The organism is Erwinia papayae (assembly GCF_058241465.1).
This window is the reverse complement of record NZ_JBZCHT010000009.1, coordinates 112211-166787: the sequence shown is the minus strand read 5'-3', so window position 1 is coordinate 166787 and position 54577 is coordinate 112211. Positions and strand designations below refer to the sequence as shown.

67 protein-coding genes (2 of these 67 cut by a window edge) are annotated in these 54577 nt (G+C 52.2%); 9 read left to right on the top strand and 58 right to left on the bottom strand.

What is annotated here, in order from left to right:
• On the top strand, positions 1-1577 hold the 3' portion of the coding sequence (gene mnmC / locus AC3RPL_RS05635; protein ID WP_490739253.1) for a bifunctional tRNA (5-methylaminomethyl-2-thiouridine)(34)-methyltransferase MnmC2/FAD-dependent 5-carboxymethylaminomethyl-2-thiouridine(34) oxidoreductase MnmC1. It extends 451 nt beyond the left edge of the window; only the last 1577 of its 2028 coding nucleotides appear in the window; its start codon lies off the left edge, out of view; it ends in the stop codon at positions 1575-1577.
• Here mnmC and AC3RPL_RS05630 read toward each other — a convergent pair.
• From AC3RPL_RS05630 to prmB, 6 genes are all read right to left on the bottom strand, one after another.
• A complete protein-coding gene (locus AC3RPL_RS05630) occupies positions 1565-1846 on the bottom strand; it encodes a YfcL family protein (RefSeq protein ID WP_034938189.1) in 282 nt (93 codons plus the stop codon). The two genes, mnmC and AC3RPL_RS05630, sit on opposite strands and share 13 nt — an antisense overlap.
• 29 nt (positions 1847-1875) lie before the next feature.
• Positions 1876-2421 carry an elongation factor P hydroxylase gene (locus AC3RPL_RS05625; RefSeq protein WP_490740636.1) on the bottom strand — a complete coding sequence of 182 codons (546 nt, stop codon included), beginning with the start codon at positions 2419-2421 and terminating at the stop codon, positions 1876-1878.
• A 52-nt stretch (positions 2422-2473) separates the two neighbouring features.
• On the bottom strand, positions 2474-3277 hold the full coding sequence (locus tag AC3RPL_RS05620) for a sulfite exporter TauE/SafE family protein (RefSeq protein ID WP_261640067.1): 804 nt from the start codon (positions 3275-3277) through the stop codon (positions 2474-2476).
• A gap of 10 nt (positions 3278-3287) precedes the next feature.
• On the bottom strand, positions 3288-4112 hold the full coding sequence (mepA, locus tag AC3RPL_RS05615) for a penicillin-insensitive murein endopeptidase (protein ID WP_490739251.1): 825 nt from the start codon (positions 4110-4112) through the stop codon (positions 3288-3290).
• 6 nt (positions 4113-4118) lie between these two features.
• On the bottom strand, positions 4119-5204 hold the full coding sequence (aroC, locus tag AC3RPL_RS05610) for a chorismate synthase (protein WP_490739250.1): 1086 nt from the start codon (positions 5202-5204) through the stop codon (positions 4119-4121).
• Between the two features lie 174 nt (positions 5205-5378).
• Positions 5379-6311, bottom strand: a complete 933-nt coding sequence (gene prmB / locus AC3RPL_RS05605) for a 50S ribosomal protein L3 N(5)-glutamine methyltransferase (RefSeq protein ID WP_490739249.1) — start codon at positions 6309-6311, stop codon at positions 5379-5381.
• 172 nt (positions 6312-6483) lie between these two features.
• Between prmB and smrB the strand changes: the two genes are divergently transcribed.
• Positions 6484-7035 (top strand): endonuclease SmrB, encoded by a 552-nt coding sequence (smrB, locus tag AC3RPL_RS05600; protein WP_490739248.1) that lies wholly within the window; start codon positions 6484-6486, stop codon positions 7033-7035.
• 34 nt (positions 7036-7069) lie between these two features.
• Here smrB and sixA read toward each other — a convergent pair whose 3' ends face one another.
• The 4 genes from sixA to AC3RPL_RS05580 all read right to left on the bottom strand — a co-directional run bounded on the left by sixA (position 7070) and on the right by AC3RPL_RS05580 (position 11660).
• On the bottom strand, positions 7070-7552 hold the full coding sequence (gene sixA, locus AC3RPL_RS05595; protein WP_490739247.1) for a phosphohistidine phosphatase SixA: 483 nt from the start codon (positions 7550-7552) through the stop codon (positions 7070-7072).
• 169 nt (positions 7553-7721) lie between these two features.
• Positions 7722-9881, bottom strand: a complete 2160-nt coding sequence (gene fadJ, locus AC3RPL_RS05590) for a fatty acid oxidation complex subunit alpha FadJ (RefSeq protein WP_490739246.1) — start codon at positions 9879-9881, stop codon at positions 7722-7724.
• Complete coding sequence (gene fadI / locus AC3RPL_RS05585; protein WP_490739245.1) at positions 9881-11191, bottom strand: acetyl-CoA C-acyltransferase FadI; 1311 nt, start codon at positions 11189-11191, stop codon at positions 9881-9883. Before fadI ends, fadJ begins: the two co-directional genes overlap by 1 nt.
• Before the next feature lie 172 nt (positions 11192-11363).
• On the bottom strand, positions 11364-11660 hold the full coding sequence (locus AC3RPL_RS05580; RefSeq protein ID WP_034938199.1) for a YfcZ/YiiS family protein: 297 nt from the start codon (positions 11658-11660) through the stop codon (positions 11364-11366).
• Between the two features lie 375 nt (positions 11661-12035).
• On the opposite strand from AC3RPL_RS05580, the gene fadL reads away from it, so the two are divergent.
• Entirely contained in the window at positions 12036-13319 is a 1284-nt protein-coding gene (fadL, locus tag AC3RPL_RS05575) for a long-chain fatty acid transporter FadL (protein ID WP_490739244.1), read from the top strand.
• Between the two features lie 50 nt (positions 13320-13369).
• On the opposite strand, the gene mlaA is transcribed toward fadL, so the two are convergent.
• Positions 13370-14131 carry a phospholipid-binding lipoprotein MlaA gene (gene mlaA / locus AC3RPL_RS05570; protein WP_490739243.1) on the bottom strand — a complete coding sequence of 254 codons (762 nt, stop codon included), beginning with the start codon at positions 14129-14131 and terminating at the stop codon, positions 13370-13372.
• A 495-nt stretch (positions 14132-14626) separates the two neighbouring features.
• A complete protein-coding gene (locus AC3RPL_RS05565) occupies positions 14627-15085 on the bottom strand; it encodes a cytochrome c-type biogenesis protein CcmH (RefSeq protein ID WP_490739242.1) in 459 nt (152 codons plus the stop codon).
• A 433-nt stretch (positions 15086-15518) separates the two neighbouring features.
• On the opposite strand from AC3RPL_RS05565, the gene AC3RPL_RS05560 reads away from it, so the two are divergent.
• The 4 genes from AC3RPL_RS05560 (at position 15519) to AC3RPL_RS05545 (ending at position 18246) form a co-directional block, all read left to right on the top strand.
• Entirely contained in the window at positions 15519-16415 is an 897-nt protein-coding gene (locus AC3RPL_RS05560) for a formate/nitrite transporter family protein (RefSeq protein WP_490739241.1), read from the top strand.
• Positions 16416-17123: 708 nt separating this feature from the next.
• On the top strand, positions 17124-17369 hold the full coding sequence (locus AC3RPL_RS05555) for a DinI-like family protein (protein ID WP_490739240.1): 246 nt from the start codon (positions 17124-17126) through the stop codon (positions 17367-17369).
• Between the two features lie 376 nt (positions 17370-17745).
• A complete protein-coding gene (locus tag AC3RPL_RS05550; RefSeq protein ID WP_490739239.1) occupies positions 17746-18093 on the top strand; it encodes a hypothetical protein in 348 nt (115 codons plus the stop codon).
• Positions 18094-18120: 27 nt separating this feature from the next.
• A complete protein-coding gene (locus tag AC3RPL_RS05545; protein WP_490739238.1) occupies positions 18121-18246 on the top strand; it encodes a hypothetical protein in 126 nt (41 codons plus the stop codon).
• An 84-nt stretch (positions 18247-18330) separates the two neighbouring features.
• Here AC3RPL_RS05545 and AC3RPL_RS05540 read toward each other — a convergent pair whose 3' ends face one another.
• The 40 genes from AC3RPL_RS05540 to AC3RPL_RS05345 all read right to left on the bottom strand — a co-directional run bounded on the left by AC3RPL_RS05540 (position 18331) and on the right by AC3RPL_RS05345 (position 48383).
• Complete coding sequence (locus tag AC3RPL_RS05540; protein WP_490739237.1) at positions 18331-18774, bottom strand: tail fiber assembly protein; 444 nt, start codon at positions 18772-18774, stop codon at positions 18331-18333.
• A gap of 1 nt (position 18775) precedes the next feature.
• Positions 18776-19618: a hypothetical protein gene (locus AC3RPL_RS05535; RefSeq protein ID WP_490739236.1), complete on the bottom strand. Its 843-nt coding sequence runs from the start codon at positions 19616-19618 to the stop codon at positions 18776-18778.
• Between the two features lie 62 nt (positions 19619-19680).
• Positions 19681-19962, bottom strand: a complete 282-nt coding sequence (locus AC3RPL_RS05530) for a TonB family protein (RefSeq protein WP_490739235.1) — start codon at positions 19960-19962, stop codon at positions 19681-19683.
• Positions 19963-20051: 89 nt separating this feature from the next.
• Complete coding sequence (locus AC3RPL_RS05525; protein ID WP_490739234.1) at positions 20052-20729, bottom strand: hypothetical protein; 678 nt, start codon at positions 20727-20729, stop codon at positions 20052-20054.
• A complete protein-coding gene (locus AC3RPL_RS05520) occupies positions 20726-21037 on the bottom strand; it encodes a hypothetical protein (RefSeq protein WP_490739233.1) in 312 nt (103 codons plus the stop codon). Before AC3RPL_RS05520 ends, AC3RPL_RS05525 begins: the two co-directional genes overlap by 4 nt.
• Positions 21037-24261, bottom strand: coding sequence for a TipJ family phage tail tip protein (locus AC3RPL_RS05515; RefSeq protein ID WP_490739232.1), 3225 nt, complete (start codon positions 24259-24261; stop codon positions 21037-21039). The genes AC3RPL_RS05520 and AC3RPL_RS05515 overlap by 1 nt, the downstream gene beginning before the upstream one ends.
• A gap of 538 nt (positions 24262-24799) precedes the next feature.
• The gene (locus AC3RPL_RS05510) at positions 24800-25156 is read right to left on the bottom strand and encodes a hypothetical protein (protein ID WP_490738928.1); all 357 of its coding nucleotides are present in this window, start codon (positions 25154-25156) and stop codon (positions 24800-24802) included.
• Positions 25157-25174: 18 nt separating this feature from the next.
• Entirely contained in the window at positions 25175-25792 is a 618-nt protein-coding gene (locus tag AC3RPL_RS05505) for a tail assembly protein (RefSeq protein ID WP_490738927.1), read from the bottom strand.
• Positions 25785-26504, bottom strand: a complete 720-nt coding sequence (locus AC3RPL_RS05500; RefSeq protein ID WP_490738926.1) for a C40 family peptidase — start codon at positions 26502-26504, stop codon at positions 25785-25787. Before AC3RPL_RS05500 ends, AC3RPL_RS05505 begins: the two co-directional genes overlap by 8 nt.
• A gap of 1 nt (position 26505) precedes the next feature.
• A complete protein-coding gene (locus AC3RPL_RS05495) occupies positions 26506-27243 on the bottom strand; it encodes a phage minor tail protein L (RefSeq protein WP_490738925.1) in 738 nt (245 codons plus the stop codon).
• 54 nt (positions 27244-27297) lie between these two features.
• On the bottom strand, positions 27298-27639 hold the full coding sequence (locus AC3RPL_RS05490; RefSeq protein WP_490738924.1) for a phage tail protein: 342 nt from the start codon (positions 27637-27639) through the stop codon (positions 27298-27300).
• A 2-nt stretch (positions 27640-27641) separates the two neighbouring features.
• Positions 27642-30929 carry a phage tail tape measure protein gene (locus AC3RPL_RS05485; protein ID WP_490738923.1) on the bottom strand — a complete coding sequence of 1096 codons (3288 nt, stop codon included), beginning with the start codon at positions 30927-30929 and terminating at the stop codon, positions 27642-27644.
• Between the two features lie 33 nt (positions 30930-30962).
• Entirely contained in the window at positions 30963-31226 is a 264-nt protein-coding gene (locus AC3RPL_RS05480; protein ID WP_490738922.1) for a phage tail assembly protein T, read from the bottom strand.
• 23 nt (positions 31227-31249) lie between these two features.
• Positions 31250-31648 carry a phage tail assembly chaperone gene (locus AC3RPL_RS05475; RefSeq protein WP_490738921.1) on the bottom strand — a complete coding sequence of 133 codons (399 nt, stop codon included), beginning with the start codon at positions 31646-31648 and terminating at the stop codon, positions 31250-31252.
• 51 nt (positions 31649-31699) lie between these two features.
• On the bottom strand, positions 31700-32155 hold the full coding sequence (locus tag AC3RPL_RS05470; RefSeq protein ID WP_490738920.1) for a phage tail tube protein: 456 nt from the start codon (positions 32153-32155) through the stop codon (positions 31700-31702).
• Between the two features lie 57 nt (positions 32156-32212).
• Positions 32213-32560: a tail completion protein gp17 gene (gene gp17 / locus AC3RPL_RS05465; protein ID WP_490738919.1), complete on the bottom strand. Its 348-nt coding sequence runs from the start codon at positions 32558-32560 to the stop codon at positions 32213-32215.
• The gene (locus AC3RPL_RS05460) at positions 32557-33003 is read right to left on the bottom strand and encodes an HK97-gp10 family putative phage morphogenesis protein (RefSeq protein WP_490738918.1); all 447 of its coding nucleotides are present in this window, start codon (positions 33001-33003) and stop codon (positions 32557-32559) included. Before AC3RPL_RS05460 ends, gp17 begins: the two co-directional genes overlap by 4 nt.
• On the bottom strand, positions 33000-33338 hold the full coding sequence (locus AC3RPL_RS05455; RefSeq protein WP_490738917.1) for a phage head closure protein: 339 nt from the start codon (positions 33336-33338) through the stop codon (positions 33000-33002). The genes AC3RPL_RS05460 and AC3RPL_RS05455 overlap by 4 nt, the downstream gene beginning before the upstream one ends.
• A 10-nt stretch (positions 33339-33348) precedes the next feature.
• Positions 33349-33678: a head-tail connector protein gene (locus AC3RPL_RS05450; protein WP_490738916.1), complete on the bottom strand. Its 330-nt coding sequence runs from the start codon at positions 33676-33678 to the stop codon at positions 33349-33351.
• Positions 33678-34709: a phage gp6-like head-tail connector protein gene (locus AC3RPL_RS05445; RefSeq protein ID WP_490738915.1), complete on the bottom strand. Its 1032-nt coding sequence runs from the start codon at positions 34707-34709 to the stop codon at positions 33678-33680. Before AC3RPL_RS05445 ends, AC3RPL_RS05450 begins: the two co-directional genes overlap by 1 nt.
• Positions 34702-36066 carry a phage portal protein gene (locus AC3RPL_RS05440; RefSeq protein ID WP_490738914.1) on the bottom strand — a complete coding sequence of 455 codons (1365 nt, stop codon included), beginning with the start codon at positions 36064-36066 and terminating at the stop codon, positions 34702-34704. The genes AC3RPL_RS05445 and AC3RPL_RS05440 overlap by 8 nt, the downstream gene beginning before the upstream one ends.
• Before the next feature lie 19 nt (positions 36067-36085).
• The gene (locus tag AC3RPL_RS05435) at positions 36086-36241 is read right to left on the bottom strand and encodes a hypothetical protein (protein WP_490738913.1); all 156 of its coding nucleotides are present in this window, start codon (positions 36239-36241) and stop codon (positions 36086-36088) included.
• Positions 36242-36273: 32 nt separating this feature from the next.
• Entirely contained in the window at positions 36274-38211 is a 1938-nt protein-coding gene (locus AC3RPL_RS05430; protein WP_490738912.1) for a phage major capsid protein, read from the bottom strand.
• A 58-nt stretch (positions 38212-38269) separates the two neighbouring features.
• Positions 38270-39931: a terminase large subunit gene (locus tag AC3RPL_RS05425; protein WP_490738911.1), complete on the bottom strand. Its 1662-nt coding sequence runs from the start codon at positions 39929-39931 to the stop codon at positions 38270-38272.
• A 2-nt stretch (positions 39932-39933) separates the two neighbouring features.
• The gene (locus AC3RPL_RS05420) at positions 39934-40389 is read right to left on the bottom strand and encodes a terminase small subunit (RefSeq protein WP_490738910.1); all 456 of its coding nucleotides are present in this window, start codon (positions 40387-40389) and stop codon (positions 39934-39936) included.
• Between the two features lie 273 nt (positions 40390-40662).
• Positions 40663-40968 carry an HNH endonuclease gene (locus AC3RPL_RS05415; protein WP_490738909.1) on the bottom strand — a complete coding sequence of 102 codons (306 nt, stop codon included), beginning with the start codon at positions 40966-40968 and terminating at the stop codon, positions 40663-40665.
• A complete protein-coding gene (locus tag AC3RPL_RS05410; RefSeq protein WP_490739231.1) occupies positions 40968-41213 on the bottom strand; it encodes a hypothetical protein in 246 nt (81 codons plus the stop codon). Before AC3RPL_RS05410 ends, AC3RPL_RS05415 begins: the two co-directional genes overlap by 1 nt.
• Positions 41203-41802 (bottom strand): hypothetical protein, encoded by a 600-nt coding sequence (locus tag AC3RPL_RS05405; RefSeq protein WP_490738908.1) that lies wholly within the window; start codon positions 41800-41802, stop codon positions 41203-41205. The genes AC3RPL_RS05410 and AC3RPL_RS05405 overlap by 11 nt, the downstream gene beginning before the upstream one ends.
• Positions 41784-43241, bottom strand: a complete 1458-nt coding sequence (locus AC3RPL_RS05400; protein WP_490738907.1) for a glycosyltransferase family 2 protein — start codon at positions 43239-43241, stop codon at positions 41784-41786. Before AC3RPL_RS05400 ends, AC3RPL_RS05405 begins: the two co-directional genes overlap by 19 nt.
• Positions 43242-43278: 37 nt before the next feature.
• Positions 43279-43527, bottom strand: a complete 249-nt coding sequence (locus AC3RPL_RS05395) for a hypothetical protein (protein ID WP_490738906.1) — start codon at positions 43525-43527, stop codon at positions 43279-43281.
• Positions 43528-43634: 107 nt separating this feature from the next.
• The gene (locus AC3RPL_RS05390; RefSeq protein ID WP_490738905.1) at positions 43635-44162 is read right to left on the bottom strand and encodes a KilA-N domain-containing protein; all 528 of its coding nucleotides are present in this window, start codon (positions 44160-44162) and stop codon (positions 43635-43637) included.
• Positions 44163-44350: 188 nt separating this feature from the next.
• Positions 44351-44620 (bottom strand): hypothetical protein, encoded by a 270-nt coding sequence (locus tag AC3RPL_RS05385; protein WP_490738904.1) that lies wholly within the window; start codon positions 44618-44620, stop codon positions 44351-44353.
• A 21-nt stretch (positions 44621-44641) separates the two neighbouring features.
• Entirely contained in the window at positions 44642-45094 is a 453-nt protein-coding gene (locus AC3RPL_RS05380; protein ID WP_490738903.1) for a hypothetical protein, read from the bottom strand.
• A gap of 8 nt (positions 45095-45102) precedes the next feature.
• Positions 45103-45333, bottom strand: a complete 231-nt coding sequence (gene lysC, locus AC3RPL_RS05375; RefSeq protein ID WP_490738902.1) for an Rz1-like lysis system protein LysC — start codon at positions 45331-45333, stop codon at positions 45103-45105.
• Positions 45230-45682, bottom strand: a complete 453-nt coding sequence (locus AC3RPL_RS05370) for an Rz lytic protein (protein ID WP_490738901.1) — start codon at positions 45680-45682, stop codon at positions 45230-45232. Before AC3RPL_RS05370 ends, lysC begins: the two co-directional genes overlap by 104 nt.
• A gap of 14 nt (positions 45683-45696) precedes the next feature.
• Complete coding sequence (locus AC3RPL_RS05365; RefSeq protein WP_490738900.1) at positions 45697-46119, bottom strand: structural protein; 423 nt, start codon at positions 46117-46119, stop codon at positions 45697-45699.
• Positions 46100-46450: a phage holin, lambda family gene (locus AC3RPL_RS05360; protein ID WP_490739230.1), complete on the bottom strand. Its 351-nt coding sequence runs from the start codon at positions 46448-46450 to the stop codon at positions 46100-46102. Before AC3RPL_RS05360 ends, AC3RPL_RS05365 begins: the two co-directional genes overlap by 20 nt.
• A gap of 119 nt (positions 46451-46569) precedes the next feature.
• Entirely contained in the window at positions 46570-46722 is a 153-nt protein-coding gene (locus AC3RPL_RS05355; protein WP_490739229.1) for a DUF3927 family protein, read from the bottom strand.
• A complete protein-coding gene (locus tag AC3RPL_RS05350) occupies positions 46722-47150 on the bottom strand; it encodes a tellurite resistance TerB family protein (protein WP_490739228.1) in 429 nt (142 codons plus the stop codon). Before AC3RPL_RS05350 ends, AC3RPL_RS05355 begins: the two co-directional genes overlap by 1 nt.
• A gap of 234 nt (positions 47151-47384) precedes the next feature.
• Entirely contained in the window at positions 47385-48383 is a 999-nt protein-coding gene (locus AC3RPL_RS05345) for a DNA-methyltransferase (RefSeq protein ID WP_490739227.1), read from the bottom strand.
• A 614-nt stretch (positions 48384-48997) separates the two neighbouring features.
• On the opposite strand from AC3RPL_RS05345, the gene AC3RPL_RS05340 reads away from it, so the two are divergent.
• Complete coding sequence (locus tag AC3RPL_RS05340; RefSeq protein ID WP_490739226.1) at positions 48998-49312, top strand: hypothetical protein; 315 nt, start codon at positions 48998-49000, stop codon at positions 49310-49312.
• Here the strand turns inward: AC3RPL_RS05340 and AC3RPL_RS05335 are convergent.
• On the bottom strand, positions 49309-50106 hold the full coding sequence (locus AC3RPL_RS05335; RefSeq protein WP_490739225.1) for a DUF4225 domain-containing protein: 798 nt from the start codon (positions 50104-50106) through the stop codon (positions 49309-49311). The two genes, AC3RPL_RS05340 and AC3RPL_RS05335, sit on opposite strands and share 4 nt — an antisense overlap.
• Before the next feature lie 81 nt (positions 50107-50187).
• Here AC3RPL_RS05335 and AC3RPL_RS05330 point away from each other — a divergent pair, with 81 nt between their 5' ends.
• Complete coding sequence (locus AC3RPL_RS05330) at positions 50188-50670, top strand: Hcp family type VI secretion system effector (RefSeq protein ID WP_490739224.1); 483 nt, start codon at positions 50188-50190, stop codon at positions 50668-50670.
• Positions 50671-50719: 49 nt separating this feature from the next.
• Here AC3RPL_RS05330 and AC3RPL_RS05325 read toward each other — a convergent pair whose 3' ends face one another.
• The 5 genes in view from AC3RPL_RS05325 to AC3RPL_RS05305 are tightly spaced (each overlapping or abutting the next) and all read right to left on the bottom strand, a layout consistent with a single transcriptional unit that may run on beyond the window.
• Complete coding sequence (locus tag AC3RPL_RS05325; protein ID WP_490739223.1) at positions 50720-51502, bottom strand: antitermination protein Q; 783 nt, start codon at positions 51500-51502, stop codon at positions 50720-50722.
• On the bottom strand, positions 51499-52359 hold the full coding sequence (locus tag AC3RPL_RS05320) for a helix-turn-helix domain-containing protein (protein ID WP_490739222.1): 861 nt from the start codon (positions 52357-52359) through the stop codon (positions 51499-51501). The genes AC3RPL_RS05325 and AC3RPL_RS05320 overlap by 4 nt, the downstream gene beginning before the upstream one ends.
• On the bottom strand, positions 52359-52541 hold the full coding sequence (locus AC3RPL_RS05315) for a hypothetical protein (RefSeq protein WP_490739221.1): 183 nt from the start codon (positions 52539-52541) through the stop codon (positions 52359-52361). The genes AC3RPL_RS05320 and AC3RPL_RS05315 overlap by 1 nt, the downstream gene beginning before the upstream one ends.
• Complete coding sequence (locus AC3RPL_RS05310; protein WP_490739220.1) at positions 52541-53911, bottom strand: replicative DNA helicase; 1371 nt, start codon at positions 53909-53911, stop codon at positions 52541-52543. The genes AC3RPL_RS05315 and AC3RPL_RS05310 overlap by 1 nt, the downstream gene beginning before the upstream one ends.
• Positions 53908-54577 carry the 3' portion of an ATP-binding protein gene (locus AC3RPL_RS05305; RefSeq protein WP_490739219.1) on the bottom strand. Its footprint extends 206 nt past the window's final position, so only the last 670 of its 876 coding nucleotides appear in the window; the start codon falls outside the window, past its right edge — the gene reads right to left on this strand; it ends in the stop codon at positions 53908-53910. The genes AC3RPL_RS05310 and AC3RPL_RS05305 overlap by 4 nt, the downstream gene beginning before the upstream one ends.

Genomic DNA, 54577 nt, shown 5'->3' with positions numbered 1-54577 from the left:
ACCTGTGGTTTGGCGATATTAATCAGTTGATTCACACTTTTGATGACAGCCTGCATCAGCAGGTGGATGCCTGGTTTCTTGACGGCTTTTCACCGGCGAACAACCCGGATATGTGGACAGCAGAATTATTCAACTGCATGGCAAAACTTTCCCGCGAAGGTGGGACGCTCGCGACCTTTACGTCGGCAGGCTTTGTGCGCCGCGGATTGCAGGAAGCGGGATTCACCCTGGCAAAACGCAAAGGTTTTGGCATCAAGCGTGAAATGCTGACCGGCGTACTGAGCAAAGCCATCAGGCACCCCGTTCTGGCCCCCTGGTATGCCAGAGCGGCAGCCTCAGAAGATAATATCGCCATTATCGGCGGCGGTATTTCCGGGATACTGCTGGCGCTGGCACTGCTACGGCGTGGTAAAAAAGTGACGCTTTATTGTGCCGATGGCGCGGCGGCTGAAGGGGCTTCAGGTAATCGTCAGGGGGCACTTTATCCCTTACTTAATCATCACGACCCGGCGCTGGCCCGTTTTTTCCCCGCTGCGTTTACCTTTGCCCGACGCATGTATGACCAGCTCAACGTCAGCTTCGATCACCAGTGGTGTGGCGTCACTCAGCTTGGCTGGGATGAAAAAAGCCGCAATAAAATCGCCGGAATGGCGGCGATGGCCCTGCCGGAGGACGTCGCCCGTCTGGTCAGCCAGCAGCAAGCCGAGGTGCTGTGTGGTGTGACAACCGGTTGCGGCGGCATCACCTACCCGACAGGCGGCTGGCTGTCTCCCGGTCAGCTCACACCGGCACTGCACAAGCGGGCAGAAGAGTTGGGGTTACGGCTGAACTGGCATCATCGGCTGAGCAGTCTCACCGCCACACCAGGCGGCTGGCAGCTGCATTTTGCCGCCAGCCCGACGCAAACACATCAGAATGTGGTGCTGGCAACCGGCCATGCGCTGACCTCATTTATCCAGAGTGAAAAACTGCCGACCTACGCGGTAAGTGGTCAGGTCAGCCACATCCCCACCACGGCGGAACTGGGTAAATTGCGGCAGGTGCTCTGTTATGACGGCTACCTGACACCGGTTAATCCGGCTAACCAGCATCACTGCATTGGCGCCAGCTATCATCGCGGCGACAGCTCGACCACTTATCGTGAAGACGATCAGCAGGCAAACCGGCAACGGCTGGCAGACTGCCTGCCAGAGGCGGACTGGCCGCGAGAAGTTGACGTCAGCGATGGCAGTGCGCGTTGCGGCGTACGCTGCGCCACGCGCGATCATCTGCCGATGGCTGGTCCCCTGCCCGACTACCAGCAAACGCTGGAACAGTATGCCACGCTGTCAGAAAACCGGGAGGATGCGGTGACGGCCCCCGTTTACCCGGGGCTGTTTGTGCTGGGGGCGCTGGGTTCAAGAGGATTATGCAGCGCGCCACTGGCGGCAGAAGTGCTGGCGGCGCAGCTTTGTGGCGAACCGATCCCGCTGGATCGCCACACGCTGGCTGCACTGCATCCCAACCGTTACTGGGTGAGAAAATTACTGAAAGGCAGAGCGGTTTTGTCCGCGCCCACGGCGACTCAGACTGGCTGACGCGCCTGAAGGAACAGGTTGTCCCACATCCCAATCACCAGCGCCTGATCGCGCGGTGACAGTTCGCCCGCCTGGATGGCATTTTGCAGACTGTTCTGCACCTGGATCTGTAGCGCTTCCGGCGTATGTTCGCCGGCCTGTTCGATCTCTGCCACCGCCAGCGTCAGGTGCCCACGTAGATAACCGCTGGCAAACAGCTCATCGTCACTGGCACTTTCCACCATATCGTCGATCAGAGCGAGGATGCGCGCTTCAAATTCGTCAATCATACCGTTCCTTATCGGATGCATCCCTGAGGTCACAAATCTTCCGGCCACGGAAACTGTGCCGCACTCAGTGGAGGAGTTGAATAATAGTTACCCAGTTCAGCGATAAAGCGGGCGGGCCTTTCTGGCACGCCGTTTTCCAGCTGTAACATAACCTGGGCGTGTACCTTGCGCTGAAATGCAATGCGATCCGGCTCACAATCACCGCTGAGATTGTCACAACTCACGTTGAAGGGAAACCCCGCAGCCACACAAAACATCCATTCCAGCGCCTGAGGCCTGATTTCCACCTTTTCAAACTCACTCTGCGTGAGGGCATCTCGCCCGTCCGGACAGTACCAGTAGCCAAAATCAATCTGCTTACGACGCTCGGCACCGGCGATACACCAGTGGGAGATCTCATGCAGCGCACTGGCATAGTAACCGTGCGCAAAAACCAAACGGTGGTAATCCACCGCATCATCGGCAGGAAGATAGATGGGTTCGTCATCGCCTTTTATCAGGCGCGTCTGAAAATCGTCAAAAAAACAGCGATCGAAAATCTCAATCAACTGTGGGTAGTGATGTGTGGAAGGCATGGTCATTCGCTCAGATTTAGCGCCAGTTCCGTGGCGCATCGGGGTTATCGCGTTAAGCAAACAGGTGATGCCAGAAGGCAACAATGGCTGGGCCATGACTGTCATACAGCAGCTTTGCACTCATTACCGCTGAGACGGTCACTACCATCGGGCGGATCAGCGTCTGACCGCGACTGAGCACCATACGAGCCCCAAGCCGCGCACCACAAATCGCGCCAATCAGCATGATCAGCCCGGTGCCCCATACCACTTTGCCACCGAACATAAAGAACAGCAGCCCGCCAAAGTTCGAGGTAAAGTTCAGCACCTTGGCATGTGCGGTAGATTTAGCGAGATTAAAACCACATAAGGTGACAAAGGCCAGGGCGTAAAACGATCCCGCACCGGGACCAAAGAAGCCGTCATAAAATCCGACGCATCCTCCGGCGACCAGCGCAAAAGGCAGCCCGTGCAGACGACGCTGTCGGTCCTCTTCGCTCACTTTCGGCATCAGGAGAAAATAGAGGCCAATGCCGATCAGCAACAGCGGCAGTACCTGGCGCAACAGTCCGGGTTGGATATGCTGGATCAGAACAGCCCCCGTCACCGCGCCCAAAAAGGTCATGGCGATGTTCAGCCGCTGCTCGCGCAGGTTAACGGCTTTACGGCGAACAAAATAGAGGCTGGCGGAGAACGATCCTCCCACCGACTGTAATTTATTCGTCGCCAGCGCCTGAGCGGGAGAGAGCCCGGCGGACAACAGCGCAGGGACGGTCAGTAAGCCCCCGCCCCCGGCTATCGAATCAATAAAGGCGGCCAGTACCGCCACCAGAAACAGCACACCAGCCACCAGCGGGCTGACTACAAACCAGTCCATTCGAACGTTCCTAAAGCAGATGCTTATCCAGTAGTGCCTGACAGGAGGGAGGCAACGGCGGCGGCTGACGCTTCACCGGCTCACCGCTACCCGGTTTCGCAGGTGCAAACCAGCTTTCTAACTCGGCACCGCAGCCATCACCCGGCGGTGGAAGCGGCTGGTCCTGACACTCCAGACTGTCTGGCGGGCAGCGCAGGCGCACATGCATATGTGCCCGGTGACCAAACCACGGCCGCACTTTGCGCAACCAGTCGCGGTCGACACCGGCATCGGCGCAAAGCTGCTTTTTAATCGCCGGATTAACGAAGATGCGTGTGACATCATCATCCTTCGCCGCCAGTTTTATCAGGCTGTCGATTTGCGGCTGCCAGTGCGCACTCACCACGTTTTTTCCGTCAGCGCTGACCAGATCCAGTGGCTGCGGTTGCAACAACATGGCCGGGGTCCAGCGGTTCTTCGGTAGTTGCAGCCAGATATCGACGTCCAGCCCCGACTGATGGCTGGCATGGCCGCTGCTGAAACGGCCGCCAGCCGCCATTCCCATATCGCCAATGAGGACTTCACCCAGTTGCAGTTGGTGTACCTGCGCACTGAGCCGCTGAATAAACATAATCAGATCGGGATGGCCGAAGAAACGCCGCTGATCCTGACGCATCAACTGATAATCGGGCGCATCGAGCGGTAATGGCTGCGCCCCAACAATGCAGCCGTTGGAAAACGCGCCAATCGCCTGCGGCTTACCCTCAATCGGCTGGCGAATCGACTGCCAGGGCGTTGCCGCCAGCGATACCGCACTTATCATCAGCGCACTCAGCGCCAGCAGAGTCTTTTTCATCAGCGCTTACCAGCGAGGAATATCCGTTTTTACGTCAGCGTTTTGCGCTCGCTGACGCAGTAAGTGATCCATCAGTACAATCGCCATCATCGCTTCTGCGATAGGCACCGCACGAATTCCCACGCAGGGATCGTGGCGACCTTTGGTTATCATCTCCACTTCATCACCGTGACGGTTAATGGTTTTACCCGGCACGGTAATACTGGAAGTGGGTTTCATCGCGATGGTCGCCAGAATGTTCTGGCCGGAGCTGATACCGCCAAGAATGCCACCTGCGTGGTTACTCAAAAAGCCATCTGCACGGATTTCATCCCGGTGTTCGCTGCCACGCTGGCTGACTACGGCAAAACCGTCGCCAATTTCCACCCCTTTTACCGCATTGATACTCATCAGCGCGTGGGCCAGATCGGCATCAAGGCGATCAAAGACCGGCTCGCCCAGGCCTGGCGGCACCTGTTCCGCCATCACCGACACTTTTGCGCCGATGGAGTCACCCTCTTTTTTTAGCGCACGCATCAGTTCGTCCAGCGCCGAAATTTTATCCGGGTCCGGGCAGAAGAAGGGATTTTGTTCAACCTGCTCCCAGTCCTTCAGCTCACAGGCCAAATCACCAATTTGCGCCAGCCAGCCACGCACCCGGATGCCGTATTTCATCGCCAGATATTTTTTGGCAATCGCCCCTGCCGCCACGCGCATTGCCGTTTCGCGAGCAGAAGAGCGCCCGCCGCCACGATAGTCACGCACGCCATATTTCTGTTCGTAGGTGTAATCCGCGTGGCCCGGACGAAACAGGTCCTTAATTTCTCCGTAGTCCTGCGAGCGCTGGTCGGTGTTTTCAATCAGCAGGCCAATACTGGTGCCGGTGGTTACGCCTTCAAACACGCCTGACAGAATTTTTACCCGATCCGGTTCGCGACGCTGAGTGGTATAGCGCGAGGTTCCCGGACGACGACGATCAAGATCGTGCTGTAAATCGGCTTCTGTCAGCGGGATGCCTGGCGGCACGCCATCAACAATGCATCCCAGCGCCAGTCCGTGAGACTCACCAAAGGTGGTCACGCGAAACACCTGACCAATTGTATTACCCGCCATCCTGACTCCTGTATCTTCTTCAATGGGCGTTTTAATTGCTATTCAAACTTACAAAGCGTCGCCCGTTACCCTGGCAGTCTGACTGTCCGCAGGACGGTGAGCACGCTTCGCCTCTCACCCTCGGGTATACGCCGACATTAACTGACGGCGCCCGCCTGGCGATCGCTATGGTTATTAATCTTTGTAAATGCTGAAGTGATGCTGCGCATCAACAATCTGCTGACGGGTGAGCATAAAGACCCCGTCACCGCCATTGCTGAACTCAAGCCAACGGAAAGGGACATCCGGATACTGCGCAATCATATGCACCATGTTGTTGCCCACCTCACAAATCAGCACCCCTTCTTCACTCAGATAATCCGGCGCGCAGGCCAGGATGCGTCGGGCCAGCTTCAGACCATCGCTACCCGCAGCCAGACCCAGCGCAGGTTCATGTCGATATTCGCCGGGAAGATCGCTCATATCATCTTCATCAACATACGGCGGATTGGTGACGATCAGATCGTAAGGCGTGGCAGGCAGTTCACGGAACAGATCCGAGCGGATTGGCGTCACATGGTGCTCCATTCCGTGCAGTTCAATATTGTGCTCAGTTACCGCCAGCGCATCGGTCGAAATATCCACCGCATCCACTTCCGCATCGGGAAAAGCATACGCGCAGGCGACAGCAATACAGCCGCTACCGGTGCACATATCCAGAATATGTCCGGGTTCTGTCGGCAGGATAGCGGCAAAACGTTCATTAATTAATTCGGCAATCGGCGAACGGGGAACCAACACCCGCTCATCGACATAAAATTCATGACCACAGAACCAGGCTTTGTTCGTCAGATAAGCGACCGGAATGCGCTCGTTGATACGGCGTATAACCCGCTCAGCAATGCGGTGCCGTTCACTGGATGTCAGCCGGGCAGTGCGCATATCTTCCGGAATATCCAACGGCAACCAGAGGGTGGGAAGGACCAGTTGGACAGCTTCGTCCCAGGGATTATCGGTGCCATGACCGTACCAGAGTTCAGCGGCAGCAAAACGGCTGACCGACCAGCGCAGCATATCCTGGATGGTGTGCAGTTCACTGACTGCCTCTTCGACGAAAATTTTGTCCAAAGTGCCCTCCACAGGCCAAACTTAATCCGGCAGCTAGTTTGCCATGAAGCTGGCGATAATTCAGCGCAGCAGGGTGAAAAAGCTGACATTTGTTTATCTGCCGGGAAAAGTCAGGGTAGACTGTCGATAAATGTTAAAAAATCCTGGCATTTTTCGCGCCACGGGAGAATCAATGAGTAAAAAACAGCCGCTCAGTGCTGATGACAAAGCCCTGTTTCGCGGATTGATGTCCGGCACCCGCAAGCTGTCACAGGACACCATTGTCCATAAGCCGCTGCACAGGAAACTGTCGGAAGTACCGCAAAAGCGTCTTCTTGCCGAGAAAATCGATGCCAGCCACTACTTTTCCGATGAGTTTCAGCCGCTGCTGGCAGAAGAAGGTCCGGTCCGCTACGTCCGTGCTGACGTCAGCCACTATGAACTGAAAAAACTGCGGCGCGGTGATTACACTCCGGAAATATTTCTTGATCTGCATGGTCTGACGCAGAAACAGGCCAAAGATGAACTGGGTGCGCTGATTGCCGCCTGTCGCCGCGAGCATATCTTTTGTGCCAGCGTGATGCACGGCCACGGCAAACATGTGCTGAAACAGCAGACTCCGCTGTGGCTGGCGCAACACCCACTGGTCATGGCTTTCCATCAGGCACCAAAACTGTTCGGCGGCGATGCCGCGCTGCTGGTATTGATTGAGGTGGAAGAGTGGCAACCGCCAGCGCTGCCCTGAGAGGTAAGGCCGGTATCGTCGGCCCGCTGAGGAACTACATGGCTTTCGCCAGTTTGGACGGGCTGACCTGCCACGCCAGACTACCGGTGGCGTTCCCGTCGTCATAATCAACGCAGGCAATCGCCGAGGTGGCAAACATTGGCGGCGCTTCCTGCGGACAAAGTTCAGACACCAAATAGCCCACCAGTGGCAGATGAGAAATCACCAACGCTGATTTCACCCCTTCCTTTGCCAGCGCTTGCAGATAACAGACCACCAGTGCGGGATCGCCGCCAGGCGTCAGCTCCGGCAGGATATCCTGCCCCTCCGGCAGCGGTAGTGCTTCGCGCACAGCAACCAGAGTTTGCTCCGCACGCAGGTATGGGCTTACCAGCACACGCTCAATATCCACTTTCTGACCATTCAGCCAGTTAGCCATCTGCCGTGATTCATCACTGCCGCAATGAGTCAGAGGTCTTACCGAGTCACTGGCAGCTTCTAAAGCCGCATCGCCGTGACGCATAATGAAAACTTGCATAATGCACCGCTTTTGTTAAACAAAAACGCCGGAAAAAACCACTTTCCGACTCTTCATTCCGGGAATGAACGCTGTGTTGTACCCTAATGCCGGAAGTTAAGTCAACCGATTGTTTACTAATTAACCGCATTCCGGAACACTCCTGCTCAGCATAATAACCGCAGCAAACCTAACCCGCTGAATCCTCTTGAGTCTCATCCTTAACTCGTGGTTTGTAAAAGGTTTCTTGTGTCTCCGCCATCTGGCGCAACCGCTCACAGGGGGCAAAGCGCTCGCCCCGCGCCTGCATCAGGCGTTCTAATGTATTTACCACCTTGCGGATGCCAAGCCGGTCCATATAACGGAAGGGTCCGCCAAGAAAAGGGGGAAATCCCATGCCGTATATCGCCGCAATATCACCATCACGTGCACAACGAATCACACCGTCATCCAGGGCCCGGGCTGCTTCGTTGAGCATCATCATTACGCAACGGCGGGCAATATTCTCGCTGCTCAGATGATGCTGCGGTTTGATGTTTAACAGGTGATAGACAGTGCCATCGACGGACTTTTTGCTGCCCCACTTTTTTTTGCCGTATAAGTAAAAACCACGCCCGTTTTTCCTGCCCTTACGGTTGTCATCCAGCAGGGCACTGAAGGCGTCCGGCGCGGTGAATCGTTCTCCCCAGGCGCTGGCCAGCACCGGCATAATATGCGTGCCCACATCGATGCCTACCTCATCCAGTAACTGAACAGGCCCTACCGGAAAACCAAAATCCACCAGCGCCTGGTCGATAGCATCAACCGGCTCACCTTCCAGCAGACAGCGCATGGCTTCATTTATATAGGGTGCCAGAATACGGTTAACGTAAAATCCCGCTTTATCCGCCACGACTATCGGCATTTTGCCCTGCTTTTTGGCCAGCGCGAGGGTGGTGGCGATGGTTTCTTCGCTGGTGAGTGAATGTGGAATCACCTCCACCAGTGGCATTTTGTCTGGCGGGCTGAAGAAGTGCAGACCAATAATATTTTCAGGACGCTGCGCGTTAGCGGCGATATCACTGATTGGCAACGATGAGGTATTAGAGGCAAATACAGTATCGGGCCGGGTGCAGGCTTCGACCTCCGCCACCATTTTCTGCTTGAGCGAGAGCTCTTCATACACCGCTTCGATCACCACATCTCGCTGTTGAAAGCCCTGAAAATCTACCCCACCAGTGAGCAACGCCATTTTTTGCTGGCGCTGCGCTGAGGTGATGCGACGACGCTGTACCTCTTTGCTTAACAGCTCCCAGCTGTATTTCAGCGCGTGATTTATCCCCTGCGCGCCAATATCCTTGATACGGACCGGCAATCCGCCGCGAACGGCGGTCACATAAGCGATCCCTCCCCCCATCAGTCCCCCGCCAAGCACCCCGACAGATTTAATCTCACGCGCCTGCGCCTGGCTTCCCGCCTGTTTCTTCATTTCCGTGGTGGCAAAAAAAATCGTGCGCAGTGCAGCAGATTCGGGAGTCATCGCCAGCTGGCCAAAGGCCCTCGCCTCAAGCACATACCCCTCTTCACTGCCCTTTTGCAGGCCAGTTTTCATCACCTGCAAAATCTGCTGTGTGGCAGGATAATTGCCACGGGTTTTCTCATGGGCTTTTCTCGCCGCCAGTCTGAACACCAGGGCACGGCCAGCCGCCGTGTTAAGCAGGCGTTCCCGCAGTGGTAAAGCACGCGCAGCTGTTGGTCCGTGCAATACCCTGCTTACTGCCGTTTCCAGCAGGATTGACGGCGGTACGGCATCATCGACCAGTCCCAGTTTCACCGCCTGGCTGGCCCGCAGCGTTTTACCGGTCAGGATCATATCCAGCGCCGCAGAAGCACCAATCAGTCGGGGAAGCCGCTGCGTTCCCCCGGAACCGGGCAGCAGTCCCAACTGCACTTCAGGCAATCCCAGCCGTGTTTTATCATCCAGCGTGCACACCCGTTGATGACATGCCAGTGCCAGTTCCAGACCGCCGCCCAGGCAGGCACCGTGAATAGCGGCCACCACCGGAAACGGCAGCGAGGCGATCTCCGCCATCACGTCCTGTCCCTGCCGGGCCAGCTCCTCCGCCTGTTGTGCCGAGGAACAGTCTGCAATCATGCTGATATCCGCCCCGGCAATAAATGAGTCCGGCTTGCCGGAGATGATCACCAGGCCGGCCAGTTGCGGGTTCTGTCGGGCTCTGGCAATCGCTTCCCGTATCTGTCCGGCAAATTCCGCCTTCAGGGTGTTTATTTTTTCACCGGCAACATCAAGCGTGATAACCCCAACGTTGTCCGGCCGCTGACTCAGGGTGAATGCAGATTTGGTCTCCATTATTCAGCCTCCACAACCATCGCCGCGCCGAGGCCACCAGCAGCGCAGGCAGTAACCAATCCGATGCCGCCGCCACGACGTCGCAGTTCGTTCAGCGTTTGGGTAATCATTCTGGCCCCGGTTGCCGCAAAAGGGTGACCATAGGCGATTGAACCGCCCAGCACGTTAAATTTATCCGGGTCGATCTCGCCCAGCGCATCGGGACGATTCAGCACGTCCCGTGCAAAACGCTTATCGGCGAACATCCTGATATTTGCCAGCGTCTGGGCAGCAAAGGCTTCATGCATATCAATCAGGGTTAAATCGTCGAGAGTGAGACCCGCCCGCTCCAGCGCCAGCGGAGAGGCACAGGCGGGTCCCAGCAGCATATCCTGCCAGACGTCAATGGCAGTGAAGGCATAACTTCTGAGATAGCCCAGGGGTATCATCCCCAGCTCTTTAGCCCTCGATTCGGTCATCAGGATCACAGCGGCAGCGCCGTCGGTGAGCGGCGTGCTGTTGGCGGCCGTCACCGTACCGTGCCGCCGGTCGAAGGCCGGACGCAGCCGCGCATAATCTTCCATTTTCGACTGCTCACGAATGTTGTTGTCCTTTTCCAGCGCATTTTTCCAGGGGGGAGCAAACGCGGTCATCACTTCATCGTTAAGCCAGCCCTGTTGCCATGCATGGGCTGCACGCTGATGCGAGCGATGCGCCAGCTCATCCTGCTGCTGACGTGATATGCCGTGTGTTTTCGCCATCTGCTCAGCGGTGTCACCCATCCGCAGCCCGGTGGAGTACTCCGCCACAGCGGGGGGAACAGGCAGTAAATCACCAGGACGTAATTGCGCGATCAGCAGGAGTTTTTGTCGCAGGGTCCGGGCTTTACTGAGATCGACCAGCACTCGCCCCAGCTTTTTGCTGACGCCAATCGGCAGAACCGAAGAAGAGTCTGCGCCGCCCGCCATACCGGCCTGAATGGTGCCGGCCAGCAGGCTCTCCGCCACATTCGCTACCGCCTGAAAGCTGGTAGCGCAGGCACGGGAAACAGTGTAAGCATCGGTATTGACGCTCAGACCACTGCTCAGCACAATTTCACGCGCAATATTAGGGGCTTCCGGCATCTGCACCACCTGACCAAACACCAGTTGTTCTATCACCCCGGGGGATATGTCCCAGCGGGCCATCAGCTCGGTGACCACCATGCGGCCAAGTTCCAGCGCCGCAATGCCGTGAAACGCCGTGGCCTGGCGTGCAAAAGGGGTGCGTAAACCGTGGGTGATGGCGATACGATCGCCCTGTCTGGTCAGCAAAGGTAACGCTTTACGCATGCTTATCACCTGTAAAATCGCAATGGAGTGTGCCTGTTAAAACAGGTCTGACCTCTCTAATGTTAACCAGATTTTTACATTTTGCATCACAGGGAAAAGAAAATTGCGAGGAACAACACGCTATCCCGGACAGCGAGCAGGCGTTGAGCCCGCCCGACCATTGGAGGAGGAATTAACGCAGGCCAAGTTGGAAAATCATGGTTTCCGCCTGGCAACAAAAGGTGAAATCTGCATCCAGTTGGATACCCTGCGGCACGTCAGTCAGCCGTGCATCAATCTGGCAAGGCTCGGATTCAACCTGACGCGCTTTTTCAGTCAGGCGGCTCAGTACGGCCTGCGCCTGTTGACGGTCAGTGCACAGCTGGCTCCAGCTGGCGGTACAGTCGGTATTGTCCATCACAGTTCCGACATCAACACAGCAGCAGGCGGCGGTTTCGTTTGCGTTGCAGGGTTTAGTGACATCACTCATTAGCATTCTCCGGTTGGCCTGTGTATATCCAGGCAGAAAATTGACAGATTGCTCACAGTTTACGCCGTAGCAATTTCCCTGTCCGGTCATTGTCCCGGTCAGCGATTTTAAGTGACGAATATCACAGTAAAAATTGATCAGGGACATAAGAAGCAAAAGTCACTAGCGGATAGTGTTATTTTTTTGTTAAGCAGATCGCTTTTCTTAGATCATTACTGAAATATTTATAAATCAATATTGCAACATCATAACAGGTCAGACCTATACTGGGGCCACTGGTCTGATTTGTTCGCTGTCATTCAGTCCCTACACTCCCCCGGCGTTTGTTACTTGATGTAACAGAGTTAATAAAAACCAGAAAATGAGGTTGTGGTCATGAACCATAAAAACCTGTTTGCAAAGTCGGCTTTGACAGTTGCAGTGGCGCTTATCTCTTCAAATGTTTCCGCGGCAGGCTTCCAGCTTAATGAATTCTCCGCGATTGGTCTGGGCCGGGCATACTCCGGTGAGGGTGCGATGGGCGATACCGCTGCGTCGGCCAGTCGTAACCCGGCCACCATGGCGTTGATGGATCGTCCGATGTTCTCCATTGGCGCGGTATATATCGACCCTGATGTCAGCATTGACGGCACCAGCCCGACGGGAAGGAGCCTCAGTGCCAGCAATATAGCCCCCTCTCAATGGGTGCCAAATCTGCATTACGTTCAGCCATTAAACGATCGGTGGTGGCTGGGGGCCTCAGCCACCTCCAATTACGGGCTGGCGACCGAATACAATAATGGCTACACCGCAGGCCCCTATGCCGGTAAAACCGACCTGCAAACCATGAATCTGAATGTAAGTACGGCGTACCGGCTTAATGAGCATTTCAGTTTTGGTGTCGGGTTTGATGCGGTGTATGCCAGGGCAAAGATCGAGCGTTATGCGGGCGAATCCGGCCAGGCTCTGGGGCTCCCTGCCGATACACAAATTGCCCACCTGAAAGGCGACGAATGGGGTTATGGCTGGAACGCCGGGATTTTGTATGAGGTCGATAAGGATAATCGCTTCGGCTTTACCTACCGCTCAGAAGTTAAAGTCGATTTTGACGGCGACTACAAGAGCAATCTCCCCAGCTCCATTAACCCACTAAATCAGGCACTGAATCTTGGCCTGCCTTATGGCACCAGCGGCACAACTATTCCGGGTTCGTTAACCCTGAACCTGCCGGAAATGTGGGAAGTCTCTGGCTGGCATAAAGTCGCGCCGCAGTGGGCGGTTCACTACAGCATGACCTACACCAGCTGGAGCCAGTTTCAGGAGTTGAAAGCAACCGGCAACAATGGCCAGACCCTGTTTCTGAAGGATGAAAGTTATAAAGATGCTTACCGTATCGCGCTCGGAACATCCTATTTTTATGATGACAACTGGACCTTCCGCGCCGGCATTGCCTTTGATGACAGCCCGGTTCCGGCAGATAACCGCACCATTTCTATTCCCGATCAGGACCGTCTGTGGCTGAGTACCGGGGCATCTTATGCCTTTAATCAGGATGCGTCGGTTGATCTCGGTATCTCTTACATGCACGGACAGGATGTGACGGTAAAAGAAGGACCTTACACCTTCCATTCCACCGGCAAAGCCTGGTTGTATGGCGCAAACTTCAACTATAAATTCTGACAGCAATGCTTAAACAACGAAGGCCTGTCATTTGACAGGCCTTTTTATCTTTAATTGGCATCAATATCGTTGATATCGCCCTGAATAGCCGCCGCATTAGGGTTCTCCTGCGGAACCAGTCTGCCTCCGCTGGCGAGGAAATCGTGACGCTGGAAGTAGGCTGCACGCATAAAGGCATAAGGGTCGCCGGTATTACGCAGCATTGCATCGCTGTCCAGCAGCTGCGCCCGCGTTTCCACGCCTTCCAGGGTCCATTTCCCCAGTGACATCCACCATGTCAGCCAGCCAAGCGGCGCATACAGGTCATCCACCATGCCGCCGATATCTTCACGTGGCGTGAAATTGCCGTAGCCCGGCAGCACCACATAAGGTCCGTAGCCGACACCGTAGTTGCCCAGCGTACTGCCGAAGCGTCGCGGCTCTTCCTTTGCCAGTTTCGGGTTGGCCATGCCTGCCACATCAATAAAACCGCCAAGCCCCAGAATGGTATTAAGAAAGAAGCGATTGAAATGGATCATCGCCTTGTAGGGCTTTCCTTCGACAAAATAGTTCACCATCGTTGACGGTTCACTGAGGTTGCCGAGGAAATTACTCAAGCCGGTGCGCGCCGGGACTGGAACATAGTCACGCCAGGCTACCGCCACAGGGCGAACGACATACGGGTCCAGCACGTTGTAATTGAAGTTGAACATGGAACGGTTGAAGCCTTCCAGCGGATCGGATCTGCTCTGCGGTTGATCCTTTGTTTGCGAACTGGCACAGCCGATCAGCAATACGCTGGCCAGCGCAACGCCCATCACGCGGTAGCTCATATCATTCTCCCTGTAGTGAAATAGTAATCGCTCACGCCTGCCGTTGATTAATCTTTACGCTCCACGGCTGATGACCAGCAAACGCATCACAGTCTGGATGCCCTGCCGGGTGTCCGGCAAGGTATGGGCGCTAACCTCAGGCACCTCTCAGCCCACATCGGAACTGCTCATAGCGCAACCAGCAACCGGTGCGACATCATGCCCCTGCTGTTAACAGGCGTCAGCAATAAATGGCTTCACGGCTGTTTTTTTAACCGTGCCTGCATTGGTGAGCTGCCATCTGTGACGGAAATATACATTACTCCGTCAGCTGGTAACATTTTTTCTACCTGCGTTGCCAGGGTTAACATCATGCCAGGATGGCTGACTGACCTGAGAAAGGCGCTCTTCAGCGGCGCAACAGCAGAATACAACCCGGCGTCAGCGAGTAATAACTGTCAGATTCTCTGCCGGGAAGTTCTTATCAGGTCAGATCCGTCAGCCTGAATTCGCCTGTTAATGCTTGCGGCGTGAGCCTGGCTGGCGGTCTGGCTGCATCTGTTGAGCGACGCCCGGCCCTGAACAGGTGTACCGCCGGGCTCTGCTACGCAGAATAATAATCAACATCCCGATAAACACAAATAACGTCGGCGCAGCCCAAAGAAGGACAACAGAAGATGTCGTCATCGGCTGAGAGGTCAGAAAATGGCCCTGAGTTGCTGTCATCAGCCCTTTTGTCTGTTCCGTTATCCTGGCATTTTGTCGCAGTTGATAATCTGTCAGTCGTGGATCCGCCGCGTCGGTTGCCCGGTAATCGGCAACGCTGTCTTTCTGACATTCAGCGCAACGCAGAATGTGAGTCAGTAAATGATTCTGCTGCCGCTCGACGACAAAAAATGATCGGGTATTGATATTATCAGCCAGCGCACTGAATGCCAGCAGCACCGCCACCAGCATGGTCATGCCATATTTCATATTCCTGCCTCCTTGCTGTCATTAATTCACCATCGCCTGTTTTCGCTGTTAACCTGGCCATTCAGGTCCGCAGGCTGGCGATAGCAAACATTCCCTTTGCCATCAACACCGTGCTATGAGCAAGTGTCTCAGCATACCGTTGTCGCCCTGGAGACTCAACGCCTGCGAGTTGGCTGAATAAATCAGCCTGCTCATGGCCTTATGAGAATTCGCATTATCATTCAATACTTCCATGCCCGAAATCAGCAAACCCCGGCAAAAGACACTGAGTATCCCCCCTGCCAGAGCAGCGTACCCCCTTCAGCACCGTAAAAGTTCAGCAAAACCAGCCCTGAATGCAGATAAAACCTGAAAGCACACTTCAGTCAGATAGCTGAGCAGACGAAACCCGCTACGCTTAAGATAAAAAATAAACGCTTTAAGGGAGTTACAGATGAACAGCAGTAAAGAAGAAGTGGAAATTGATAGCGAAGAAAGTGAACAGGGCAAAGAAATTGATGTAAATGAGGAGTCCCTGCCCTCACGCGCGGCAGCGGTGCATGAGTTGATTCGTCAGGAAGGAGAGAAAGAGCTGGAAAGGGACGGTCTGGCGCTGCTGTTTTCTGCCGTTGCCGCAGGCCTGTCGATGGGTGCTTCACTGATGGCAAAAGGCATCTTTCAGGTGAATCTTGATGGCGTTCCCGGCGCATTTCTGCTGGAGAATCTGGGTTATACCTTCGGCTTCATCATTGTCATTATGGCCCGCCAGCAACTGTTTACTGAAAATACCGTCACCGCAGTATTACCAATCATGCACAAGCCTACCGGCAGCAACATATTGTTATTGCTTCGCCTGTGGGGAATTGTGCTGGGTGGAAATCTGGTTGGTACTGCGCTGGCCTCTCTGGCCTTTAGTCATATGCCCATTTTTGATGACACCACACGTCAGGCTTTCATCCATATCAGCGAGAAGGTGATGGCCCATACGCCGGGAGAGATGTTTGCTAATGCAGTGGTGTCAGGCTGGATTATTGCCACAATGGTCTGGATGTTCCCATCTGCTGGTGCGGCAAAAATCTGGATTATCATTTTGATGACCTGGCTGGTTGCGCTGGGAGACCTGGCACATATTGTGGTGGGATCGGTTGAAATCCTCTATCTGGTTTTCAACGGCGTGATTAGCTGGCATCAGTTCATCTGGCCTTTTGCCCTGCCCACTCTCGCGGGCAACATCATCGGTGGCACCTTTATTTTTGCCCTGATAAGCCATGCACTAATACGTAATGATATGAGTAATAAAGCAAAAACAGAAGGGAAAAAGAAAAAGCAGAAGACCGGCTCAAAAGGATAAATCATCGCTACCGCAGTCTGGATCCAGCCGGATGGGCAATAACAGAGTCTGGTGGTAAGACGGGTATTTTGCTCTCCGGCAATGCTATGACGGAACGATTGCCGGAGAGGAATGAATTATCCGTTAAACAGGGCAAAAGTATTGGCGTAATATCCGGCTGCAAAGACGACGTAACTCAGCCAAATCGCAGTAATGACAACCAGTGACAGTTTACCAGGCATAGTGTATTCCTTCAGAAATGATCCAGAACGGATAGTTCGAATTACACTATTCCTGCGCCAGGACACCGATATTGATCTACCTCAATTTTGATCAAAATTGCCCCGCACCGGCTTCGAATTGTTCGCAGCCATATTGCCCGTCTGATGGAAGAGAATCGGAATCTGACAGAGGATTGATGACAAAACCAGCAGTCAGAAAGGTAAGTGCTTAATCTGGTGCCATAAACGCGCTATACTGCCGCCGCTGTCTCCTTAGTTAAATGGATATAGGATAAAAATAAAATAAACTATTTAAAATCAATACAGTGAAACAGGTTGATCAATTTTTATGTACCAAATCATGTACACACCCTAATTCGGTCAAACTCATCTCTTAGTCTTTTCCCGTAACGTTGAACAACTCCCAAATTTTTCATTACTGATTTACTCATGGCCAATCCACTGCTAATGTACTGTATATCCAACCAGTATAAATCAGAGGTGTAAAATGTACGTCGAACTCATCTATGACAAACGCAATGTTGAAGAACTGCCGAACGCTAAAGCGCTGATCCTGGCTGAACTGGAGAAGCGTGTTCACCGCATATTCCCCAGCGCTGAGGTGCGTGTGAAGCCGATGATGGGTAACAGCAGCATCAACACCGACGCGAGCAAAAGCGAAAAAGAGAAGCTGAACAGGCTGCTGGAAGAAATGTTCGATGAAGCCGATATGTGGCTGGTGAATGAAGTTTGAAAAAATAGCTACAAATTTTTGTTTTGCTACACTAATGTCTTATGTAATCCATTATCACCGTACATCCATTCAGGCAGTATTTTGCAAAGTTGATGACTAGATGAGGCGGATAGATGTAAGATCAGGACAATTTCTGAAATTGGGGAACTTAACTTCCCTTACAACCACAAATGACTACACTTGTAGAAAAGAAGAAGATCACTATAAAGTTTCTTTAACGTTTACCGATTTTATGAATATATAATGGACTCATGAATCGGTACTCTGTGCATGGATGGTCAGCCACCATTTTTAGCAATCAGTGCCTATCTGTTTAATAAAGATACAGCACAGATTGTAAATCGTGTTGATCAAACCCATGTAAGGAGTATAGTTATTGACCCATCATTTCAGAGATACCGTAAAGGTTGCGGATGCAACTGCTTCTCTTGAGCAGAAACAGATTTACACTGTCCAACTTGCAGTCAAAGCCTTAATTGATTTTGTTGTGGTAAGTTTTGAACAGTTGGGTATTGACAAGTTTCACGAGCTAGTCGACCCATCTCTGGATGAGATTGAACAGATTATTCTTGATCTTGATGCTGAAGCTAAGTCTATCGGTGATACTAACCTCCAACAGTATCTTCTGAGTGCTCAGATCATGATTAAAGACGCGAAAGCTAAGAACCCCGAACTTTGTGCGCAAGGTGCAAAGTTCTTAAAAAACGCAATGATATTCAGGTAGTTTGTAGAAACAACCGAGGAGAGGCACATGACAAAGCGTCAAAAATCTATCAACAAAATGCTTAAGCTGGCACAACGCCTTAATGAAATTGTTGAAGAACTTCAGATTAAAAAAGAATCAATGCTTGACGAGATGCATCGCAAAGCAGCCTAATCTGACGAAACCCGCCAAGGCGGGTTTTTTGTTGCCTTTATTTTTCAAATCTACTAATCATCTACCTATTTTTTGTAACTTTACTTATGATCCTTCCTCAGCTGGCGCTGTAGGTAATTCTTTCGTTCCATCCCCCGCAGCAATATAAGCCCTGAGTGCTTTCCTGTAGGTTGTCCACGTCGCTTTTTCGGCTTTCACATATTCCTCAGTGTTCGTGTCGTTGTAATCGTCATCATCGATGCGCTGTTGCAGTGCTGTGATGTGCTCAGACGCGGAATCGTACTCTGTCTGCGCCTTCTGTAAATTTTCAATCGCGGGATCAGGTTCTGGGTTTTTCTCAAGGTGCGGTCCAGTCTCATCAAACAAGCCATAGTAGCCATCAGGGGGATTGAAGAAGGCTGTGTAATCTTCATCGCTGATGGGTTGCAGGTCGTCCGGCAGCGTTCCTGCTTCAACGTATGGCTCCTGCCCTTCCTCATCTGCCGGATAAAATCCCAGAGTTTTTAAGCTGTACATATTTTTCGACATGTCAGAATCCTATTGCGATGTAGTTGATGCGCACTGTGCTGTTTGTCTGCCTGTTGGTCCCGTTAAAAACGGCATAATCAAATCCCGTTATTCGATTGCTGTTATAGTTGATTATCATAATGCTGATGCCTGACTGATAGGCTATAACGGGAATACAGGCAATACAGACGTTTGCGAATGTGTTCGGGTAATTGACAGTCCCTTCACCTGACGCATTTGTTGTGGTAACAACAGAATCAACGACCACACGCATGTTTCTGTCGGTAAATGGCAGTGTGAAACTGTTGTAGGTACTGATCATTCCGGCGTTAGTCAGAAATGCCTGAGCGCTTTTTTGTCCCGTCCCGCCCTGCGCTACAGACAACGCTGTAGTCAGCCCGGATAGCGAGGTGATGTCGCTGTTAGCGCCGCTGGCCGCTTTTCCGTTTATGCCATTATTAATTGTTTGCTGCATGGCAGGCCAGCTGAGGCCGGTCACATTCGTGTTATCTGGTAAATTAACCGTGATGTTGCCAGAACCCGAATAGAACTGCTGCCAGTTGGCCTTATCCAGAATCATTCCCCGCGTCATCCGGGCAACATCATCCAGCACTTTTTGAGTGATGGCAACCTGAAGCGTGGCGGGAACAGCGTACCAGGCGACATTACTTGCTGTGGGACCGGTATAAGCCGTTCCGATCGTCAAAGAGGTATCTGAATCTATTGATGCAACCACCAGCGTGTAGGGTGTCCCCCCGATGATAACGCCGATGAAATCACCGGTTTTCAGATCAGTGGTAAACGCTGTTCCGGTGCCGTTAACCGCTGCTGAATTATTAGTTACTGCGAGTGTGCCTGCTGACATGCGTTTCTCCGGGCAATAAAAAACCCGGCACGGTGGCCGGGTTGCAATAAGTTCTCAGTATTTCACCGTTTAAATTCGACGGTCGTCTCTCTGTTTATTTCAGGTCTGTTAATTTCGAAATACATCTCTTTAACAGCCTCAATAGCGCTTCTTTCGAAAAAGCCTTCAGGCTCAGACTTTATAATTTTAAAGTTCTGTGCCCTGCCGTATTTATTAACGTCATAGCGTACAGTAACTGCTCCTGACTTATTCAAGTCCCAGGCTTTTTGAGGATATGAGGCAGCATGAGAAAAACCCGTCACAAACATTATGCAGATAAAAGCTGAAATGATAATAGTTTTCATTACGACCACCATTTAATGTAATTAGTTCTATTATCGGCCAGATATAAAAATATCTTTATTCAATAATTCGATCATAAAGATCTTTTTATTTAATCGTACAAATTACAGTCGATGTAAGGTGGGGCATAGCCGCTGCCTTTGGTCGAGCTTACAGCTATGGAAGAAGAACTTCGCCCCATCTGATTGGATTTAATGATGGTGTTGGTGCCATCATAGTAACAGCCGGTAGAGCGCGTAATGATTTGAGTGACCATATTGCCGCCGATTGTTTGAGAGTAAACAACGGCACCGCACCGCGCCGGAATAATGGCTTTCTTACCCGCCACAGTCTCATTCAGGTAATCTGCCGTACCTGCACTGCCAGTCGGGTTGACGATATTGATCCCCCTGAGTACCCGCGTTTCATTGGTCAGAATGCATTTACCGGTACTGTCATTTATCTGAATACCCCATGAGGGCACCGTTTGCACTACTGCGCCAAAAACATAGATGGTCCCGCTCACCGTTCCGCTACTGAATGCCCCGACTACCAGGCCATGTGTTCCTGATACGGCCTGCTGATAGGACCAGCCATCAGACTGGTCGAACCTGACAAAGTACAGGTAAGGTGTCCCGGTTGACGCATCAAGAGATATTCTCTGACCGTTGCCTGAATTCACCGTTGCATCAACTGAGAATGTTTGTTTGCGGACCAGCGCTATCGGTATGGTGTCCTGAATATAAAACGGCGTTCCATCCTCCCGCGTCAACATCGCACCAAAACTCATGCTGCATACCCCAATATATACATTGCGTTGAGTGGAAACCGATCAGTGCCGGAGACATTATTAGCCGCAGGCTCGACAATAACATTGCTACCTGAGACATAAATCCGCCTGCGGTTATCGCCAGTTCCGTCCGTGGAACTGTCAGGCATAACCAGAAAATGAAGGTTATATCCAGCCGGAACGGTAAAACCGTAAGTTGCATTCAGGGTGTTTTCATCAATGCGATAGTAGCCAAGAATATTAACCGCCAGTAGTCCGGTATTATTATAATTACCGCCTGAGTCCCACGTACCAAATCCAAATGCCATCAGCTGAGTTTCCCCATTCGCACACGCAATACGCCGTTTGCATCGTAAACGCTTATTGTCGTGTTGGTCATTGTCATTCGCCCGGTGCTGTCAGAGCCGTTATTTTCAAAGTTGCCCGCCTTGTCCCAGCGCCATCCAACAGAACCGGCAACATAGTTATTGGACTGGATATAGCTCCCGATCATCGCATTGGTGATCCATCCATCCCCAATAAACGCCTGATTGATAAGTGTCTGCCCGTCCTTAACGACGAATGGCGAATAGATATTTCCACCCGTTCCGCTGACGATAACAAACTGGTTAGCGTTGATGGCAACGCGGGTATCGACTGACGAACCGTTGATAGTGACCGCCACTGACAGACCGGCATCATAGTTGGTGCCAGCGTATTTAATGCCCGCCTTCAGGGTATAAATTGCGGAGCCGCCAGAGGCGTCAGCATAGGCGGTCATTTTCTGCTGTATTGCCGCCTCGTTTGCCGATACGGCAGCATTGGTGGCAGTAAAACTTGCGGTGACATCCGTCTCCAGCTGTGCGACAGAACTTTCTGCATCAGCGGCCACCTTTTGCGCCTGGATAATCCCCGCCCGATTCTCTCCGTACTGCGACCATGTCTGTGTAACGCTGTCATAGTTTGCCATCACGTTTTGCAGAATGGATTCCGGGTTGGTTTCCAGCGTGGCCACCAGCGCTTTACCATCCTCTGCGGTGAGGAATTTTTCGGTAATATCGCCCAGCAGCGCGGTTGCATCGGCTGATGACATGCCCGCGACAAACGCCGTCCAGTCACCGGTATTGCCAATTTTGTCAACCAGCCGGGCGCGATACCAGCGGCGAACGCCAGCTGGCATCGGCCCGTGCTGATAGCTGACACCGGGGTAAGGCACATAGGCCAGAAACTGAGGGCTTTGACCGTCCGCCGTTGTCGCTACCTGAATTTCTGTGTACGCGGTATCACCAGAGCCGTCAGGGAATGCCCAGGTCAGGTCGATATTCCACACCACATTATCGGTGGCGCTCAGGCTGACCGGTGTTCCAGGCTTGCCAGCTTTGCCCGTCAGCGTTGTGGATTCCGCATAACCCCACGGCGAGGACACCTCCGCCGCATTCTCAGCACGTACCCGAACGTCATAAACACCGGTATAAATTCCCTGAATGCTGAAACCCTGGGCGCTGGTCTGGCTGACGTTGATCCAGTCGCCGGAATCTTTACGCCACTGTGCTACGTAACGAATCGCCCCCTCAACTTTGTCCCACGTCACGTTCATGGAAGCGACCGAAAGCCCCTGCTCCACAAAGCTGACCTCACTAATCACGATATTGGTCGGTGCTTTCAGAACGCTGACAGGCGTCACCGTGATCGGCGCTGCCTCAATCCGCACCCCGTCATCGATATAACGGTATTTGTTCGGATCGTGCTGCACTCCGGCCACGGTGAATGTGCCATCGTCGTTCTGGCTGATGGACGTCACCCGGAAATACTGAATCGCCAGATTGTCACTGTCGATGGCCCATACCGCACCAGTTACCGGCGTCTGACTGAATGCGGTATTCACCGTCACCGTTTTTTTATCGTCGCTGATGCTGGCAATAGTGCGGGTTTGTGCGGTGCCGTCCGGCAGGTTCAGCACCAGGCGATCTCCTGCGGCATAGTCAACGGCACGGTCCAGCGTGATATTCAGGTTATTTACCGCGCTGATGCGCCCGCCGTTGGTTTTGCCAGCCCTGAACGGATCGGCAACACCAATGATTTCAGCAGGTAACGGGATATAACCATCCAGCCCCACGCCAAACGAAACGGTACCGTCCTTCGCATTGGACAGGATAGCCCAGCGCCCGCGTCGGTGCGCTTCACTCTGCGATGTGCATCCAATCGCAGTAAGTGATGTTTCGTTCACGCCATAACGGCTTACAAGATCAGAATCGTAAACACCCTCCACCGTGTCGCTGTAATGATTCTGCGGATCGGACCAGCTGACCTGGCACGAGGTGTAACGGTTTTTGTAACTTCCCCCGGCATAAGTCGGAAATCCATCGATCATGTTGGATGAGTGATAAACGAAATCCACGGACACATTGCCGTTACTGTCCACCTGCGGAACATCGGCCTTCACATAAATCTGGTCGTTGCCCCAGAACGTGATCCCTCTGAATATGGCTGCAAAATCATTCAGGACGGTATACGCATCTTCCTGACTCTGGGGATAAACATTGCAGGTAAAACGCGGCTCCTTTCCGCCAGCACCATCCGACACCATTTCATCGCAGTATTGCGAAATTGCGTACAGCTCCCATTTATCAATCATGGTCGCATCGACGCGGTTTCCCATGCCGAAAATCTTATCCAGCACCATATCGTAAAAAATCCACGCCGGATTGTTCGTATAGGCCCACTTAAAATCCCCCTGCCAGGTGCCGCTGTAGGTGCGGGTGTTGGGGTCATAGGTGGTCGGTACGCGAATAATTTTCCCCTTGGGCTTACAGGTAATTTTCGGTGCGCTGCCGTTGAACTGGCTGGCGTCCACTTCGATGTACAGCAGTGCAGTAAGCGGGTAGCGTAATTTGCTGTCGATTACCTCAGCGTAAGAGAACACTTTGAAAGCGTTGACCAGCTTTGAGGATGTGGAATCGGCTGTAATGCGGCGCACACGAATGGCCCAGCCGGTTGTGGCCGTGGGTAAATCAATACGGTGATCACGCTGGTATTCCGATGTAGTTTTACCGTTAAAAGTCGCATCGACCACCGTCTGCCATGCGCCGCCGTCAGTTGAAAGGTCAATAGCGTATTGCGTCGATGTTCCGACCATATCCCCGTTATCTTTATAGAGGTACTGAACTGGCAAGCTTAACTTGATACGCACGGCATCCAGCGACAGGTTGGTATACTGCCGCGTCCAGGGCGCTGACTGCGTGACCGCCACACCTACAGAAATCTCGTTATCAACCTCCGGCATACCCTGGATATACGTCTGATCCTGGGTGCCTTTGCGGTAATCCCATACCACGCCGGTAAAATTGTAGGTTCCGTCATCATTCGCCAGCTGGGTATCGTTCAGGTAAATCTGCTGGGCAGTTAAATCGCCCTGAATTTCACCCTCAGAGATTGCCAGCAGCATTTTCAGTTTTGCCACCGACAGCAGATCGTCAGCCTGCTCAACCGGCGTATGCGCACTGCTACTGCCGCCTTTACTGCCGTGGATGGTCACACCGTCGAGAAGTCGCATATTGCACCCATAAAAAAGGCCGCAATGAGCGGCCAAGGTTAATTACTGATCGAATATCAGGATGTTACAGAAAGATACTTAAGGATATGTTGAGTATTCAGCCCGTCTGCGTTTGGGGCGCAGGCGCACACAATGATGAGGAATGGCTGATTACCTCTGGTAAGGTAAAGTTATGCTGGTAAACTTTGATCCACTACGTAATCTGGAAAATGATAGAAGAACACACCCATGGAACATAACCGCTTATACAGAACGCAGCGGGATGTATTACGATTTTATTTCAAACCCATCACTGATAAACCAGTCTCTTGAAGACTTTAAACCCCATGACGAACAGGAAGCTGTTCAGACATTTTATTCATTCCTGAAATGGATTAATGGAAATGGAAGCCACCTCGAAACTAACGATTGCGCACTCAGGGATTCCATAATTCCCAATAATGATAAACTATTTAAATTCTCTCATAAGATCGATGGGCGTCTAGAATTCTTTTTTCGCGAGCACAATCATAATTGTGATGTTAATCTCAGCACCTGGTTAATGAGAATGCTTTCTCTTTATTTGCAGGTAGAAAGGTCCGACTTCTTCGATGCTCTCATTGACATCCAGCTTGCGCCTACAGAGTTCATCTCGCTTCCGGTTCACGAGTGTGAAGGACACAGAATCAGAATCACCTTCAGTGCATATGGTCACGGAGATACTGACGTCTGGAAGTGCCTTAATACTGTATTCCATAGCCTCTGGGAAGCCACCAAAAGGCTGAATCACGCCATTGAAGAAGGGGATAGCCCCACTTTCCCGTAAGGGAAGTTGCTGAATAAAATATTCTAGGTTCAAATTTGACTCCGGGGGTGAACCAACCCCTTCTTCAACACCAAACTTTAATTCTTCCATTTTTTATCTCTCTGGTTATTACTGTTGATCGCTGGTAAAACTGCCCGCGCTGATAATGGCCCCGCCGATTTCACGCTGGCCGTAAAGTACCGGTACGGGATATCCCATCGCCACGGTGTTAACCGGGGAACCAAAGGCATAGTTCGGTTTATTGTCTGTGCTGGATGATGCGCCCACGTTGTAGCTGGACTGCGGCGTAAGCATCTGCACCACCCCACCCAGCAGCATGGACAGGCCCAGACCGGTGAGCGCCGTTGTGGCCGTGGCCGCTGCCGCAGCACTGATACCCGCAAAAGCCGCAAATGACGCACCCGCCGTGAAAAATGCCGCGACCAGAGCCACTGCGCCGATCACTATCTGTAGCGTACCGCCTCGCTTTGCACCTTCAGCGATGGACATCATCTGAAACTCTGTGGCAGAGCCGGACATTTCAAATTCAGCCAGGCCGATATTTTCTTTCCCGCTGAAGAACGCAAATCGCACACCATTGAGGTGCGCATTCGACACGTAATGTTTGAAGCCCGGAACCTGTGAGCACATCGCCCGCAGCATTTCCCGCAGGTCGGCAACGTGAAAGCGGTGAACCTTGCCGAATTTACGCGCCATTGCGCCCTTAAGCATCAGTGTTTTAAGCATCCATTAACTCCTTTCTGCGCACCACACGCACGGTGCGGTTTCGCCAGTAATCGCCATACGGAACGCGGGTAGAGAGGTTGCCGAAGTTATGGTGAAGAATGATATTGTCACCCAGGTAAATCGCCGCATGGTTTGTGACCGGTGCGCCGATCTGCATCATGATCATATCGCCCCCGCGCATCTCTGCCTGGCTGACCTCAATGAATCCTTCAGCCTGCCAGTTATCGTCGTAACGATTTTCCTGACCGTTCAGCCACCACTCGTAATCCACCGACCAGTTATTCAACGTTATGCCATGCGTCTGCCGATAGTAATCCATAATCAGCGTCCAGCAGTCGGCATGGCCCAGCACCCACTGACGCCCGGTAAAATCACGATCCCCACGCGGTGATATCGTGCAGAAATCTCCGTCAGGCCACGACATAATTCCCCACTCCACCCCGCTGTGGTCGCACTGAATGCGGTCCATTTCAGAGGGGATAAGCTGCGTCACATCCGGGTGGGAGTGGATAATCATTAATATTTCGCCCTGCGTTTCAGCAGAAAGATAATCCTCCGGGGCCAGAGTAAAATGCTCCGTGGGTTTCTCGCTGGTATTACGGCAGGGAATATAAATCTGACCACTGTTTGCCTGCACAACCACCCCGCAGGCTTCCTTCGGATAGTCGGCAGCGACATGCTCACGTATCGCCGCCAGCAGTTTTTCACGCATATTATTTCCCCTGGAGATTAGCTGCCGGGAAGCCGCCGAACGGCAGGGGCTGATCGTCGCCAAACCGTGCCTTACAGTCGGCCAGCCTGCCGCCGCAAATGTCTTTTGACGGATCGGATGTTGCTGAGCCGTCTTTTGCAAAATACTTTGTGCCGTTGTAATCACAGCCGGTGCCAGTGCGATACCAGCCGCGCATACACCATGTGCAGACTGGCGTTATCTGCCGGGATGGCAGTTGCAGCCCCTGGATATCAAACGGTGAGCACAGCTCAAAATCCACCTGTACCCGCGTCTCCGCCGTTTTTGCGTTGACGTAAAAAAGCTGTACACGTTCTTCCTGTGGGTTGGCGTTGGGATTGCCCGCCGTCCAGTTTGCCGCATCAAGATATTTCGCCAGTGTGGTATGAATTTTTACCTTCGCTTTCACCATGTCGTCATATTGCAGGCACAGCGCGGTAACGTAGTTACCCACGTTACCGACCGACAGCTTTGGTGTTGGCTGTGATCCGGTGCTGGTCATTTCCACGCCAGTGAGTTCGTAGGGGTGCGGATCGTATTCATTGCCCTGCCAGATTATTGAGGGCAGGTTTTCTGCGGCAAACGAGGCCCAGCCGTCAGTAGGCAGGTTGTAGGCGTGGAAGCGGAGCACGGTGTCCAGACCAAAATCCGTCCCGTCAATCTCTATCAGCTGCACCAGCTGGCCCGGCTCCAGCGCCTGAATGTCCTGGTTAAAGCTCATGGTTCACCCATAAAAAAAGGACGCCGGAGCGTCCTGTTATCTGTTCGTGACATGTCACGGCGCAAATGCCTGTTCAAAGGTAAAAGTGATTTCCACAAAGTTTCCGTTAACGAACTTTGGATTGATGGAATCCGACTTTACCCGGTACAACTTTTTCTCCCCCCAGGGGTTGGTCCACCAGCAGGAGGTGATGACGTGAGCCTTCAGAAAGGCCCGCACCGTTGCCATTTCAGTGAGTCTGCCGTTAACGGCCAGCGTCCATGACTCAGCCGCATCGTTGATACCCTTGCTGGCGACCTGTTTATAGCCATCGCCAAACTGCGCCTGAATCGTTGATACCGTCAGCTGTTCGCTGGCTTCCGTTCTGGCACACCAGGTAAATGTGTCAATCGCCATAATTAACCCTTGTAAAGCGCTCCACCCGGAGACATTTCCCTGCGCAGGCGGCTGGTGATCTCAGTCTGCACAATGTTTTTAAGCTGGTTTGCCACATCAGACGTACCGGATGCGCTGGTTTGTGAGCCAGTCTCACCCTGCTGAATGGTGACCGGAGCATAAACGCTGATATTTGTGTTTCCCGTACCGCTGTAGCTGTTCACGCCGGAAGAAACCCCGCCAGAGTTATCACCCACCGCACCACCAGAGGCGTAACCTTTCATGAGGCTGTACAGGTTGGATATGCCGATCCGCTCGGTGGCCTCTTTGGTGAAAACAAACTCACCCTTATGAACCACGCCAGCTGGATCGTATTTCCCGCCAGAACCGGTATAACCACCACCGTCATAATCGCTGAAACTGGTACTGAGACCCATTGCACCCATTGCACCCGTTGATACGCCGGCAGAAACGCTGCTCCCTGCGGCAGAACCGGTCAGGCCGCTGGCAACGCTGCCCAGAATGCCGCCCAGCGATGAGCTGGAACTGCCCAACGCATTCACAACAGCCATCTGCAACGCCACTTTTGAAATCATCTGGAGCACGGACAGCCCCCAGCTTTTCCAGTCAGCCTTACTTCCGACCAACATGGCTGACATATTGTCGAGCGCACTGTCCATTGAGCTGGTTATTCCCTGCGATACCGTGCCGGATATGTTGCTGACACTTTCGAGCCAGTTGTCATACCCCTTACTGATACCTGACCGCCAGTCAGCCTGCGACGCGGCCAGCGCCTGATATTTTTTGTCCAGTGCATCAAGCGCGGCGGTTTGTGCAGCCACCGCCTGTGTGCCTTTGTCGGTTTTATCAAACACCCGGTTAATCTGCTGGGTTTCATCAAAACGGGTGCGCTGGCGGTCGCTCAGGCCGCTGGTCTGCGTGGTGAGTGCCGCATCATCCTGATATTTCCGCGCCGCATCGGTTAAATCCTTGAGCGCCTCTGCCTGTTCGCGCTGCTTTTTGATATTGGCGTCTGCCCGCTGCGTCCACGTCTCCAGTTCCGTTGAGGCTGACCGGATCGCTTTGCGCTGCTCATCGGTCCATTTTGTTCCGGCCTGATGCGCGGCAGCGTAGAGTTCTGCCGCCTTCTCACCCTGGCTTGCACGGACGCGCTGAACCTCAAGCGCCACGCTGAGATCGGCCATTTTCCGGCTGTACTGTTCAGCCTGAGCGGCGGCTTCACGTTCGGCTTTGTTCTGGGCATTCGTTGCGGCGGTGCTGTCCTTCTTCGCCTGTGCGGCTTCCGCATCCTTTTTTGCCGCCTGGTCTTTGTCATACACGTACTTCGTGTAAAGCGCTCCCGTCAGTTGAAGATCGTCTGCCTCATACTGGTACTGACGATGCAACTTTTCCAACCCTGCCAGGCTGGACAGTTCATTATCGCGGCGAGCCTTCTCCAGCGCGGTTGACTGCTGCGGCGTGGCTTTTGCCGTTGAGACAACCGGACCGGCGTACTGAGGTGGCGTTGCCCCCCCGGTGGCGGTCATGGACCGGTTAAGCAGATCGTATGCCCCTTTCAGAATGGACACCGCGCCAGCCTGCTCAATCGCCTTTTTAGTTGCCAGGTCGCTGGCGTCGTTGACCAGCTTCTGCGTGGCTTCAACTTTCGCTGCCACCTGTTCACGCTGGTAATCCAGCTTGTTGAGCTGATCGGTGGCATCCTGCTGGCGCTTTGTCAGTTCCTCAACCGACATCAGATTATTAATCCGCGCCAGCCAGGGATGTTCGTCATACTGTTTTTCCATCACCTGCATGGCGCTGAGGCTGTCCCGCGTCTGGCGTATCTGATCGTCCAGAGAGGCAAGGTCTTTTTTCTGCGCCACCAGCGATCCGCTGGCATCAACGGCTGTTGATTTCAGTCCTGCTACAGAGAGCTGCCCCAGCTTGCTGTTAATAGCGTCCAGATTATCAGCAAACGAAACCGCTTCTTTATGCGCCTGCTGAGTATGCTGATAAACGCCATACATCGCCGTGCCGGCAGCAATAATAACGCCTGGCCATCCCCCAAGAATGCCCAGAACGCTGCCGCCCAGGCGCGACATCACCGACGCGGTTTCTGTCAGCCTGGTTGCTGCCGAAGATCGTGCTCCGATGGATGAATTCAGGGTTGCCTGTGCTGCCGCCAGCTGTCGCTCTGCGGCGATTTGCGCTTCTATGCCGCTGGCAGCAACACGCGCCTGTTGCGCCCGGTAAACAGCCTGCCGTGCAGCCGCCACGCTGGTTTGTGTGGCTCTGAGCTGGGCGCTGGCAAGCGCCACTTCAGCGGCGGTATTGGAGACAACCGACGCAGTAGCCGTGGTAACACTGGAAACCATATTGCCGAAATACCGCGCCACGCCCAGCCCAATCAGCAGGCCGGTAACGTCAGCAACGGTATCGATGTTTTTTGCCAGGCCGTCGAGCACACCGGAGAGCGTGGATGACGCACCCACGGCATTGTTTGCGCCACCTACCCAGGCCATAAAGGCGTTCTCAACCTTCTGAGTGGAACCGCTGATCGAAGCAGGCAGCGAATCAAACTCTTTACGCAGCTGATCGACGTTGGTCAGGATAGGCACAATCTTGTCTGTGGTCAGTTGGCCGTTGTTCGCCATGTTGCGCAGACCGCCCACCGTGGTATTCAGACCGGTAGCAAGCAACTTCGCCAGCCTGCCGCCGTTCTCCATGATGGCGTTAAATTCCTCACCGCGCAGAACACCCGATCCCAGCGCCTGACTGAGCTGGGTTATCACGGAACTGGCTTCTTCAGTACTGGCCCCGGAGAGCTTCAGCGAGGTGGCAACGGTTTCGGTCACTTTAGCGACGTCTGACGACGCATAGCCCGCATCGCGCAGGGAAGACGCAATACGGCTGTACAGATTGGCGTTGGCTTCAAACGATGTACCGGTCCGCTGGCTGACCGCCATCAGAGTACTTTGCGCGGTGGCAAAGTCGTCTGCTGAGGTTGACGCCAGTTTGAGCCGTCCGTTCAGCTGATTCCAGGTGTCAGCAAAGTGGATCAGCTGCCCTGTGGCAAAAGCACCGGCAAATGCGCCCGCCATGCCTGTGGCGGTGGATTTTACCGATGCCAGTTGATCGTTAAGTTCGGACAGGGAGCGCTGCGTTTCCCGCGTGGCCGCTGCCGCCTTGCGTCCGCCCTGCTCCATCGTTTTGTAATAATCCGCACCCATGCGTGAGGCGCGGGAAATCTCCGACTGAAATGACGCGGAATTTGCAGAAATCTTGATAATCAGTTCGCGCAGCGTTGCCATAATTAACCCTGTCAGCCCGCCTGCGCGGGATTGTTAAGCCAGTTCACTGAGAAAACCTTCCAGCCCGGACACGTCTTCTTTTTCTTCTTCACCCCACCGCAGGATCACATCGTCCATGCTGATTTTACCGCCCTGCGAATTCAGTACCGCCGTGGCAATCTGCGCCGCCTGAATATCGCCGCGCCGGTCACTGATCGGGCTGATGCGGTCATATTCAATCCACATCTTCAGTTCGCTGGCGGTAATGGTTGAGGTCAGTTCGTGCAGGGTTCGCCCAAGACGAAGGGCCAGCGTCATAAGAAAGAAGGTGCCGGGCGATTTTACTTTGCGTCGGCGTCAGCCTGTGTTGTGCTCAGGTCCAGTGCCTGCTTAAGAAGGCGGGCATGTACCGGTCCATAAATCGCCTGCACCTGATCCCTGTCTTCTGTCAGAAATACCGGCATGGACTCTTCATCAAGCACGACATCAATGAACAGCACCACGTCTGCACGAAGATTACGGTGGGCGACCTGCGCGGCAGTCAGCCTGATTTCTTCGCTACCCTCAGAGGGTCGCGGGGCAATAATTTCATTCCACTCAAGCCAGGCCTGCGCAGAGGGTTCGCGTAAATTCACCTCAACACCGCCCCACTCAGGCACGGTAACGGTTTTGCTGCGAAAGCCAGAAAGGGGCGCAAGTGCAAGACTGCGCAGGGATAACGCTGATTTTTTTGCTGTCATTATTTTTATCCAGTAGCGAGTAAAACAGCGCCCGCAAGCGCCGGTGGAAAATTAAGAGCCGGATTCGCTGGCAACGATCGGAACAGGCTTACCCTTTACGCGAAGGGAATAGGTCGCACTGACCACGGCAGATGTGCCAGCGGTCCAGGTGCTTTGACGCACTTCAACCAGAATGTAAAAACCGTTGCCGGACGGGAACAGGATGCGGAGGGCGCGGAGTTCATCATTTTCATACGCGGTCTGCAATGACTGCTGCGCGGCTTCATCGCCCACCCAGTTACGGGTGATCGACATTTCAGCCGGTGCCGCGAGTCCGTTGGTCTGCTCCTGTTCGGTTGAACACAGCGTGGTGACGTCAATATCCGACTTCTGCCCCCCGGTGTAGGTGATCTCCTTACTGGCACAGGCTGCATCCAGCCACTGAGCACTGGTTGGGTTTGCTTCGGTGACGGCAGCAGCGGTAACGCTGAATGACATCCCCTTCGTTAATTCATATTTACTGGTCATGTTTTCTCCGGGCATAAAAAAACCACCTTTCGGTGGCGTGTCAGGTTTTAATGGATGTCAGGTCATGATCTGGACTTCAAGCATGGCCCGGTAAAGCGACGTATCCGTTTCGTAGCTGTTGGTGTCATTCATCTGCGTGAACGCCAGCGGGACCAGTGCAGCGCGAACGCTTTCGCGTAGCTGTCTGGCCTCATCAATACTGTTTGAATACACATCTATTTGTAAGGTAGCCGTCATTTCTGCCGGACCGCATAAGGTGTCGGCAGAAACTTCGGAATTCAGTGAGTAAACCACCCACGGCGGTGAAACAGCGGGTTCACCCTGGGCATTCAGCGGCACCACGTAGGGGTAAACCTGTCCGGATGCCAGAGACGACAGCAAAGGGTAAATATCAGCTTCGGTCATTTCAACAGCGCCTTATCAATCGCCGCGTTGGCTTTTTCAAACGCCGCCTGCGCAGCCTGTTCCTGTCTGGCATCATAAGCCGGGCGCAGAAACGGCACCGGGGCCATGTTTGATGTGCCCAACTCCAGAAAGCGCCAGTAAAAGGCGTTCAGTTTGTCACTCGTTTTCAGTTTGTTATCACTGTTGCCGGTGCGTGGGTTGGTGCCACGGACGTGAACCCCGGAGACAATCCCGCCGTCACGGTCACGCTGCGTCATCACCACAATGTTTTTCTTCAGCCTGCCGGAGCGTACCGGGGCACGTTTGACCGCCTCATCTTTAAACACCGTGGCCGCTGCGCGGGTAGCGTCACGCAATACCTTGCGGTTTTCGGCTTTGCTCAGTGCATTGAGATCGTCGGACAGGTCAAGCAGGCCGGAAAAGTCGAGTTTTGTATCGATCACGTTTTCACCCCCTGCTTACAGAGAATTTCCATTCGGTCGTTAAGTGAGTCACAAATTGGCGGTGACACTATGTCAATCAATTGCCCCTTAAAAATGCCTGATTCACACCTCAATCGGGATGATGAGGAAATATCACCCGTCATTCGGACCCAAACACGAATAGTTGCCTCGGCTTTTTCTGCACCCGATGCTAGAATTTCTCGTCCACTGATACTTTTAATCTCAGCCCATATCGTTCTGCCATCCTGCCAGTGATCCTGTTTTTGACCTGATGGCATGCGGGATGTTGTGGAGTTAACTATAGTTACCCTTTCTCTGAGTCTTCCTGCCTGCATGTGATCACCCTTATAGAACAGTAGGTTTGCGAAGCGAATAGATCAGGCTCGTTACAGAAAAAGGTAATTGACCCTGATGATAATGCGCCTCTTCCTCGCCTCCGCGAACGCGGTCAAGAATTCCTACAAAAATAAGCGTAGCCTGCTTAACGCGCGTCAGTTCGGGCGAATCTTCAATTACCTTACCGTCTTCTCCAACAACCTTTTCACGACTTCCCTGTATGTAGTCATACACAGCAGTGCTGGCTGAATAAATTTTTAGTTGCAGGTCATGATCACCAGAATCAGTATCAATTCTCAGATGGGATTTAGCTTCGTCAAGTGTAACAAATTCAAGCATCAACTTGACCTCCCATCACGACCACGTTTGACAGCCAGCTTCCACCCTTTAACACCTTGCTCCCCCGGTTTACCGCTTGTTTCATTGCAGCAGTACCAGACCGAACCACCCCAGGTAACGCTGTCGCCCGGATAATATTTCTCGCCCTCTTTAAAAATATCGCGGTAGATCATTACCGGAATACTGAATGTCTTTTCAGTGACAGTACCGCTGGCGAGCTGAGCAGAAATGGTAAATTCCCGCTCGTTATCCTGGCTTATATCAATAGCTGAGATGCCATCAACGAGGCATTCCCAGCCATTCATGCCGGTTGTTTTCTGAAATGATCGCCACAGCCCACCCTGATGGATGGCATACGTGCCGCGAGGGTGCGACTTTTCAGCATCGATGCAGGGCATAATTTCAATCTGAAGCGCGTCTTTCCCGTCTGTACCGGGTTCGCCATCTTTTGTCGGGGGTATTGCTGATACAGCATCCTTCACCATCTGCCCGATGTCTGGCAGCGGTTCAGGTTGTGGAAACTGAATACATGACACCTGTGCGGTAACGGCATCTTTCACCATTGCACCAATATCCGGCAGCGCAGGCAGTTCCGGTTTTGGCAGCGCCGCAACAGCATCTGTAATCATTTTTTCCACATCAGGAAGGGGTTTAGGCTGCGGTAACTCAATTACTGACACCTGTGCGGTAACGGCATCTTTCACCATTGCACCAATATCCGGCAGTGCAGGAGCGGCGGGTAGCTGTATCGCGGCCACGGCATCGCTGACCATCCTGGAAACATCCGGCAGTTCAGGCGCTGAAGGCACCTCGATCTTTTCGATCACGGCCTGAGCAATGGCGTTTTCACCAGGCATTGAGCGCTGCACTTCCTCAATCAGTAATGCCTGCGCGGCCAGTGACTCCTCAAGGTGGAGGATTTCTGCCGATTTTTCAGCGAGTACAGCATCGTATTTTTTCTGCATTGCGGTAAATTGTTCTTTTACCGCTGCGCCCACGGCCTGCAACAGTGACATGTCACGCTCATTCATGGGTAAGCAGTCCTTTCATTATTGTCCTGACGATGAACTGCTCCGATTCAGTCAGAGCCTTTATGCTTTGATCGTCAGCCGGTGGGGTTTGAGTGGGATTCTGGTGTTGTGTTTCAGTGCTTGTACCGAAAGGGTTTTCCTGAGCATCTCGTTTTGCAAGCGCGGCCAGGCTGTAATTTTGCTGCTGCATATAAGGCGTATCTCCGCCATCAACCGGCAACATATTCTCTTTTTTGCGGGCTTGGTTGGGGGTAAGGAACCCAGCTCCGATACCTTCCCCGTAAGCTTTATATCGGCCTTCCGTATCCATCCTGATTAGCACATCAAGGTCAAATTCAACCCCTGTGATCGGGTCAAGTTCCAGCGCTTCATCGAGCAACAACTCAATAGCCTCGATATGGGTTTGCAGACACTGGGAGTAATACCCCTGATCCAACGCCTCAATATTATTATAAGACGGGGTTGTGGCCGTATCGACCTTATAAAGGGGAACGTGAAAAGTTGAGCAAATAATTTTGGCCGTCAGGCTAAGCTGCTCAACCATCTGGGCATCAACCGCTGTCATGGCGATAGTCATAAAGTTTGCACCATCCGCTAAGAGACCCGTTTTACCGGCGTTCGCACCAGAATAGCCCTCATCCCATGCAGTTTTAATTTCCCTCGCCTTATCGGCGTCCACCGCACCGGGAACGGTTATCACTCCACCAGGTTTACCGCCATTTTTAAAATGGTTAGCGGAATTAGTCAGGATGGCATCGCCCTGCATCGCAGTAAGCCCACAGGCATAGATGGGTGACAATCCGCAGAGGGGATGGAAAAAGCAGTTAAAACGGTCGTGAATGATTTCTCTTGCAGGAACCATTACCTGTGTTTCCAGTCCGTTAATATTATCCGGACGAACCTGATAGAAAATTTCCCCATCATCGGTGATATAAGGTGTCACTTTGTTAGGGTCAAGCACGCGCCACTGAGTAACCTGGCCTGTTGGATCGCGTATTTTCAGTACGTAGGTGTTGCCATCCGACAGTTTGGAATTCATCCAGGCCTCAAAAAATTGCATTCTGGTCTGAAAGTTGTTTGGCTTTCGCAGCAGAGGTAAGATTTTCTCATCGTCGTGATCTTCCCAGATGCCATTGCTTAACTTCTTTTTTAGCAGCAGCGGCATTTTAGCAATATCAGCAGAAATCAGGGAGATGCAGGAAAACACGGCGTGATAAGCCAGTACAGTAGTGGCATCAACTTCCACGTTTCTCTGCCATGAGCCGGTAAATGATTCAAAAATTCTGCGCCATGAACCTCCATTTGCAGCCTGCAACGCCTTTTCTACTGATGGCTTTTTGCGGAAAAAACTGAACATCGGCTGCTTCTCCTGATATTTATTTTTTCTTACGGGTTACCGTTTTTTTTTCGACGGTATCCGTGAATTCAACATAGCCGGTCAGACGCAAAATCTCCGCATCACGGTCATTCAAAAAACGTTTTTCACCCACATGGGCATCATGGGTGCCTTTCAGATATCTGACTTGCTTCATAGAAAAAAACGGGGATTTCTCCCCGCATCTCCTTAACTTCCCGGATTGGTACCGTAGTTAACGCCTGAGATGACTGCAACAGCAGCATTGCGGCGGCGCTTCCAGTTAATCCAGCGTTCGGCACGGATGGCAACGCTGTTGGTTTGAAACATGGAAACCATCTCTACTGGCGTCGGTGTGGTGCTGTCACCAGTAGGAGCGCTTTCCATTTCCAGTGATGCTTCGCGAGACATATCCACCGCAACACCGCCATCATCTGCGAGGTAAATATCCGGCGCATTCACCAGGATCAGGTAGCTGCCTACATACTGCGAGACAATGACCGGCAGGCCCTGGAAAGTGCCACCCAGCATAGTCATTTCAGGGTATTCTTTCTGGCCAAGCGCATTCTTACGCATAGATAGCGCCAGTGCGTTCGTACTGGACATAAGCCAGACGGCACCTGTGGGCTGTAGATTCGCAGTCACAAAAGTAGCAAATGCAGCCTGTGCATCATCATCAGGACTACCGGTTGAAGAAATGGTAGTGATGCCATTAGTGATTGATGCAGGAGACACGCCAGCCGTTTCTGCTTTTTTAGGGTCGATAAAGTCCGTATCCAGTCGGGCAATAACTGCTTCTGCCAGCGCATTACGCACAAGCGCATCGGCAGCAGGATTGGAGAAGCGGATCAGCTCATCGGTCAGAACAGCAATCGCGGCCACTTTTGCAAAACCAAAGGTGATGGACTCAAAATCAAATTTGGTCAGCGGTTTGGCTTTACCCTGGCCTACCCAGTTAGCTGAACCGCCAGAAGTCTGAGCGGGGATGCGCACATTAAAAGGTACGCTGCGCAGTGCAGGAATTGCCCCCTGACCAAAACGGCCAATGACGGTCTGAGGGCGCAGGAATTCAATAAAGTCCTGAGCATATTCCTGGTACTCAACCAGGCTTCCCGCCCATGTCGGATCGGTAGTTGACCCAGCACCTACGGCAGACTTGATAACATGGTGTAGCCTGGCATCATCCTTATACTGTGATTTAGCAATCTCCAGCGCATCGCTGCGACTGCCATTAGCTGCGGCCAGGCACTTGGCGAAACGGGCGAAACCGATACCTTTTTCCAGCTTCTGCTCGACGCGAATGACGCCGGGTGCACGGTTATCTGTCGTGGTAACAACCTGACCACCAGCGGCTTTCTGCACCGGTTTTGCGGTAGCCGCTTTGGTGGACTCCATGTCTCGCAGGCGTGCGAGATGGGCATCAACGCTTTTGATTTCAGAGGATACTTCGTCGTATTTCTCTTCTTCTTCAGCGTCCAGGGTGCGTCCTTCTTCAAAGGATTTTGCCATCACCGCTTCGCGCTCAGCGTCCAGGGTGGCACGCTTGGTTTCGAACGATTTAATCTGTTCTGCAATATTCATCTGTTTTCCCTTAATCGGAGTAATTTTCTTCGCTGTAGCGCCAGCGGTTTTCTCAGTTGTTGACTCCGGCTGGTTTTGGCCCGACGCGGCCCGCAGCTTTTCATCAATAGATTTAACGGTGTTGATCGTGCCTTCTGCATTGGCCGGCACAGTCACCACCGAGAGCTCGTACCACTCCCATCTGATGAACCTGATCCCGCCCTCATCGATATAGGCGTACTCAATTGGTCGGAAGCCGATAGACAGCCCCTTAACCAGACCCAGGCGAATACTTTGCCAGGCCTCTTCCAGTCGTGCGGACAGCTGGCTGGGAGCATCTGCTTTGGCCAGCGTGGCTTTAATCTCAATACCTTCAGTCGTCACTTTTGCACTGCTAACTTCACCAATGGGAGACTGATGGTCGTGCTGCCAGAGCAACGGGATAGGAAGCTGAAACTCAGCCCCTTCAGGCATCACAACGTCGCCATAACGATCAGGTGTTGGCGTTGTCGCTATACCGGTGATCTCCCGTGTATCCTCGTTAACCGCTTTAACCACCAGGAGGCTTACAGCGTGTTGATGCTTCATTTCCTTATCTCCAGAAACGAAAAACCCGCCGTAGCGGGTTGTAAAAAAAGCGATTTCTCTAAATGAAAAATACGCCGTAGTCCTTTTTGGTTGGTGCCGGATTCAGTGATAACAGCGAGATGGCATTAAAAAGCGCCATCAGCGGGTCAATTTTGCCGATCCCGCTGGCTCCTTTGGTAACGAGGGGGGCATTACCACTGATAACGACTTTTGCATTGCCTACGCACCAGTTCATCAGCTGCTGGGGCGCATGCCGGAGAGTGCCCTCCGCCAGTTTCCGTTCGGTGGTCTTGCAAGCACCACCCAGCTTCCACCCCTGACTGATCCCGACAACCAATTCCTGTGGGATGCCTGCATCAATGAGCGTATCCAGCAGCACACCAATACCTGCGGGGTCCATGCCAACTTTATCCAGCAGTCCGGCCTCATATATCTGAAAAACATACATGGCCACTTCATCGGCATCATCACCCACTTTGGAGACGATGGTCAGATCGCCCTGCCTCTCAAAGTCTCGCAATTTGCTTTCTTCGCTTTTACGTCGCTCCAGCATCTTTACGTGGCACCAGGCATGGGACCATGTCAGCCAGTCGCGGGTTTTACGGTCGCGACCGGCGATGGACAGACCGAGAAGATCGTCCAGTCCACCACCATCTATGCCAACGTCAATGACCTCGCACCGGCTTAAAATCTGTTTGAAGGTAACCGAGGGGTCGGCCTGCACCTCCCAAAACTCCGCGCCAGCCCAACGGTCATTCCGTAGATTCATGCCGATCTCAACGTTGAGATGCTTGGCGAGAAACTTTCTCAGGCTCCCTTCATCTTCCTGCGACCGCTTGAGATACTCATCGTCCAGCCACTCTTTACTGACCGAGCGACCCATATTCGGGTTGGTGATGTAAAAGTTATCCGGGTTGCGGAACCCTTCTTTTTCCACCATCTCAGGGGGGAATTCATAGAGAATCCCGAGCGTTTTTCCGTCTTTAATGACGCCATCACGAACGTTGCGCCAGTAATCCAGTTTCTTTTTGAATACCCCAGCCGGTGGCTCATCACTTTGCGTGGTCAGATAAATCACCCACCCCTCATTGCGGGATACCTGTCCGCCCAGGGCCTCAATAAACATCGCATCGGCTTTGGCGTTTTTGCCGAACAGCCACAACTCTTCAACCAGAATTCGCCCGGCCTTTTTACCCGAAACCGTATCGCTGTCGGCGGCTACTACCTTCAGGCTGTTGCGGTTGATGCGGTGGGTAATAGTGCGGATGTGATCCTGGATATGGAAAATGATTGATAGTTCTTCATCTTCCCGAACCATACTGGCAGCGGGTTTAAAGCAGTTATCGGCAACCTCTTTTGTTGGTGCCAGAATCAGATGCTCTTCATCTGCACGCCAGCAGATAATAAGCGCAGTCAGCATTATCCCGGCAGCAATGGTCGATTTGGTATTCTTCTTACTAATCAGCAGTCCATACTCACGTATCAACTGATTCCCGGTCTGCTGGTCATAACCACCAAATATCGCCAGCACGAAATCAAAGACCCAGTCTTCAGAACACTCACCGAAAGTTGGCTTGCCCGGCAGGTCAGTTACCCTCAGCTCCTTAAAAATTGCCAGGGCGTAGTTGCCAGAATCAGCAAAAATCGGCGGCGGAATGATTGATTCCCGATTGATCAGCTTTATGGCCCAGTCAATGCACGCTGTAGACCATTCAGGCATTGTTATCTCCCGTTACTCACAACCAGTTTCGGCGGTGCCATTCCGCTGAACTTACTGGCAGCTTTCTTCGCTGCTGCGTCTTTGGCTTCTTTCTTGCCCGTATCGCCCATTTTCTGGCAGACGTAAGGGGCAAGTTTTGCGGCTGCTTCCAGGCTGAGTTTCGGATCAACCAGAAGGTTATCGCTCATGATTCGTTTCATCACGGCGATGGGATCATCAAACTGGAGCGGAGTTTCTACCGGGGGTAAATCTGCCTGAGGAACCGGCTCTGGCAATGAGTCAGCAGGGTTAACTATCCTGACCCTCTCCATATAACCGATCACGTCTTTATCTTTGGCCAGCTGGCTTCCTTTCACCTTCGCCGTTTTTTCACTGTATCCCGCCTGAATTGCGGCCTGTCGCTGATTGCTGCCCTTCATCAGGGCATCAGCAAACTTCTTTTTCTGCCCTGTCAGCATGGTTACCTCATAGGTTTATAGGGTTAACTGGGTGGGTTAATAACCTTAAAAAAAGGGAAATTTTCTGCGCGTGAGAGGGTGGGCGGTTTCGGCGTCATTCGTGCTTGAACTTTGTAACTCCCCCCCCTACCTAAGTTGCTAATGAGAATTATTATCTGATCTTGGGTGGCGGCAGAGATTTCGCTATAGGGGCTTTGGATGCGCATGGCTGATAACCGGGCCAGCCCTTTCTTTTTCGTTCACAGCCATCACACTTACAGCGCTGGGCCATAGTCACCTCATCATGTCTGCATTGGTCTTCTTCCGATGGCATCCATTCTCTCCGTTGCAAAGGATCTGGCAGTTATCATCGGTGTCTGGTCCACCCTGATACAGTGACACAATATGGTCGAGTTCAAAGCCATGCGGATACTCAGTAAGCCGTCCACACTCAGCACAACAAGGGTTTGCTGCCCATAATCGCTTGCGGCGCTGCTGTAGCTTCCAGCCAGTCATGCGGTGATCTGCAACGGTCATGGCTTTCAGGCGTTGGGTATTGGCAACCGCGAGTCGGGGCTTTAACGTTGTGAGCTTTGCCATCAATCCGCCTCGGTATTAGGGAATACCACGCCAAGGTTCTCCATCTGCTTTTGCATGGCGGCTATTCGTCTATCCAGCTCGGACAACACGTAAGGAAACATCGCCGCTAAAAACTCATCATCCTGATAGGTAGACTGAATAGTGATACTCAACCCTCTACCTTCAGATATCAGGCTCCGCTTGCGGATTAACTCATCAATGAGTTGCTTAGTGGCGTATGCCTGAGCGATGTTATTAATGTCCAATTGATAGCCTCCAGGCTTTACGCCGTTCAGTGCGCGGCGCGTTGTCAGGGTGATACTCAACCGGCACACCATCGGCATGATCCACCAGTGAGTAACAGGGATAGACGACACGTCCGCCATAGGCATCGCCTACCGCATAGTCAGCGGCTTTGGTATGGTTCCACTTATTCAGGATGCTGCTGATGCTGTCCTGTGGTGGGCTGTAGCACACACCATGTATCAGGCGGTTCATGATGATGTAGTCATCCTGCCGCTTGTCAGCCTCTATCAGGCTGGCTGCTATCTGCATCTGGTACTGTGGTGGTCTCCCGGTCCCCAGATAGAAAGACAGAAGATCATCAGGGAATCTGTTAAGCCAGACTGCTATCTTGTCGGTGAAGCCATCAACCAGGATGGCATCATCTTCCAGGATAACCACACGGCAACCCTGCTGGCTTGCCAATTGTATGGCGCGGCGGTGATTCCAGTTTGCACCGTTGTCTCCCTCATCAATGAGGGTGAGTGCACCCAGAGATTCAGCCAGACGTTGAGCCATACTGCGGCGGGAGTGATGACCGACCACCACAAACATTATTTGTGCTGCCACCATGCATACTCCCGGCCAGTGCCGTTGGTTTTGAATAATGTGTTAATGCGTGGGCCGGTCACCAGTTTATCGCGTTGCTGGTAGCCCACCATGCCGAATGCGATCATATCGCCCACGCACGGCTTGCCCTTCTCTTTCCCCCAGAACCGGTTCGACTCGGTGCGATACCAGATGCGCACAATGCCGTGAGCGTATGCCATGATGTCTTCACGACTACCACCCAGCAGGCCAGCGTTAAGCATCAGCTCGTTGCGGTGCTCATTCAGGAATTGCTGATAGCAGGCTTCCGGATGATTATCTCTTGCCCATGCGTCAGCGTAAGTCTTTGGCTCAGAGCCAACATAGATTTTTCCTGGCTCCATCTCCTGCCACGGTTCCCGCAACATTTCAACGTCAGTACCATCGGTACACCAGACGAGATGATATTCAGGGTGTTCACGCAGGTATTGCCAGATATGCAGCCAGCGACGGAAATAAACATTCATTGCCACATCAGGAACGCGGTGAAGCGTTGTGCCTGCAATTCCCGTTTCCAGTTCATCCACCAGCACAACCGCGTCAGCACCACGAATAGATGCCGCCCATCGACTCAACATGCCAGCTGCTGGCGTCATTCTGTTGCCGCGCTGAGGGTCTGGCTGGCTGGTCAGCAATGAGGTGATCACCAGATTCTTTTGCTGCCGGTACTCTGCATAGCCGGTATAGCCAGCTTCGCGCCGGGCATTGTGAATGCTGACGTTGTTCTTTACCTGCTGTTCCCTGTCCGGGCGCGGTACTGATCGTTCAACCGCCTGATGCTCATCCAGCGAGTAAATCAGCTTTTCAGAGCCAGCCACGTCAGCAAATGCCCAGCTCGTTAACCCGGCGTTGTGGATCCGCAGGGCTAAATCGCTGTGCTCATACATCCCGCGACCATAGACCGTATCGAAGCCTCCAACCTTTTCAATCACGCTGCGGTGGTAATAAAGCATCACGCCACGCTGGCCGGTGTAGGCAACGTGTTTATCGTCACGATACAGCACTGCGATATCGTTAAGTTTTTGCCCGGTGGCGAAGTCCTTAAACTGGTAAGCAAGGTGTGGTTCAGGTGAGGCGATATAAGGTTGCTCCCATCCACCCGCAACAGGCCAGGCGTCATCGTCCCACAAGAAACAATTTTCGCACCCTGCATCAATCAGGGCTTCAAGACTGGCGTTTTTAGATGCAACGATACCGCGTGACGTTTCACTGCGGATCAGCTTAACGCCATCCGGCACGGACACAGGTTTTGTGGAACCGTCATCAATAACAACCACCATCGCACCGGCTGGCAGATGTTTGAGTTGATGTTCAAGAGCGCAGGATAAAATGTCGTGACGGTTGTGCGTGGTGATGGCAATGCCAATATTTGATGTGCGGCTTGTTAATGGCGAGTATCGAACGCCATCAATCATAACGTCCATTTTCACTCCAATGAAAAACCGCCCGTAGGCGGCTCATTTAAAAATTATCATCGAGTTCAGCTGATTCAGTATCGAAATGCTCAATGTAATGGATCAGCTCAGTTTCTGCATTTTGCAGTGACATACCATGATTAGGAGCATAGCCATCATAGATGTAATTAGTTCGCCACATATATGGAGTATTTAGCACAGGCTTTATGCATTTGATAATGTCTGCCTTTACTTGGCCAAACCCATGTATCTCAAAATTGTACTGCTTAACCACTTCATACATCTCATAACTCATGTGAGCACCCTTTTCATAAATGAAGCTCATACATTAGTGTTAATAATGTTTTTAGTGAAGCAGAATCAATTATCATCAGGCGCACTCGCAAATGCGCCTTCTCGTGGTCACGCTGCTTTGCCTTCCATCAGAGCAATCATGTCAGGATTCATCTGCTCGATGATGCGTTCCCGTGCGTTATTGAGCAGTGCTTTACGCCCGCCTCGCCCCCACTTGTTCATGGTTCGTGCGCAGCCGCTTACCTGTTCGCTTTCAGTTGCTATCAGCAGGTCAAGCCGGTTTAGCTGGCTCATATTGCTGATGCCATTTAGCACTGCCTCTCTGAAGGTGTTATATACCAGAATTTCAAATACAGGATTCAGCCATGCTGCATAACGTATGGCTACCAGTTCCAGCCCCCATGAGCCTTGCTCTTTGCCACCCTTAATGGTCTGAACCGATGCGATTTTTGTCGCATCGCTCAAAGCGGCTACAAATCGGCGTATTTGCTGACTCTTTAAAAACTCCCCCGGGCGCTGGGAGTCAGTAGCCTTTCCCTTTAATACCGCAGCTGCGTGCAGGTCATTCAGGTTGTAGCGTCCTTCGCTGTCAACGCGAACTGATACGCCGTTTACGATCACGGTTGGACATGTCATAGCGTTTTACCTTTTAGAAAGTGAGCCTGTCCCACAGAAAGGCCGCCCGAGAGAGGTCGCCACCTATAACGGCTATTCTCAGGCTCGCTTACTGAAAGGCTCTCGTTGAGATGCGCGTGGGGTGCGCGGTGAAATGCATATAAAAAAGCCCCGGACTATGCCGAGGCTCTTGTGATATGGACTTCTGATTACAGGTATTTTTTTGCCAGTGCGACAAACTCATCTTTTGCAGCCGCACCCAGCAGGGCAACGCCCTGCTCAATGAGCGTCAGCGCTTTATCCAGATCCTGTACGCCTGATTTAAGTTGATCCTGTGCAGTCGCTTGGGCTTCCGGTACTGTCTGAACTTCTGCCGGGGCCGTCTGCGCTTCAGCCTGAGTGTCAGCGTTTTCTACACCATCCATATTTTTCCTCGCTCTGTTAATTAGGCTTTTCAGCCAGGTGATTAATGCTTTCATTGGCTTGAAGCCTTATGTTGCTTACTTGATTAAACTTGAGGCGTATTCAATAAGGTAAAGCTTCGGAGCTAACCAGATTTTCAGCCATGTCAGGTCGCTTATTGATTGCAGAAACCACAATAGCCACACGGCCAGTAAGAAAGTTGGGAGCATAACTACCGGGGAGATGTCACCCTTACTGTCCCAGACAAGACTGGGCTTGTATTTAGGCTTACCCACCTCCCATGAGTAAATCTCTCCAGACAGGAAGACGCCATCTGGTATGCGGCGCAGGGAATAGCGAACCAGCCACAAAACCGGGAAAACAGATATGAGAGCCAGAACTGTCATAACAATGCTTTTGGTAAGGTTCCACAGCAGTAACTGATGAATGACATCAGGAATCTGCGCCTGACTGAATGTCACTGCTGAATCAATGCCGTTACTGGCTTTCTGCAACAACTCAGCAAGAATTTTATTGGCCTGGTCGTTCATGTTTTGCCTTATCTAAATGATTCAATTTTTCGGATAGCTGCCCGGTCAATGTTGCACTGACCCACCAGCGCGATCAGGTCAGCATTCAGTGCAACGCTGTCGCCCCAGCTCAGTCCGGGCGCAATCTCCGGTAAATCAATTGGGCTTGTCAGCTCCAATGGCAGGCTGAGATACGGCGGCTTTATTGTCCTGTACTCCACCTGCGGCTTTTGCTGCGTCCCGCAACCTGTCAACAGCATCAGCGGGAACAGGAGCAACAGCGCACTTGTCAGCCGCGAGATAACGCTTGATTTCATTCTGGAGCTTCCTGTTCTGCTGTGCTGTGACAGCCCGTTGTTCTGCAACCTGAGACATAACCCCGTTCTGCTGCTGGACAGCTTTGGCGAGGTCGTTGACGCTGTCGGCCAAACCGTCATTCTTTGAGCGCAAATCGTTAATCTGCTCGTCTTTACTGTCCGTCAGTTGTTCAAGCCTGTGATTTGTTGCCTCAAGCTGGAGATTTCTGGCATTCAGCATCCAGAGCGCTCCGCAGATAAGCGCTATAACAATGAGGTGTGAATAGTTTCTGAAGAAGTTGATAACAGCCATGACGCCTCCTGTTTTCAGACGAGGTCGAGCGCCCGCACAAATACGTCAAATGCGTAGGGCTGACTGCCGTTCTCGTGTTTGATAATCGCCTGTAAAAGCGGAAAGAGTTTTCGTGAGTCGGTCAGGTCGATTGGTTTATCAGCATCAGTGCCTGTCGCCGTAGCCACGCTTTTGATATAAGCCGGAGTGTCATTCTCATTCGGTGGTGCCCAGCGCGTAATGATGCCAGTGATAGTTTTCAGACCGTATTTGCTCTGGTAATTTCGCAAAATGATAATCATCGCCCTGATACCGTACTCAGGCTTTGTAAACTGGCAGAACGACTTATCTGTGCGCTGAGCCTGTGGGACTAAACCTTTCCAGTCATCGCCCCAGCGAATATTTCCTGGATTGTTGTTGCGGATCCCGCGAGTTTTATCACTGCCCGACATTAGCATCTCCTGATTTTCGGCTGATCCAGCCACGCAATTTTTCACTGATATAGTCATTACCCACGTAGCCGATATACACAGCGAAAACCTGTGCGGCAGCATCAGGAATGGTCCAGTTCATGAGAGCACCGATCACCTGAAGAGTCGGCGCGGCAAAAAATGCCAGAGCGCTGCATGACACAGCGTCGAGAACTCGTTTTGACCAGGGGCTTTTTGCATAGGCACTGCGCAGTAGTGAAAACATACCGGCTACTCCCGCATATCCCCATTCTGTTTTATGGGCATAGAGCCACAACACCACGCTGGCCCAAAAGCCCGGATCGTTATCTGAAGACATGCTGTTACCCCGCCACCGGGATGATGGCGGCTTGCTGTTGGAAATAAAAAAGGCCCACTGAGTGGGCAAGATGGCATAACGCTTTATCAAAGGTGCTGGCAGGCACCTTTTGTGAAACGCTATTTGCTGGTTTTGAATACCGGCCACAGCAATAAAATAACGCCAGCCACCAGTGCTCCATCTGCCAGGACCGACATCATTTTTCCTGTGAAATCGATTGCCACCACCAGAAAGAGAAGGACAGCCGCTGATACCCAGCGCAGCTTAAGCATTACAGGTGATTTTCCAGTCGCAGGCCCAGCACACTGGCAATTTCTTCCAGTACCTTGCGTTCTTCCGGCTCAACCTCACCATCTGCTTCAGCGATTGCTACGGCAACATCCAGCACGTCTTCTGCTTCGCGTGGATCATGCTTAACGTCTTCAATCTCTCGCAGGGCAGCACGGCGACCAATTTTGAAGTTGGTATCAAGCTGACCGACGATTGTTGCGCTGATTGCATTAATTTCTGAGGTGAAAGCAGCAAGTGATGGCTGGTTACGAAGAACCTGCTCAATTTTTGCTTTCTCAGATGGCTCACATTCACCGTCTGCATATGCCACCAGATAAGCAGCATTGACCACTGCCTGAGCCAGATCGCGCTTTTCGAACTTCTTAATGTCGCTGACTGCTTTACGTGCCTTTTTACTGAAACCAAACATAGTGACCTTCCTTTAGTGGTGAGCCTTACGCTCAGAGTGGACAGCCCGCAGACAAGGTCACACTGACCACTGCTAAGGCTCACCCTGAAAGACTCTGCGGTTGATATGCGCCGAGCGTGGCGCGGGTATAAAAAAAGGCCCACCGAAGTGAGCCTCAATGATTACGGTACGGTTATGGTCCGCTCCGACGTATTTCCTCTATTTCAGCCCTGGTCTGCAGAAAAGCGCTCCTGCTCAAGCTCCAACGCCGATTACCTCCCTGCCGAGCGACAGCGCTGCCTTGATCGTTGCGCCGGAACCCATAAAGAAATCGGCCACAACATCCCCCGGTCTGCTGCTGGTGCGGATAATGTGCTGCATCAGGGCGGCAGGTTTTTCGCACGGGTGTTTGCCGGGGTAATACGGCACCGGGGCATAAGTCCAGACATCGGTATACGGCACGTCAACCGAAACAGAGAACGGACGGCGCAGGGATTCAAACTCAATGCACAGGTCACGATATTCACGACTGAGCGTCTGGTGGTGCCGCTGTAGTTCATGGTGCGGGACGGTAAGAGCGGCCCCCTGCCGCTTTTCTGTCGCGATACGGTCAAACAGCGCCTGCAACAGCAGATATTGTTCCTCAGTCGGCAACTGCCACTGGCTCTCGCCGAACCAGTGGCTGGCCATCTGTCTGCCGGTCGCTGCGTTGATGTCTTTCGCAGACACGCCCAGCGATTCACGCGCAGAGCGGAAATAATCGGTCAGCGGACGGAAACACGTTCTGTTTGAGCGTGGCACACTTTGCCGCATAGCTATCACCTTTAGGCCTGAGCGGCCCCGGGTAATGCCCGGCAAAGATGATCCGTTCTGTTGAAGGGAAAAATGCCCGGAGGTTCTCTTTATGCTGACGCAGCCAGGGACCGGATTAGGCTTGGCCCATATGATGTGGTTCAACACGTCAAATCGCTGGCGCACCAGTATTTCAGTGTCAGCCGCCAGCCGTGAACCGCAGAACATGTACAGACTGCCGGAAGGTTTCAATACCCGCCAGAACTCTGCCAGCATTTCATCCAGCCACGCAAGATACGCACCCACGCTTTCCCACTGGTTATCCCACTTGCAGGATTTAACGCGGTAATACGGCGGGTCTGTGGCAATCAGGTCGATGCAGTCATCGGGTAACGTTCTGATGTAAGTAAGAGAGTCAGCGTTAACTAACGTAAAACTGGATGGATAACCAGTATTTTTCATGGATAGCATGGGCCTTATCTGATAGGCTCATTCTCGCTTGTCGACTAAGCGGTAGGCCGTGGTTCGCCCGTGACTTCTCAAACGGGTGAATGGCTGGTCGGATGCTACCAACATCCACCAGCCGCCCATTTCACAGCATGTTACCGCGAATATTCGCAGCGTCTGAATTGATTCCCCTTCCCTGATTTGTCCTCTGCCAGCCCCGCCATTGCCAGCTGCGTCAGTATTAACTGGCAGCACGGCATAGCCATGCCCGTTATGCGGGAAATATCGCCTGGGGTTGTCCATTCAGAAGGAAGGAAGTGCAGGACTGCTTCTGCGTTCTCTGTTACAGGTGTCTGTTTTAACATGGTTATTTCCGTATCTCGTCAGGTGACACACAAATAACTCTGACTCATTAAACCAGCAACTCTTATCTGACCACAGAAAGCAAAAAACCCCGTCAGAGACGAGGTTTATGATTTTCAGTGTCGCACACATACGATGCCCACTATTTGGTTAGAATACGCCAGTTTTATGCAAAAGCAACTTATTTTGGAAAATTTATATGTTTTTGGCTGAAATGATTTGATGTAAAGTTAGGCTAATGAATGAGGCGATTATTGGTAAGAAAAATGAACAACATACATTACGAAGAGAAACTGGCTGAGAACGGCTTCACCGCAAAAGATATCGCAGCAATGCGTCAGTACCTGGGGCAGGATGGTGCAACTTATCCATCCCTGCTTGGTGAATTAAGAAGTCGGTTTATCTTTTCAGTTGTAATTATTTTTATACTGATACTGGCAACGATACATGAAGTATCTTCTGAAAGTGTCGAATATTTTTATGCATACTTACTTATGTGGTTGATTGTTGGGCCTATTATATATTTCATGACTCCTATGAAGTTGGGATTTAAAGCATTCAAATACAAGATGAAAAGTTAATCCTTCTTAAGATCGTCGTAAATGGTTTTTAGTGACATCGCATCGTTGTATGCCTCAATTCCTAAATCAAGTCTACTCATGTCTTTTATCCCTCTGACATAATCTGTACTCAGATAGTGAAAAAGGCGGTATGTCTGAGGTTTCATGACGAGTCTTGTCATGCCGTATACAGACAGAAGTAAGTCCATTGATGTATATGCCAGCTCACCTGTTTTCTGGTCAAAACCAAGGAATTGAGCACCACCTATGTAGAATTTTTTTAAAAAACCTTGTGTATCGTCTTTGCCAGTAAAAAGATTAAGACCACTTTCAACAACACCATTAGCTCCATGCAGAATAAGCATTGCACCAAATCCCATTCCTATTACATTCCCTGTCGCAAATGACGTTGCAGCGACCCCAAATCCAGCCACCACTTGCATACCACTCAACACAATTCCTACGCCATTAATAATCCAGTGCCAGACTTTATCACTCTTGATGAACTGAACAGAGGCGTGGAGAGCGGCCTGCCCGGAACGCAGCATCTGGTCCTGTATGGACAGGTTTTTGTGTTCCTCTTGCAGGTGAATAAGGCACTGCTGGCATTCAGAATCTGAACTGGAAGATCGGATGGTGCTCAATTGTGCATCAATAAAGCGCTGCACATCATCCTGAAAAGCCATCTGAGTAAATCCATCCTTCAGATGAATATTAGAAACATAATTCGCAGTGGAGGCCAGCGCTGCTGCCTCAAGATTTGCCATCGTGAGAAAGTAATTGCGGTCTTTGTTGCGGTCGAGATAGTTGTCCATTTGCGTCCCTTCGTGAGAACATAACAATCATTAGGGTATTTAATCAAACTATAAGCGTACTGAAAAGGAGAAATATCCCCTATGTCCACTGATTTATTCCTTAAAATCGAAGGGATCACCGGTGAATCGCAGGATGCGAATCACAAGGGCTGGATCGGCGTTGATTCATTCACATGGGGCGCGACACAGCCCGGCAATATGGCTACAGGCGGTGGTGGTGTCGCGGGTAAAGTGCAGTATCGGGACCTTAACGTTCAGGCAAAAATTGACAAAGCTACGCCCGCAGTGATGCGTTACATCTCCAGCGGAAAACACATCAGCAAGGTTGAAATTTCGGTCTGTAAGGCAGGGGGAAGCCAGATTGAATATTGCCGTATAACACTTGAGGAAGTACTTATCACTAACGTCCTGTTCAACGGAGCAGGCCAGCGTGACCTGATTGGCATAACTTATCAGTTTCAGGCGGCAAAGGTGAAAATTCAGTACTGGGAACAGTCAGCAACAGGAAGCAGGGGCGCGGAAACTCAGTCAGCATGGAATATCAAAGAAAACAGGGAAGGTTAACATTCAGACAGGCTACTGCTTTGTCAGGGCAGTAGCAGTCACTCTGTGATTATCTGGTCATCACACGAAATACTGAGTCAGCATAATTTTCTTCAATCTCACACTTCGCCACCAGCATTTCGAAGAAGGGTTTCCAGTTACGTGACCATGAAGCCTGTGTCAGGTCAGGTACAAGCAAAGTCACAGCCTGGAATGCCCTGCTGGCTGGCATCCGTTTAAATCCCCGCCCTGAACAGCGATCACATTCCCTGTCTACGGGCGTACCCTGCCGGGCTGATTCTGCAAGGTCACGAACGCGCCCTGTTCCATTACAGCGGCAACGGGCTGTTACTTTCCCCTTCCCTTTGCAGGGCTGACAGCGTTCATTTACCAGCTCAGTTTCGATTACTGGCGCGATAACTTCCTCCCCGGTAAAGCTGTTAACATGCCCGGCGTACTTAACCACTTCGCTTTGAACCAGATTAAACCCTTTACCGCCGCAGTGCTTGCAGGTACTGGTTGTAGCCGCTGAACGCGAGTATTCCTCAAAAGCCAGCCTTGACAGCACAGCGAGGCATTTACCTAGCTTTCCACCAGCAGACTTAATCACCAGCTTCGGAGCCGTACGTTGGGCATAGCTCAGTAGCTGCTCAATGGTGCGGTAACGGTCGTCGTTGCTGACGCCGGTTTTCGCCAGGAACGCAGACACGCCGAATCCAGCTTTCGACTGGCAGTAACCTATTGCACCCATGAGATCGGTCCCGGTCAGGCTGTCTGATGAAGTGGCGCGGGAACTGTCACTAAACGTCTGGCTTTTGGGGCTGAAGTATTTTACTGCGTATTCGAGTTTCATGCGCCGCACTCTCCAACCAGGTTAAGCATAATCTTATCTGTTTCACCACCTCCCATTTCGAACCGCTCATTACCCAGCACCCATTGACAGACGTCAACAGCTTCCTGTCGGGTCACTGGCCTGATAGTGGTGAGCAGCTTTTCCAGGTATCTCTCTCTGTCATAAATATAATCCCGATCATAGTCACCGTAACTGTAACCAAGTTCTTTTGCGGCCCGGTCACGCAACGAGCAAAGCCAGCGCCAGTATTCGTATTCTCGCACCACATCGGACAGCGTATGGGGTTTTGGCAACTGGTCTGCAAAGCCTTTCGACATTTCCTGACGCAGGTTGCTGAGTTCAACAGCGCGCCCACCCCCCATCCAACCTTGTTCGTTCTCTTCCTCACTCCAGCCCCAGCCGCTTTCGTATATTTCTGCCAGATGCTCCACCAGCATGAGTTTTTCGGCTGCTGTATTTTCCAGCGCCTGCTCATAGCTACCAAATATGGCGCGTACCCTGCTTGCTTGCTCTATTGCTGATCTGGCCGATTTGATTGCTTTGTTCGGGTCATCCATTGACATCGTTCCAAATGCTATCTGGAAAGGGTGAGCGCCAGACTTCATCAGATAATCGCTGTAACGCTGCTGGGCTTCCTTCGGCGTGATTTTCAGTTTGGCCAGCGCATCTTCAGCCGCCTGTAGGTGTGCTGGTTCGTTCAACTGGATAACCTCCAACACCCACAGATAGGCGTCAGTCTGTTTGTGACCGGTAATCTTCCTCTGAGGGGGAAGCGGTTTTCTCAGCGCAACTACATTGCTGGAAGATGGCTCAGGAATGCTAAAAAGTGCTTTATGTTCAATGTTGTCTGTACGCATTACGCTTTCCCCTTCGATTCATAACGGGCCTTCATCAACGCCGTGGCAACCACCAGCTGGCTCATATTCATGTGCAGTTCCACCAGCCTGTTCATCCAGATACCCACTGGCCCCTTATAGCCGCCGTGAGCCAGCCGGATGTACTGCTCAATCGTGTGTTGGTCTTCCTGTGTGAGTTCCACTATGCGGCCCCTTTGCTGTAACGGCGGGTGTTATTCGGTAACTGTGGCTTCTGTTCTGTACTGCGGCGGTGGGCTTCTTCCTGATCAATGTCGTGGAAGTGTCCGTTATAAAAACGGCGGTACACCGTACCCAGTGCGCCGTTGCGGTTTTTGGTAACGTTGATTTCTGCAATGCCTCTTGCCTGCGACTCGGGGTCGTACACTTCATCGCGGTAAAGCATCATGATGATATCTGCGTCAGCCTCAATTTCACCGGAGTCTTTGAGGTCGGCATTGACCGGCCTTTTGTTCTGTCGCTGCTCGACGCTGCGGGAAAGCTGGCTCAGTGCCACCACTGGCGTTCTGTTGACTTTAGCCAGCTGTTTCAGTCCTTTTGAAACCTCGCCCACGGCCAGATCATGCCTGCTGCTCCCCTGTAGCTTTATGAGACGCAGGTAATCAATCGCCACCAGCGCCGTTTCAGGGTGTTGCTGCTTGTGCCGGATGGCAATCTGCTTAATCTGTTCAACGTTCAGATCCGTAGCATCAACAATCCATATCGGACGTTCTGTCATCCTCTGGATGCCATTACCCAGCCTCGCCCAGTCTTCATCACTCAGCCTTTCGGCGTTTTTGAGTTTTGAGGTGGATATGCCCCCCGCAGCCGATACCTGGCGCTCCGCAATCTGGATGTCACTCATTTCCATGCTGAAGAACAGCACCCCGCCACCGTCAGATGAGACTTTATCGGTGATGTCGAGGACCAGTTCGGTTTTGCCCATCGATGGCCGGGCAGCCAGCAGAATGAGATCGGTCTGGTCAAAGCCGCCTGTGATTGCGTCCAGGTCTTCAATGCCTGTCAGGATTGTTCGCCCTTCGCTCCGGCCCCCTATTTTGTCCTCTATGCGGGTCACGATAGCCGGTAGCAGCTCGTCAATCTTCTTCGGCCTGACCGCGCCAGATTCCGTTTCGATAGCGGACACCAGCAATTTCACCTCTTCCAAAGCAGCCATGCCGATATCACTGTTTGCTGCGCCGTTCAGCTTCGCTATGGCCTCTGACAGTACCCCCTGAGCATTGCGAAGGGTTTCATGACGCTTAAGCTGTGCGGTATAAGATTTGAGCGATGAAGGTGACCATGTCTTCCTTGCTGAATCATTAATCAACCGCACATGTGCCGGTATCTGTTCCCCCAGCAGGATAGGGTCAATCACACCACGGCTTCTCGCCTGGGCGCAAATGCCCTGGTAAATCTCGCGGTACTGCCACACGTCAAATACGCTGGGGGACAGCGAGGAAATGACCTCCATAACCTCACTGTCTGCGCCCCTCAACAACATTGCGCCAATAACAGCGCCTTCAATATCCTGATCCCGCCAGACTTTACTCATGCAGCTGAGGCTCCTTTCTGAGAGCGGAAGCTTGGCCAGTCAAAAATCAGCGTGGCACCGTCTCCCTCCACCATCCGATCCGTCAGTCTTTCGCCAATAACCGATGAAATTTCACCCGGTGCCAGATTAGTGATGAGCACCGTAGGCAACATGCGCTCATAACGAGTATTCATAATGTCAAACAGGGTGATCATTTCTGCCTCGCTACCGTACTGAACCCCCACCTCGTCAATAATCAGCAAATCCCGGCTGGTGTAATGGGCGATCACCTCTTCCTCGCTCATCTCAGAATCTTTCCCCCAGGTCCGGCGAACAGCCCGGATAATGCGCATCACGCCGGTAATCAGAACCGTACTCTGATGTGCTCGGATAATCTCTTTTGCCAGCGCAACAGCGAGATGGTTTTTACCCGTTCCCGGTTTTCCACTCAGGATCAGGCTGGTGCCGTTTTTGAGCATGTCGGGCCAGGCGGCGGCGTACTCCTGAAGCAGGGAGAGATTGTGCGCCGCGCTGGCGTTGAAGGGCTGGTAGTTCCGAAACTCACACCATGTGAAGCGTTCTGATATGCCTGCCTCTGAGATGAGATCGTCCACTTCCATCTCGCTTTTTCGCTCTGAGAGTTCGTTGAACTGATCACGAATACAATCCGGGCAGCGTGAGCGCTTT

Excerpts from the sequence above, each read along its gene's own strand:
- AC3RPL_RS05630 (WP_034938189.1), bottom strand. The coding sequence starts at position 1,846 with ATGATTGACGAATTTGAAGCGCGCATCCTCGCTCTGATCGACGATATG.
- AC3RPL_RS05625 (WP_490740636.1), bottom strand. The coding sequence starts at position 2,421 with ATGCCTTCCACACATCACTACCCACAGTTGATTGAGATTTTCGATCGC.
- AC3RPL_RS05620 (WP_261640067.1), bottom strand. The coding sequence starts at position 3,277 with ATGGACTGGTTTGTAGTCAGCCCGCTGGTGGCTGGTGTGCTGTTTCTG.
- mepA (WP_490739251.1), bottom strand. The coding sequence starts at position 4,112 with ATGAAAAAGACTCTGCTGGCGCTGAGTGCGCTGATGATAAGTGCGGTA.
- aroC (WP_490739250.1), bottom strand. The coding sequence starts at position 5,204 with ATGGCGGGTAATACAATTGGTCAGGTGTTTCGCGTGACCACCTTTGGT.
- smrB (WP_490739248.1), top strand. The coding sequence starts at position 6,484 with ATGAGTAAAAAACAGCCGCTCAGTGCTGATGACAAAGCCCTGTTTCGC.
- sixA (WP_490739247.1), bottom strand. The coding sequence starts at position 7,552 with ATGCAAGTTTTCATTATGCGTCACGGCGATGCGGCTTTAGAAGCTGCC.
- fadJ (WP_490739246.1), bottom strand. The coding sequence starts at position 9,881 with ATGGAGACCAAATCTGCATTCACCCTGAGTCAGCGGCCGGACAACGTT.
- fadI (WP_490739245.1), bottom strand. The coding sequence starts at position 11,191 with ATGCGTAAAGCGTTACCTTTGCTGACCAGACAGGGCGATCGTATCGCC.
- AC3RPL_RS05580 (WP_034938199.1), bottom strand. The coding sequence starts at position 11,660 with ATGAGTGATGTCACTAAACCCTGCAACGCAAACGAAACCGCCGCCTGC.
- fadL (WP_490739244.1), top strand. The coding sequence starts at position 12,036 with ATGAACCATAAAAACCTGTTTGCAAAGTCGGCTTTGACAGTTGCAGTG.
- mlaA (WP_490739243.1), bottom strand. The coding sequence starts at position 14,131 with ATGAGCTACCGCGTGATGGGCGTTGCGCTGGCCAGCGTATTGCTGATC.
- AC3RPL_RS05565 (WP_490739242.1), bottom strand. The coding sequence starts at position 15,085 with ATGAAATATGGCATGACCATGCTGGTGGCGGTGCTGCTGGCATTCAGT.
- AC3RPL_RS05560 (WP_490739241.1), top strand. The coding sequence starts at position 15,519 with ATGAACAGCAGTAAAGAAGAAGTGGAAATTGATAGCGAAGAAAGTGAA.
- AC3RPL_RS05555 (WP_490739240.1), top strand. The coding sequence starts at position 17,124 with ATGTACGTCGAACTCATCTATGACAAACGCAATGTTGAAGAACTGCCG.
- AC3RPL_RS05545 (WP_490739238.1), top strand. The coding sequence starts at position 18,121 with ATGACAAAGCGTCAAAAATCTATCAACAAAATGCTTAAGCTGGCACAA.
- AC3RPL_RS05540 (WP_490739237.1), bottom strand. The coding sequence starts at position 18,774 with ATGTCGAAAAATATGTACAGCTTAAAAACTCTGGGATTTTATCCGGCA.
- AC3RPL_RS05535 (WP_490739236.1), bottom strand. The coding sequence starts at position 19,618 with ATGTCAGCAGGCACACTCGCAGTAACTAATAATTCAGCAGCGGTTAAC.
- AC3RPL_RS05530 (WP_490739235.1), bottom strand. The coding sequence starts at position 19,962 with ATGAAAACTATTATCATTTCAGCTTTTATCTGCATAATGTTTGTGACG.
- AC3RPL_RS05525 (WP_490739234.1), bottom strand. The coding sequence starts at position 20,729 with ATGAGTTTTGGTGCGATGTTGACGCGGGAGGATGGAACGCCGTTTTAT.
- AC3RPL_RS05520 (WP_490739233.1), bottom strand. The coding sequence starts at position 21,037 with ATGGCATTTGGATTTGGTACGTGGGACTCAGGCGGTAATTATAATAAT.
- AC3RPL_RS05515 (WP_490739232.1), bottom strand. The coding sequence starts at position 24,261 with ATGCGACTTCTCGACGGTGTGACCATCCACGGCAGTAAAGGCGGCAGT.
- AC3RPL_RS05510 (WP_490738928.1), bottom strand. The coding sequence starts at position 25,156 with ATGGAAGAATTAAAGTTTGGTGTTGAAGAAGGGGTTGGTTCACCCCCG.
- AC3RPL_RS05505 (WP_490738927.1), bottom strand. The coding sequence starts at position 25,792 with ATGCTTAAAACACTGATGCTTAAGGGCGCAATGGCGCGTAAATTCGGC.
- AC3RPL_RS05500 (WP_490738926.1), bottom strand. The coding sequence starts at position 26,504 with ATGCGTGAAAAACTGCTGGCGGCGATACGTGAGCATGTCGCTGCCGAC.
- AC3RPL_RS05495 (WP_490738925.1), bottom strand. The coding sequence starts at position 27,243 with ATGAGCTTTAACCAGGACATTCAGGCGCTGGAGCCGGGCCAGCTGGTG.
- AC3RPL_RS05490 (WP_490738924.1), bottom strand. The coding sequence starts at position 27,639 with ATGGCGATTGACACATTTACCTGGTGTGCCAGAACGGAAGCCAGCGAA.
- AC3RPL_RS05485 (WP_490738923.1), bottom strand. The coding sequence starts at position 30,929 with ATGGCAACGCTGCGCGAACTGATTATCAAGATTTCTGCAAATTCCGCG.
- AC3RPL_RS05480 (WP_490738922.1), bottom strand. The coding sequence starts at position 31,226 with ATGACGCTGGCCCTTCGTCTTGGGCGAACCCTGCACGAACTGACCTCA.
- AC3RPL_RS05475 (WP_490738921.1), bottom strand. The coding sequence starts at position 31,648 with ATGACAGCAAAAAAATCAGCGTTATCCCTGCGCAGTCTTGCACTTGCG.
- AC3RPL_RS05470 (WP_490738920.1), bottom strand. The coding sequence starts at position 32,155 with ATGACCAGTAAATATGAATTAACGAAGGGGATGTCATTCAGCGTTACC.
- gp17 (WP_490738919.1), bottom strand. The coding sequence starts at position 32,560 with ATGACCGAAGCTGATATTTACCCTTTGCTGTCGTCTCTGGCATCCGGA.
- AC3RPL_RS05455 (WP_490738917.1), bottom strand. The coding sequence starts at position 33,338 with ATGCAGGCAGGAAGACTCAGAGAAAGGGTAACTATAGTTAACTCCACA.
- AC3RPL_RS05450 (WP_490738916.1), bottom strand. The coding sequence starts at position 33,678 with ATGCTTGAATTTGTTACACTTGACGAAGCTAAATCCCATCTGAGAATT.
- AC3RPL_RS05445 (WP_490738915.1), bottom strand. The coding sequence starts at position 34,709 with ATGAATGAGCGTGACATGTCACTGTTGCAGGCCGTGGGCGCAGCGGTA.
- AC3RPL_RS05440 (WP_490738914.1), bottom strand. The coding sequence starts at position 36,066 with ATGTTCAGTTTTTTCCGCAAAAAGCCATCAGTAGAAAAGGCGTTGCAG.
- AC3RPL_RS05435 (WP_490738913.1), bottom strand. The coding sequence starts at position 36,241 with ATGAAGCAAGTCAGATATCTGAAAGGCACCCATGATGCCCATGTGGGT.
- AC3RPL_RS05430 (WP_490738912.1), bottom strand. The coding sequence starts at position 38,211 with ATGAAGCATCAACACGCTGTAAGCCTCCTGGTGGTTAAAGCGGTTAAC.
- AC3RPL_RS05425 (WP_490738911.1), bottom strand. The coding sequence starts at position 39,931 with ATGCCTGAATGGTCTACAGCGTGCATTGACTGGGCCATAAAGCTGATC.
- AC3RPL_RS05420 (WP_490738910.1), bottom strand. The coding sequence starts at position 40,389 with ATGCTGACAGGGCAGAAAAAGAAGTTTGCTGATGCCCTGATGAAGGGC.
- AC3RPL_RS05415 (WP_490738909.1), bottom strand. The coding sequence starts at position 40,968 with ATGGCAAAGCTCACAACGTTAAAGCCCCGACTCGCGGTTGCCAATACC.
- AC3RPL_RS05405 (WP_490738908.1), bottom strand. The coding sequence starts at position 41,802 with ATGGTGGCAGCACAAATAATGTTTGTGGTGGTCGGTCATCACTCCCGC.
- AC3RPL_RS05400 (WP_490738907.1), bottom strand. The coding sequence starts at position 43,241 with ATGGACGTTATGATTGATGGCGTTCGATACTCGCCATTAACAAGCCGC.
- AC3RPL_RS05395 (WP_490738906.1), bottom strand. The coding sequence starts at position 43,527 with ATGAGTTATGAGATGTATGAAGTGGTTAAGCAGTACAATTTTGAGATA.
- AC3RPL_RS05390 (WP_490738905.1), bottom strand. The coding sequence starts at position 44,162 with ATGACATGTCCAACCGTGATCGTAAACGGCGTATCAGTTCGCGTTGAC.
- AC3RPL_RS05385 (WP_490738904.1), bottom strand. The coding sequence starts at position 44,620 with ATGAAAGCATTAATCACCTGGCTGAAAAGCCTAATTAACAGAGCGAGG.
- AC3RPL_RS05380 (WP_490738903.1), bottom strand. The coding sequence starts at position 45,094 with ATGAACGACCAGGCCAATAAAATTCTTGCTGAGTTGTTGCAGAAAGCC.
- lysC (WP_490738902.1), bottom strand. The coding sequence starts at position 45,333 with ATGCTGTTGACAGGTTGCGGGACGCAGCAAAAGCCGCAGGTGGAGTAC.
- AC3RPL_RS05370 (WP_490738901.1), bottom strand. The coding sequence starts at position 45,682 with ATGGCTGTTATCAACTTCTTCAGAAACTATTCACACCTCATTGTTATA.
- AC3RPL_RS05365 (WP_490738900.1), bottom strand. The coding sequence starts at position 46,119 with ATGCTAATGTCGGGCAGTGATAAAACTCGCGGGATCCGCAACAACAAT.
- AC3RPL_RS05360 (WP_490739230.1), bottom strand. The coding sequence starts at position 46,450 with ATGTCTTCAGATAACGATCCGGGCTTTTGGGCCAGCGTGGTGTTGTGG.
- AC3RPL_RS05355 (WP_490739229.1), bottom strand. The coding sequence starts at position 46,722 with ATGCTTAAGCTGCGCTGGGTATCAGCGGCTGTCCTTCTCTTTCTGGTG.
- AC3RPL_RS05350 (WP_490739228.1), bottom strand. The coding sequence starts at position 47,150 with ATGTTTGGTTTCAGTAAAAAGGCACGTAAAGCAGTCAGCGACATTAAG.
- AC3RPL_RS05345 (WP_490739227.1), bottom strand. The coding sequence starts at position 48,383 with ATGAAAAATACTGGTTATCCATCCAGTTTTACGTTAGTTAACGCTGAC.
- AC3RPL_RS05340 (WP_490739226.1), top strand. The coding sequence starts at position 48,998 with ATGAACAACATACATTACGAAGAGAAACTGGCTGAGAACGGCTTCACC.
- AC3RPL_RS05335 (WP_490739225.1), bottom strand. The coding sequence starts at position 50,106 with ATGGACAACTATCTCGACCGCAACAAAGACCGCAATTACTTTCTCACG.
- AC3RPL_RS05330 (WP_490739224.1), top strand. The coding sequence starts at position 50,188 with ATGTCCACTGATTTATTCCTTAAAATCGAAGGGATCACCGGTGAATCG.
- AC3RPL_RS05325 (WP_490739223.1), bottom strand. The coding sequence starts at position 51,502 with ATGAAACTCGAATACGCAGTAAAATACTTCAGCCCCAAAAGCCAGACG.
- AC3RPL_RS05320 (WP_490739222.1), bottom strand. The coding sequence starts at position 52,359 with ATGCGTACAGACAACATTGAACATAAAGCACTTTTTAGCATTCCTGAG.
- AC3RPL_RS05310 (WP_490739220.1), bottom strand. The coding sequence starts at position 53,911 with ATGAGTAAAGTCTGGCGGGATCAGGATATTGAAGGCGCTGTTATTGGC.